Genomic DNA, 57,519 nt, shown 5'->3' with positions numbered 1-57,519 from the left:
CCGCTGTTCGCGGCAATCCCCAGCCACGAGGGGGCTCCGCCGATGGCAGCCAACCGCGCGCCAGCGCCGCTCTTCGCGGGAATCGCGGGAATCGCGGGAATCCCGGAACCCCGGAATCGCGGAACCATGCGCTGGCTCACGGATTGACCCGGCAATTGATGACAACGTTGTCCCTACCCGGCCAGCCGGACTCTCTCCCCGGCCCGGCCAGGTACCCCGTCCGCTCCCACCGTCGCCTTCCCCGGCGACGCCCGGACCTGCGTTACGCGCGGTGCCATCGGGGCCCGCGCGCCTCTTGGTCGATCGGAGAAACACCATGTACGACACGTTTGTGCAGAGTGCCGATGTACGCAGTGCCGAACCTTCCCCCCGCCGCTGTCGCCCGCGCCGCCTGGCCTGGCTGCTGGCCCTGGCCGCCGGGGCCGCCGCCCTGCCCGGCCTGGCCCAGGCCGCCAGCTGTGCCGGCGTGGCCGAATGGGACCAGGCCAAGATCTACCGGGCCGGCGATACCCTGCAGAAGGCCGGCGTGCTCTACCGGGCCAACCAGGACATCTGGAACGCCCCGCCGGACCACCCGGCCGGTGCGCCCTACTACACCAACCTGGGCGCCTGCGATGGCAGCGGCGCCAACCAGCCGCCGGTGGTCAGCCTGACCTCCCCGGCCAATGGCGCCAGCTTCAGCGCCGGCAGCACGATCACGGTCAACGCCACCGCCAGCGACGCCGACGGCAGCGTCAGCAAGGTCGAGTTCTTCCGCGATGGCAGCTCGATCGGGGTGGACACCAGCGCGCCGTACAGCGCCAGCTGGGCCAACGCCAGCATCGGCAGCCACACCCTGCGCGCGGTCGCCACCGACAACAACAACGCCACCACCAGCACGCCCACCATCACCATCACGGTGAACGCGGCCAGTGGCGATACCACCGCCCCCAGCGTGCCCGGCGGCCTGGCCGTGGGAACGCGCACATCCAGCAGCATCGCGCTCAGCTGGAGCCCGTCCACCGACAACACCGGCGGCAGCGGTGTAGCCGGCTATGACGTGTACCGCAACGGCAGCCTGGTCGGCTCGCCGTCCAGCGCCAGCTATGTCGACGGTGGCCTGACGGCCTCCACCACCTACAGCTACCGCGTGCGGGCCCGCGACAACGCCGGCAATGCCTCGGCGCAAGGCACCGCGACCAGCGCCACCACCCTGGCCGACAGCGGCGGCGGTACCGGCAAGCGGGTCATCGGCTACTTCACCCAGTGGGGCATCTATGGCCGCAACTACCGGGTGAAGAACATCGACAGCAGCGGCTCGGCCGCCCGTCTCACCCACATCAACTACGCCTTCGGCAACGTGCGCAACAACCGCTGCGAAGTGGGCGTCACCCAGGCCTCCGATCCGAACACGGGCGTGGGCGGCGATGCCTTCGCCGACTACACCAAGGCCTTCGGTGCGGGCGAAAGCGTGAGCGGCAGCGCCGACACCTGGGACCAGCCGCTGCGCGGCAACTGGAACCAGCTGAAGCAGCTGAAGGCGAAGTACCCCAACGTGAAGGTGCTGATCTCGCTGGGCGGCTGGACCTGGTCGCGTGGTTTCTCCAGCGCCGCACAACCGGCCAACCGGCAGGCGTTCGTGGCCTCGTGCATCGATGCCTACATCAAGGGCAACCTGCCGGTGACCGACGGCGCCGGCGGCACCGGTGCGGCACTGGGCGTGTTCGACGGCATCGACATCGACTGGGAATACCCGGTGGCCTGTGGCCTGGCCTGCGGCACGCCGGAGGACAACGCCAACTTCACCGCGCTGCTGGCCGAGTTCCGCCGCCAGCTGGATGCGGTGCGCCCCGGGCTGCTGCTGACCGTGGCGGTGGGTGCCGGCATCGACAAGGTGCGGGTGACCGACCCGGCCGCGTACCACCCGTACCTGGACTACATCAACGTGATGACCTACGACTTCCACGGCGCGTGGGATGCGAAGACCAACCACCACTCGGCGCTGTTCGATTCGCCCAATGATCCGTCCACCGGTGATACCGCGCTGTACAACAGCAACGATGCGATCGAGGCGTTCATCAGCCGCGGCGTACCAGCGGCCAAGTTGAACCTGGGCATCGGCTACTACGGGCGTGGCTGGACCGGGGTGGCCAACGCCAACAACGGGCTGTACCAGACCGCCAGCGGTGCGGCGCCGGGTACCTACGAAGCGGGCATCGAAGACTGGAAGGTGCTGAAGAACCTGGCCTGGTCCAGCTACACCGACAACACCGCCGGTGCCACCTGGATCTACAACGGCAGCACGCTGTGGAGCTTCGACACCCCGGCCAACATCACCCGCAAGATGGGGTACGTTAAGACCCAGGGCCTGGGCGGCGCGTTCGTCTGGGAATTCAGCGGCGACGATGCGCAGGGCACGCTGACCAAGGCGGTCAGTGATGGCTTGAAGTAAGCAAAAGGCCGGGGACGCATCGCGTCCTCGGCCTTTCGCAGACGTGCGACATCCGCCGGGGCAAACCCGGCGGCAATTCAATCAACGCTTGGCCGACAGCTTTTCCAGCGCGGCGCGCAGCTGTGCCGGCGGCAGGTAGCCGCCCAGCTGGGTGCCGTCGGGCGCGAAGATGGCCGGCGTGCCATTCACGCCCAGCTGCTGGCCCAGTGCGTACTGCATGGCCACCGGGTTGGTGCAGTTCTTGGCCGGCACACTGCCACCGCGCTTGGCGTTGGTCAGCGCCTGGCGGCGATCGGCCGCGCACCAGACCGAGATCATGTCGGTGTAGTCCTTGCTGCCCAGCCCCATGCGCGGGAACGCCAGGTATTCCACGGTGATGCCGTTGCGGTTGAGCTCGGCGATGTCCTGGTGCAACTTGCGGCAGTACCCACATTCAATGTCGGTGAACACGCTGATGGTGTACTTGGCATTCGGCGCGGCGAACACGATGCGGTCGCCATGGTTGGCCTTGGCCAGCAGGCCACGCCGGTAATCCAGCAGCCCCGCGCTGTTGGCCGGCCCGCGCGCCTGGGTGTCATACGGCTGCGACTGGAACAGGTAGCGGCCATCGTCGGACACGTACAGCAGCTGGCCCGACACCAGCACTTCGCGGAAGCCGGGGAACGGCGCGGCGCCGATGTAGTCGATGGTGAAGCCCGGGTTCAGCGCCGACAGCGCGGTGCGCACTGCCTGTTCGGCGGCAGGGTTGGCCGCCGCCGGCCGGGGGGCCGCAGCAGCAGGTGCCTTGGCGGCAGGCGGCGCCGGCTGTGCACAGGCGGTCAGGCTGAGCGCGCCGAACACAGCGGCAATGGCGAATCGGAGCATGGAGCAACCTGCTGGGAAGATGACTTGCGATTCTGACACAGGCCCGGCAGCGGCACCGCGAACGCGAGCACACACCCGCGCGCGGGTTCAGCCGCCCGCTCAGCCGCGTGGGTGGTGGCGGGCGTGCAGCTGCTGCAGGTGCTCGCGCGCCACCAGCGTGTAGATCTGGGTGGTGGACAGCGAGCTGTGGCCCAGCAGCATCTGCAGCGCGCGCAGGTCTGCACCGCGGTTCAGCAGGTGGGTGGCGAAGCTGTGGCGCAGGCCATGCGGGCTGATCCGCGCCGGATCGATGCCGGCCACCTGCGCGTGCCGCTTGACCAGGTGCCAGAACGCCTGCCGGGTGAGTGCGTGCAGGCTGGGTTCGATGAACAACGGCGTCTGCCCATCGGCAAGCGCCTGCACTCTGCCCTTGCCCACCATCAGCGGGCGCGCGTCGTGCAGGTAACGTTCCAGCCAGTGCTGCGACTCTTCGCCCAGCGGCACCAGCCGTTCCTTGCTGCCCTTGCCGGTCACCCGCAGCACGCCCTGGCGCAGGTTCACGGCCGTGGCCGGCAGCAGCACCAGTTCGCTCACGCGCAGGCCCGCGGCGTACATCAGTTCCAGCATGGCGCGGTCGCGCAGGCCCAGTGGGCTGTCGATATCCGGTGCCGCCAGCAGCGCATCGATCTGGCTCTCGGCCAAGGCCTTGGGCAGCAGGCGCGGCAGCTTCGGCGGGTCCAGCAGCGCACTGGGGTCCTCGCTGCGCTCGCCACGGCGCACCGCATCGGCGAAGAAGGCGCGCAGCGCCGACAGCAGACGGGCGTTGCTGCGCGGCGACCAGCCATGACGCGTGCGCCAGGCCAGGTAATCGAACAGGCCCGGGCGCTCTACCCCGGCCAGTCCGCCATCGCGACCATCCAGCCAGCGCGCCAGGCCTTCCAGATCGCGCCGATAGCTGTCCAGGGTGGCACGGGCCAGGCCGTTCTCGGCCCAGGCCGCGTCCAGGAAACGCTGGATGCGCGCACTGTCTTCGCCGCGCGGCTCGGGCAGTTGCTGGACCAGTTGGCGACGCTCGGCGGGGGTGGAAACAACGGCCATGCACGCAGGATACGTGGGCCGCTGCGGGCAGGGCCAGCTTTGCGTATGCTCGGCGCATGTCCAGCCCCGCCAGTGAAACGGCCCCCGTGGCCGCGCCCGGTTCCGATCGCCCCCGCACGTTGCTGCTGTGGCGCCTGCTGGCCCTGTTCTACGACCTGTGGCCGGTGCTGGCGCTGTGGATGCTGGCCGGCACGGTGTTCACCGTGGCCTATACGGTCAGCGGCCACGCGCAGCGCGAAAACATCGCACCGTTCAGCGCCTGGCAGTGGCTGCTGTGGGCGGTGTGCTGGGTCATCACCGGTGCCTATGCCACGGCCAGCTGGCGGCGCGGCGGGCAGACGCTGGGCATGCGCCCGTGGCGGCTGAAGCTGGAAACGCGCGATGGCACGGCGCTGCGGCGCGGCCAGTTGTGGCGGCGTTTCGCCATGGGCACGCTGTCGCTGCTGCTGGGCGGGCTGGGGTTCTGGTGGGCGTGGCTGGATCGCGAACGCCTGACCTGGCACGACCGCGCCAGTGGCACCCGCATGGTGCGGGTGCCCAAGCGCTGAAGGAATCCGCCGGGCATGGCCCGGCGCTACCACCGCACGCCGGTCAGGCGTCGGGCAGGATCACCGCCGGCTGCGCCCACAGTTCGAAGAACTGCGACGAGAACGCGGTGGCCTTGACGTCATCGGGCACCGGAATCTTGCCATTGAGCTTGCCCTGGGCCTGGGCGAATTCCTGCCACAGCTTCAGGCTGGCCTTCTTCAGGCGCTTCTGCTCACCGGCATCGCTGGCGGCCAGGTACTGCGCGTAGAGGTCGCGCATCGGCTTGCCCTGTTCCTCGAACGCAGCCGGCAGCTCGGGCAGGCTGGTTTCGGTGAACTCGACGGTTGCCTGCGGCGGCTGGTAGCCCAGGGGCCCGAAAGCGGCCCGCAGATCGTCCTCGGCGTCCAGGTATTCGAAGAAACCGGGCACGTTGAAGAGCTTGGTGCGGTAGTCCGACGACGTGTCCGGGCTGTTGGAGACCACCGTGGTCGGCAGTTCGCCCAGCAGGCCCACATCCCAGCTGCGCGGAATGAACAGGCCGGTCGCCTTCACGTACGGGCCGTCGATCTCCGCGTCATTGAGCTCGACCTTCGACACCAGCCCGCCGGAATTGGTCTTGCGGGTGACGTACTGCTCGGTGACGATCACGTACTCGCCCAGCGTCGGGTTGATCAGGCCACCGATGCCGTCGGCGTAGACCACCATGCGCACCGTGCCGATCTTCTCGCTCTGCAGCCGGTGCTGACCGGGCTCCAGGCTGACCGGTACCGTGGTGTGCGCCGGAATGACGTGCGGCTGCGCGTCGATGGTCAGGGTGACCGGCGTGTCGGTGGGGTTGTCGATCTCGAAATCGACCGGACCAGAACAGCCCACCAGCAACAGCAGGGCGGCAAGCGAGGGAAGCAGACGTGCGCGGATCATGTTCATCCTTGAAGTGAAGCGAGATGCGCAACGCGCGCGCTCGCGGTAAAGGCAGGGCCCGCGCGGAAAGGCGCGGACCTGCCGGGTCCTTTGAAACGACGTTCGGGCGCCGAGACGCTGGAGCTCGACGCTACGTGCTGGGTTCGTCGAGCAAGCTCGACGCTACCGGCGCCTGAACAGCCAGCCGGACACCGCCAGCATGACGATGGGCGGCAACGCGTAGGCAATGCGGTAATCGAACTTCAACGCACCGGCCATGCGGCCGAAGAACAACTGCAGCAGCCAGAAGCCCAGCGCGAACAGGATGCCCAGGAACAGACGCTTGCCCATGCCGCCGCTGCGCAGCGAACCGAAGGCGAACGGCACGGCGGCCAGGCACAGCGCCAGCACGTTCACCGGGTAGAACCAGCGGCTCCAGTACACATCCTCGAAATCACGCGCATCCAGGCCGTTGCGCTCGCGGTAGGCAATGCTGGTGCTCAGCTCGGACACGCTCAGGTTGCGCGGCTTGGCGATGCCGGTGGCCAGCGCGCCGGCATCCAGCTTCGAATTCCACGGTTCGCGGGCCACTTCCTGGCGGGTGGCCGAGCGTTCGCCGAAGGTATCGCGGCGCACGCCGGTCAGCACCCAGCCATCCTTGTCGTGCTCGGCAGTGGCGGCATGGGTGAGCGTGGCGATGCGGCCGTCGTCGGCAATCTGGTACAGGCGTACATCGCGCAGGATCAGCCGCGTGCCCTTCTCGCCCACCAGCTGCTCTTCGCCGCTGGCCGCGTTCAGGAAGGTATCGCCCTCGCGCGCCCACATGCCCGAATAGCGGGCCACGGCGATGTCGGTGCCCCACTTGGCGCTCATCTTCAGCGCATCGGCGCGGTTCTGGCCCCACGGGCCCACCGTTTCGGCACTGATCACCATCAACCCGGTCAGCAGCGACAGGGCGATGGCCACCGACACGCTCAGGCGCTTGCGCGACAGGCCCAGCGCGCGCAGCGCGGTCAGCTCGGAGGTGGCCGCCAGCTGGCCCAGCCCCATCAGGGCGCCGATCACCGCAGCGGTGGGGAAGAAGGTGTAGGCGCGGCGGGGCACGGTGTACAGCACCCATGCCGCAGCGTGGCCCAGCGAATAGCCGTTCTTGCCGATGTCCTTGAACTCACCGGAGAAGGCCATCACCACGTCCAGGCCGGTCAGCACCGCCCAGGTGAGCAGCACGGTGGTGAACACCGCACGGCCCAGGTAGAAATCGAAACGCATCGGGCGCAGCTTCATGCGCGGCCTCCCTTCGGGCGGGCCAGGCGGCCATCGCGCGCGTACATCCAGATGGCGAACGCCAGCAGCGGCAGGGTCAGCCACCACAGGCCCAGCGCGCCGGGAATCCTGCCGTCGGCGATCCAGCCGGCGCCGATGAAGGTCAGGTTGGTGCCCACCATGTAGGCCAGAAGGGCCAGCATCATGCGCCCGTAGCGCTGCTGGCGCGGCGAGCTGCGCCCCAGCGGCACGGTCAGCAGGGCGAAGGCCAGCGCGATCAGCGGCGGCGCCAGGCGGCGGTGCAGCTGGGCCTGGGCCTCGGGGCGGTCATCGCCGATCAGCTTCGTGGTCGCCATCAGCTCCGGATCATCGTCCTTGCGCGCCTCGGTACCGTCGGGCAGGGCCACGTCATTGCGGGCGAAGGTGGCCAGCCGGTAATCCAGCGCGCCGGCCAGCGGGCCCTCCAGCTGGTGGCCGTCGTCCAGCTCCAGGAAGCGCTGGCGCGCCCCTTCGAAGTACATGCGGCCGCCGGCGGCGGACACCACTTCCAGGCGGTCGTCCTTCTGCCGCTGCAGGAACACCTTGCCCAGCTGGGTGCCATCGGGCGAGATCGAGGACAGGTAGACCACCCCGCCATTGGGCAGCGGGGTGAACCGGCCCGGCTCCAGGCCGGCCATCAGCACGCTGCGGTTGGCGTCCTGGATCATCTGTTCGGCGGTGCGCCCGGCCCAGGGGCCCAGCCACAGCGAACAGGCGCCCACCACCAGCACCACCGGCACCACCAGCATCAGCAGGGGGCGCAGCAGGCGCTTGGGGCCCACGCCAATGGCGGTGATCACCGCCATTTCCGAATCGCGGTAGAGCCGGGCGATGGCCAGCAGCAGGCCCAGCATCAGCGCCAGCGGGAGGATCAGCGGCATGTAGGCGATGAACTGCAGGCCCAGCTGTGAGAACAGCAGCTTGGCCGGCAGGCGTCCGTCGGCGATGTTGCCGAGGATGTCCACCAGCACGCCGCCCACGCTGACCACCAGCAGGACGATCAGGGTAGCCAGGAAACTCTGGACGAAATCGCCCAGCAGGTATCGGTCGAGCTTCAGCATGGGGCGGTGGTTTAAACTCTGGGGTTCGTTCGCGGTGCCGCCCAGTCTACTGTCTGGGCGTAAACGGCCTGCGATTGTACGGACTCGCCAATGGAATCTGCTCAATGGCCCTCGAATTCACCCTGAACCACCTCGCTCCGGCTGCCGCCACCGTTGACTGCCTGGTGGTCGGCGCCTATGCCGACCACAGCCTGACCCCGGCCGCGCAGGCGCTGGACGCCGCCAGTGGCGGCCGCCTGGCCGCCCTGGCCCAGCGCGGCGACCTGTCCGGCAAGACCGGCGCCACCACCCTGCTGCACGACCTGCCGGGCGTGACCGCCCCGCGCGTACTGGTGGTCGGCCTGGGCGATGCCGCCCGTTTCGGCGTGCCGCAGTACCTGAAGGCCGTTGGCGACGCCGTGCGCGCGCTGAAGGCCGGCGCCGCCCGCAGCGCGCTGTTCACCCTGTCCGAAGTGGCCATCAAGGACCGCGACGCGGCCTGGGCGATCCGCCAGGCGGTCATTGCCGCCGACCACGCCGCCTACCGCTACACCGCCACCCTGGGCAAGAAGAAGGCCGATGACGCCGGTCTGGCCCAGCTGGCCATCGCCGGTGATGACGCCCAGGCCCTGGCCCAGGGCCAGGCCATCGCCGCCGGCGTGGAGTTCGCCCGCGAACTGGGCAACCTGCCGCCGAACTACTGCACCCCGGCCTACCTGGCTGAAGTGGGCGTGAAGTTCGCCGGTGAGCACGAGGGTGCCGAAGCCGACATCCTCGACGAGACCCAGATGGAAGCGCTGGGCATGGGCTCGCTGCTGGCCGTGGCCCGTGGCTCGGCCAACCGCCCGCGCCTGGTGGTGCTGAAGTGGTCCGGCGGCGGTGACGCCAAGCCGTACGTGCTGGTCGGCAAGGGCATCACCTTCGATACCGGTGGCGTGAACCTGAAGACCCAGGGCGGCATCGAGGAAATGAAGTACGACATGTGCGGTGGCGCCAACGTCATCGGCACCTTCGTCGCGGCCGTGAAGGCCAAGCTGCCGCTGAACCTGGTGGTGGTGGTGCCGGCCGTGGAAAACGCCATTGACGGCAATGCCTACCGCCCGTCCGACGTGATCACCTCGATGTCGGGCAAGACCATCGAAGTCGGTAACACCGACGCCGAAGGCCGCCTGATCCTGTGCGACGCGCTGACCTACGCACAGCGCTTCGAACCGCAGGCCCTGGTGGACGTGGCCACCCTGACCGGCGCCTGCCTGGTCGCCCTGGGCCACCAGACCGCCGGCCTGATGAGCAAGCACGACGACCTGGCCAACGAACTGCTGGCCGCTGGCGAGCACGTGTTCGACCGCGCCTGGCGCCTGCCGCTGTGGGACGAGTACCAGCCGATGCTGGATTCGACCTTCGCCGACGTCTACAACATCGGCGGCCGCTGGGCCGGCGCCATCACCGCCGGCTGCTTCCTGTCGCGCTTTGCCGAAGGCCAGCGCTGGGCGCATCTGGACATCGCCGGCGTGGCCAGCGATGAAGGCAAGCGTGGCATGGCCACCGGCCGCCCGGTGGGCCTGCTCAGCCAGTGGCTGCTGGACCAGGTCGCCCGCGCCTGATGCCGTACCTGCCCCTGGCCGGCGCCCGCCGGCCGGGGCATCCTCCGGCCTGCCCCCGCCCGGCACGCCGGGCCCCTGCCCGACCCGGACCCTGCCATGCCCCGCGCTGATTTCTACCTGATCGCCAAGCCCCGTTTCCTGACCGAGCCGCTGCGCCTGGTCTGCGAACTGGCGCGCAAGGCCAACGACGCCGGGCTGCCCGCCCTGGTGCTGGCCCGCGACCAGGCCCAGGCCGAAGAACTGGACGAACTGCTCTGGTCCTTCGACGAGGACGCCTACATCCCGCACCAGATCGTGGGCGAGGACGTGGACGAGGAAGAGGCCGTGGTGCTCATTTCCATCCCCGGCGACGAAGCGCCGATGCGCCCGCTGGTGATAAACCTGCGCGACGAACCCTGGCTGGGCCAGTGCGAGCGCGTGCTGGAAGTGGTGCCGGCCGACCCGGAAGCGCGCGAACCGCTGCGCGAGCGCTGGCGCCAGTACAAGACCGCCGGCTACGACCTGAACAAACACGACATGTAAGGCCGCGCCGGCCCCCTTGATGGGCCGCTGCCGCGCCCTGATCCTTCAACGATTACCTCCTGGTTCCCCCGCATGACCCAACTCGCCTCCAGCTACGACCCGACGTCCTTCGAGACCGACCTCTACGAGGCCTGGGAGAAGGCCGGCCACTTCAAGCCGTCCGGCAAGGGCGAGCCCTACACCATCCTGCTGCCGCCGCCGAACGTGACCGGCACCCTGCACATGGGCCATGCCTTCCAGCAGACCCTGATGGATGCGCTGGTGCGCTACCACCGCATGCGTGGCTACGACACGCTGTGGCAGGTCGGCACCGACCATGCCGGCATCGCCACCGAAATGGTGGTCAGCCGCAACCTGGCGCTGGAAGGCAAGGGCGAGACCCGCGATTCGCTGGGCCGCGAAGGCTTCATCGGCAAGGTGTGGGAGTGGAAGCAGCGGTCCGGTGACACCATCGAGCGGCAGATGCGCCGCCTGGGCACCTCGGCCGACTGGTCGCGCAGCACCTTCACCATGGACCCGCAGCCGTCTGAGGCGGTGGTCGAGGCCTTCGTGCGCTGGCACGAACAGGGCCTGATCTACCGCGGCCAGCGTCTGGTGAACTGGGACCCGGTGCTGAAGACCGCCATTTCCGACCTGGAAGTGGAGAGCGCCGAGGAAGACGGCTTCCTGTGGTCGATCGCCTACACGCTGGACGAAGGCCTGAGCTACGAGCACGTCGAGCGCGATGCCGACGGCGTGGAAACCCTGCGCGAAACCCGCGATTACCTGGTCGTGGCCACCACCCGCCCGGAAACCCTGCTGGGCGATACCGCGGTGATGGTGCACCCGGAAGACGAGCGCTATGCGCACCTGATTGGCAAGCAGGTGGTGCTGCCGCTGACCGGCCGCCGCGTGCCGGTGATCGCCGATGACTACGTGGACCGCGCGTTCGGTACCGGCGTGGTCAAGGTCACCCCGGCGCACGATTTCAACGATTACCAGGTGGGCGTGCGCCACAGCCTGCCGATGATCAACCTGTTCACCCCGGTGGCGGCGCTGAATGAAAACGCGCCCGAACGCTTCCAGGGCCTGGACCGCTACGAAGCGCGCAAGGCCGTGCTGGCCGAACTGGAAGACCTGGGCGTCCTGGTGGAAACCAAGGCGCACAAGCTGCAGGTGCCGCGCGGCGACCGCACCGGCCAGGTGATCGAGCCCTACCTGACCGACCAGTGGTTCGTGAAGATGGACGAACTGGCGCGTCGTGGCCTGGAACTGGTGGAAGGTACCGATGGAAAGCCGGGCAGCATCGCGTTCGTGCCGCCGAACTGGATCAACACCTACCGCCACTGGATGACCAACATCCAGGATTGGTGCATCAGCCGCCAGCTGTGGTGGGGCCACCGCATTCCGGCCTGGTTCGATGCCGCCACCGGCAACTGCTACGTGGGCCGAAGCGAAGACGAAGTGCGCGCCAAGCACAACCTGGGCAGCGACGTGCTGTTGACCCAGGAAAGCGACGTGCTGGAAACCTGGTTCTCCTCGCAGATCTGGCCGTTCTCGACCCTGGGCTGGCCGAACGAGCAGGCCATGGCCGAGCGTGGCTTCGACCGCTACCTGCCCTCGTCGGTGCTGGTCACCGGCTTCGACATCATCTTCTTCTGGGTGGCGCGCATGATCATGGCCACCGACAACCTGACCGGGAAGATCCCGTTCAAGGACGTCTACTTCACCGGCCTGATCCGCGACGGCCAGGGCCAGAAGATGTCCAAGAGCAAGGGCAACGTGCTCGACCCGCTGGACATCATCGACGGCATCAGCATCGACGACCTGGTGGCCAAGCGCACCGGCGGCCTGATGCAGCCGAAGATGGTGGAGAAGATCGAGAAGGCCACCCGCAAGGAGTTCCCGGACGGCATTGCCGCCCACGGTGCCGACGCGCTGCGCTTCACCATCGCCGCGCTGGCCACCCACGGCCGCGACATCAAGTTCGACATGAACCGCGCCGAGGGCTACAAGAACTTCTGCAACAAGCTGTGGAACGCCAGCCGCTTCACCCTGATGAACACCGAGGGCGCTGCGTTCAACGGCGTGCCGACCCCGCGCACCGATGCCGAGCGCTGGATCCTGGCGCGCCTGGCCGCAGTGTCCGCCGAGGCACAGGGCCATTACGCCAACTACCGCTTCGACCTGCTGGCGCAGTGCCTGTATGAGTTCGCCTGGAACGAGTTCTGCGACTGGTTCCTGGAACTGAGCAAGCCGGCGCTGAACGGTGCCGACGCCGCCGACGCCGACAGCACCCGCCACACCCTGCTGTACGTGCTGGAAGCGCTGCTGCGCCTGCTGCACCCGCTTACCCCGTTCATCACCGAACAGCTGTGGCAGCAGCTGGCCCCGCGCCTGGGCCTGGCCGAAACCACGCTGTCGCTGCGCCCGTACCCGACCGCCGACGAATTCGCCGGTGATTTCGCCCAGGCCGAGGCCGACGTGGAATGGCTGAAGGCGGTGATCAGCGCGGTGCGCCGCGTGCGCAGCGAACTGAACGTGGCCCCGTCCAAGCTGGTGCCGCTGCGCCTGCAGGCCGGCCTCGAACAGGATCGCGTGCGCATCGAACGCTTCAGCGCCTCGCTGTCGTTCCTGCTGAAGCTGGACAGCATCCAGTGGCTGGCCGAAGGCGAAAGCGCACCGCCGGCCGCCGCCGCGATCGTGGGCGAGCTGAAGCTGCTGGTGCCGCTGGAAGGCCTGGTCGACCTGGATGCCGAGCGCGCGCGCCTGGACAAGGAGATCAAGCGCGTGGAAGGCGAGAAGGAAAAGAGCGAAACCAAGCTGGCCAAGTTCACCGACAAGGTGCCGCCGGCCGTGGTCGAGCAGGAGCGCGTGCGCCTGGTTGACTGGAACACCCAGTTGGCGGGCCTGCAGGAACAGCGCGCGAAGCTGTAACACTGCACGGGTGGGATGTGCTTTGGTAGGTGCGGACCTTGGTCCGCACTGCCTTCGCTCTGGTAGGTGCGGACCTTGGTCCGCACTGAGCGACGTGCCAACCAAGGTTGGCACCTACCTCACCGGGCTCTGGTAGGTGCGGACCTTGGACCGCACTGAGCGACGTGCCAACCAAGGTTGGCACCTACCTCACCGGGCTCTGGTAGGTGCGGACCTTGGTCCGCACTGAGCGATGTGCCAACCAAGGTTGGCACCTACCTCACCGGGCTCTGGTAGGTGCGGACCTTGGTCCGCACTGAGCAGTGTGCCAACCAAGGTTGGCACCTACCCTCCTCTGCTGAGGTTGGCACCCACCACCACATGGCATCATCGGGCGATGCCATTTTCCATCTTCCTGCTGGTGCTGGCCGCTGCTGCGCTGCATGCCAGCTGGAACGCGATCGTCAAACGCGGGCCGGACAAATTCCTCGGCACGGTGCTGGTGACCGGCAGCGCCGCGTTGCTGTCGGCGGCCGCCCTGCCCTTGCTGCCGTTTCCCGCAGCCGGCAGCTGGCCCTGGCTGGCGGCCTCGGTGGTATTGCAGGTGATCTACTACGGGCTGGTGGCGCGCTGCTACCAGCAGGTGGACATGAGCCTGGCCTACCCGCTGATGCGCGGTTGCGCGCCGATCCTGGTCGCACTGGCCGGCAGTCTGCTCGGCCAGTCGCTGCCGCCTGCCGCCTGGCTGGGCGTGGTGCTGGTCAGCACCGGCATCCTGTGCATGGCACTGGGCGCGCGCGGCGGCCAGCTCGGCCTGCCCCTGCTGACCGCGCTGATGATCGCCACCTATACGCTGGTCGATGCACATGGCGCGCGGCAGTCAGGCAATGCGTTGGCCTACACACTGTGGCTGTTCCTGCTGTCGGGCATCCCGCTGCCGGCGTGGGCGCTGTACACCCGCCGCCGCGCCGTGCTGGCCTACGCGCGCCAGCATTGGCCGCTGGGTCTGGCCGGTGGCACCGGCACCACCGCTTCTTACGCGATGGCGCTGTGGGCGATGACCCAGGTACCGGTAGCGATGGTGTCCGCGCTGCGCGAATCGTCCATCGTCTTCGCGCTGCTGATCTCCGTGTTCCTGCTGCGCGAACGCGTGCCGCGCGCACGCTGGCTGGCGGCCGGGTTGATCGTGGGCGGGGTGCTGGCACTGCGGTTGGCACCCGGGTAGCGCCGGGCCATGCCCGGCGAGCGCAGCGGCTACTACAGCGGCGGCATGACCTGCACGTCGTCAGCCACCAGCTCGATGGCCATCACCAGCGCATCTTCGCGGCCCTGCGCCGCCGGGTAGTAACGCGGGCGCCGGCCAATCTCGTTGAAGCCTTCGCTGTGGTAAAGGCGCAGCGCCGGCGTGTTCGACGGCCGCACTTCCAGGAACACGCGCTGCGCGCCACGGTTGCGCGCCATCTCGACCAGCGCACGCAGCAACTGCCGGCCCAGGCCGCGCGACTGCACCAGCGGATCGATGCAGATGTTGAGCACGTGCGCCTCGTCAGCAGCCAGGCTCAACACGCCATAGCCGATCAGCAGGCCGTCCTGTTCCATCGCCAGCCCGGGGTAACCCGCGCGCAGGCAGTCCAGGAAAATGCCACGGGTCCAGGGGTAAGGGTAGCCGCGCACCTCGATGGCCATGACCGCGTTGAGGTCATTCTCGCGCAGCGCGCGCAGGCTGACCGGCCCCGGCTGGGCGACCGCACTCATGGCGTGCCCCGCTTGCGCAGCGCACGCAGCTGCGGCCACAGCGCGCGCTTGGCGGCCGGGTCACGGCGCAACGTTTCCAGCGGCCAGCTGTCCATCAATGCCTGCGTGGCAGGGTCATTCGGATTGCAGCCCGACGCACGCAGCAGGGCGATCTGCAGGCGGTCGGGCAGCCGTACTGCCGGTTGCCGCGCGTTGCCCGAGGGAAGCGGCCGCGTGACCGCCGGCGCGGTATCCGGGGCGGCCACCGGTGGCGGCCGCCGCGGCGCAGCGGCGCGCTCGGCACGCGGTTCGAACGGAACATCGGCGCTGTCGGCAGGCGCCATGCGCGGTGCGGATCGCGCCGGTTCCGGGGCAGGCGTCGACGCCGCCTCGGCTTCGGCCACGCTCAACTGCAGCGCCGCGTCCAGCTCGGCGGCCAGCTGGCCGTCGTGGAACACGGTGTAGCCCATGGCCTGCAGCCAGGCCTGCTGGGCCGGTGACCACAACACGGGCAGGTCCTGGCTCACGCGGCCTCGGGCTTCTTGCGCAGGCGTTGCAGCGCCCACATCACCGGGCCAGACAACGCGTACAACACGCCGACGGCCAGCAGCACGCGCGGCAGATCAATGACCGCAATGGCGATGGCGATCGGGACCAGGGCCAGCACCAGGAACGGCACGCGATCAGAACGGGTGCCTTTGGCAGCACCGCCCTTGAAGCTCCAGAAGCGCACCCGGCTGACCATCAACAGGGCCGCCACCACGGTAACCGCCAGCGCCACGTAGCGCAGCTGGTCACCGCTCCAGCCCAGGGTGCCATCGGCGAAGGCCCAGACGAAGGACATCATCAAGCCGGCCGCGGCCGGGCTGGCCAGGCCGACAAACCAGCGCTTGTCGACCACCGCCACCTGGGTGTTGAAGCGGGCAAGGCGCAGCGCCGCGCAGGCGGCGTACAGGAAGGCGACGGCCCAGCCGAGGCGGCCGGCCAGTTCACCGTCCAGCTTCAGTTCGGACAGCGACCAGTGGTACATCACCAGCGCCGGTGCCATGCCGAAGCTGACCAGGTCGGCCAGCGAGTCGTACTGCACGCCGAATTCGCTGCTGGTACCGGTCAGGCGCGCCACGCGCCCGTCCAGGCCATCCATCACCGCCGCCACGAACACGGCGATGGCCGCATTGACGAACTGGTCGTTGGCCGCGGCGATGATCGCGTAGAAGCCGGAGAACAGACCGGCCGTGGTGAACAGGTTGGGCAGCAGGTAAATCGTGCGCGAACGCGGCGGCGGTGTGATCGGGTCCATGGAATCCAGTTTAATCGACTTGCCAGCGGTCGGCGGCAATGCTGCAATCGGCGTTCTACGCCCATTCTGTGGAGTTTGCCATGCGTGCCCTGCCCTGCCTTGGTTTCCTGCTGCTGTTGGCCACGGCCACGGCGCAGGCCGGCCCGGTCTACAAGTGGAAGGACGCCAAGGGCGTGACCCAGTACTCGGAGACGCCGCCGGCCGGTGCGAAATACGAAACCCGCGAGCAGGCACGCAGCCCGCAGACCCCGGCGGCGCCCGCTGCGGAAGCGGCCCCGGTGCCGGAGCAGTGCAGCACCGCGCGTGCCAACGTGACCCTGCTGGAGGGCAGCGGCCCGGTGATGCAGGACACCGATGGCGATGGCAAGGCCGACACGGCCCTGACCCCGGAACAGCGCACCGCGCAGAAGGGCCTGGCCGAAGCCGCCATCAAAGCCTACTGCCCCCCGGCCGGCTGAGGGGGTTCGGCAGGGCTTGCAGCCCTGCACCTGCTGTAGAGTCGAGCCATGCTCGACTGAAGCAACAGCAACAGCGCGCTTTCCGTGGATGGCGGGGCGGTGTCGGACTGCGGGGACGCCGCAAGTACGTCCCTGTAGGCTTGGCAGCCGCATCCATGCGGCTGACACCCCGCAGTCCGACACCGCCCCGCCTCTGACAGTTGGCCGGCGTCTGTTGGTAGGTGTCGACCTTGGTCGACACATCTGTCAGAAATCGAATGAATTCATCTGTGTCGACCAAGGTCGACACCTACCAGAGCGGGATGCCGTTCTGGCCGATCGCGGAAGTCTGTCGAAGGCGGGGTGGGTCCGGTTGCGGGGGCGTGAGCGCCATGGATGGCGCGACCGAGGCTACAGGGACGTACTTGCGCCGTCCCCCGCAACCGGACCCACCCCGCCAACCCACGGATAGCCCGCTTTTGACGTTGCCGTTGCCGTTGCCCCAAGCGGGTGCAGGGCTGCAAGCCCTGCCAGTACCCCACCCCCCGGCCGGGCTGGCAGAATAGGCGTCTCTGCCGTTATCCCGAAGCCGACGATGCGCCTCTCCCAGTTCCACCTGCACACCACCAAGGAAACCCCCAGCGACGCCGAGCTGACCAGCCACCGGCTGATGCTGCGCGCCGGCATGATCCGCAAGCTCGCCTCGGGCCTGTACACCTGGTCGCCGCTGGGCCTGCGCGTACTGCGCAAGGTGGAACGCATCGTGCGTGAGGAAATGGACCGCGCCGGCGCCGTGGAATTCCAGATTCCCACCATCCAGCCCAAGGAACTGTGGGAACAGACCGGGCGCTGGGAAAAGTTCGGCCCGCAGCTGCTGAAGATCAAGGACCGCAAGGAACAGACCTTCTGCTACAGCCCCACCGCCGAAGAAGCGGCGTGCGATTTCGCCCGCAGCGAGCTGTCCAGCTACAAGCAGCTGCCGGTGAATTTCTACCAGATCCAGACCAAGTTCCGCGACGAGATCCGCCCGCGTTTCGGCGTGATGCGTGCGCGCGAATTCCTGATGAAGGATGCGTATTCGTTCCACCTGCACGATGAAGATCTGGTGCGCGAATACGAAAACATGAAGACGGCCTACAGCCGCATCTTCACCCGCCTGGGCCTGGATTTCCGCATGGTGCAGGCCGATTCCGGCGCCATCGGTGGCGACGCATCGCAGGAATTCCATGTGATCGCCGATTCCGGTGAAGACGCGCTGGTGTTTTCCACCGGCTCGGATTATGCCGCCAACATGGAAGCGGCCGTGGCCGCCGATCCGGCGCCGCGCGCGGCCGCCGCTGAAACCCTGCGCAAGGTGGACACGCCCACCCAGAAGACCTGCGAAGACGTGGCCGCCCTGCTCGGTATCGACCTGCAGCGCACGGTGAAGTCGGTGGCGCTGATGACCGAGGCCGGCTTCGTGCTGGCCCTGGTGCGCGGCGACCACGAAGTAAATGAGATCAAGCTGGCCAAGGTGGCGGGCCTGGAAGACCAGCGTTTTGCCAGCGAAGCGGAAATCGCCGAACACCTGGGCAGCGTACCCGGCTTCCTGGGCCCGGTCGGCCCGGCAAAGGCGATCCGCGTGCTGGCCGACCGCGAAGTGGCCGCCATGGCCGACTTCGTGGTCGGTGCCAACGAAGCCGGTTTCCACCTGGCCGGGGTGAACTGGGGCCGCGACCTGCCGGAACCGGAAGTGGTGGATATCCGCAACGTGCGTGCCGGTGACCGCGCCCGCGACGGCGGCGAACTGAAGATCGCCCGCGGCATCGAGGTCGGCCACGTGTTCCAGCTCGGCCGCAAGTACGCCGAAGCGCTGCAGGCCACCGTGCTGGACGAGAACGGCAAGGCCGCGGTGATGACCATGGGCTGCTACGGCATCGGTATTTCGCGCGTGGTGGCCGCCGCCATCGAACAGAACCACGACGACGCCGGCATCATCTGGCCCGAGGCGATGGCGCCCTGGCAGGTGGTGGTCTGCGTGATCAACCCGAAGGGCGATGCGGGCGTGGCCGAGGCCGCCGCTGCACTGCTGCAGGAACTGCGCGACGCCGGCCTGGATGCGGCGCTGGACGACCGCGGCCTGCGCCCGGGCGCCATGTTTGCCGACATGGAGCTGATCGGTGTGCCGCACCGCGTGGTGGTGAGCGAGCGCGGCCTGGCCGCCGGTACGTATGAATACCGCTCGCGCAAGGCCAGCGAGGCCGAGAGCCTGGACAAGGCCACCCTGCTGCAGCGACTGCAGGGCTGATGGAAAGACCGGGGTCCGCCCCGGTCTTTTTTTTTGCGTCCACCGGTGGCATCAGCGTCTGAATATGTCGGCAGTCGCAATTCGTAATATCAGTAACCAATAAATGTTTGTGCTGGCAGTAAATCGACATTACCCTGTCCAGCGACCGCCATGGACCGGCTCGTCCCTGTCCATCACCGTATTTCCCGGAGTATTTGCATGAGCATCGACCTGAGCGGCCTGTCGGCACGTGAGTTGGGCGCCCTGATCCGTACCGCCAAGAAGCAGCAGACCATCGTCGCCAAGCGCCGCCCGATCACCAAGGTGCGCGCCCAGCTGACCAAGCTGGCCAAGACCGAGGGTTACACCATCGACGAACTGTTCGGTGGCGCCGCTGCCCCGGCACCGCGTGCACGCAAGGCTGCCAAGGCTCCGGCCAAGACCGCCGGCCGCAAGCTGGGCAAGGTGGCACCGAAGTACCGCAACCCGGCCAACCCGAAGGAAACCTGGACCGGCCGCGGCAAGCAGCCGCGCTGGATGGCCGAGCTGACCGCCAAGGGCAACAAGAAGCCGGAAGATTTCCTGATCAAGAAGGCCTGAGTCCTGCACGGGTTTGAATGAGAAAACGCCGGCGAAAGCCGGCGTTTTTTTTGGGGTAGCGCCGGGCCATGCCCGGCGAGCGCAGCGGTGGTGTTCCGATCCGCCGGGCACGGCCCGGCGCTACCGATCACAGGGTTTTGCGCGCCGGCATCAGCAGGTTGCCGAACAGCAGGCCGGCCACCAGCGCCATCACCACGTTCAGCACGGTCAGGAACACGCTCTGGCCGGCGCCCACGTCCTGCTGCTGCACCAGGGTCAGCACGCCGCGCAGGCTGGTGCTGCCGGGCACCATCATGATGATGCCCGGCAGGCGGATGATCGCGCCCGGGCGACCGACCAGTCGGCCAAACAGATTGCCGCCGGCGGTCAGCAGCATGGCTGACAGGAAAATGCCCGCCGGTGCGCCCCAGGCGTGGCCGCCGAATTTGGAAATGGCATAGCCGGCCACCGAGGCGGCAATCACCCATGGGTAATCGCGCCGGTTGGCCTTGAACAACATGGCGAATGCAAAGGCCGCGGTCAGCAGCGAGCCCCATTCCACCCACGGCCCCTGCGGGCGCGAGGCACGGATCACCGGGTCCAGGCCCAGCACATCGGCCAGGGTGACCGCGATCATCGCGCCCACGCTCAGTTTCATGATGGTGGTGAGCGCACCGGCAAAACGCGCCGTGCCCGAAACCCAGTGCTGGCTGGCCAGTTCGTTCACCGCATTGGTCAACGACATGCCCGGCAGCAGCACCACCAGCGAGGCGATGATGACAGTGTTGAGATTCAGCGCGCCGACGAACGCCGCCACCAGGGTGGCGACCATGCCGGCCAGCAGCGCGGCCAGCGCTTCGCCGGCTTCGCGGGTGGCCGGACGGCGATCGGTGAGCATGCCCAGCAGGCCGATCATCAGGCCGATTACGCCAGCCGTGGCGATATCCAGCCACGGCAGCTTCCACATGCCGGCCACGCCGGCCGCGCCCAGGCTGAAGGACAGGATGGTGCGCAGCTTGCCGCGGCGGCCCGGATCCTTGTCCAGCTGGCGCAGCGCGGTGTGGCCCTGGGCAAGGCTCATGCGGCCGTTGGCCACTTCTTCGGCAATGCGGTCGGCCACGCTCAGCTTGTGCAGGTCGTTCTCGCCAGGCGCCAGGCGGATCACCCGGGTAATGTCACTGGAACCGATGGCGCGCGCGGGATCGCTGAAGCTGAGGATGATGCCGGTGGGGTTCGACCACGGCTCACAATCCAGGTCCAGTTGCCGCGCCAGCGCCACCACGGCGGCCTCCAGGCGCTGGGCCGTGGTGCCATAGCTGTGCAGGCGACCGGCGATCTCGGAAACAAAGGCCACGCGCTGCGCATAGGTGGCCTGGGGCGTGGGGATGGCGTGAGCATCGGCGGACATGCGCCGTAGTATTACCTACAGCGGGCCCGGCAGGAGAAATTCATCCCGGTTCGACGCGACGTGCAATTCAGAACGGTTATGCTGCGACCCGAATGGCCCCCATGACCCCGAACCACAGCCCCCGGCTGGAACAGGATGCCCACGATCCCGGGCTGATCCATCTGTCCGGCCACTGGACCTTGAAGACCGCACTGGCGGCGGCCGAGGTGCTGCGCGACGTTCCCGAGAAACTGACCGGCATCGACGCCACCGCCATCGAACAGCTGGATTCGGCTGGCGTGCTGCAGGTGCTGCGGGTCGCCCATCGTGCCGACCTGGGCGAACAGGCCCTGCACTTCCGGCCCGACCACCAGGCACTGGTGTGCACCATCGAAGAAGTGGCCGACGACCGGCCCAAGCCCAAGCGCGACTTCGGTGTGCTGGCGGCGCTGGAGCGGTTGGGCGTCAGCGTCCACACCACCGGCCACAACATCAAGGCGCTGTGCAGTTTCCTGGGCGAGAACCTGGTCAAGGCCGCGCGCCTGTTCAAGGAACCGCGCCGCTTCCGCCTGACCGCCACCGTGCACCAGATGGAACAGGTGGGCCTGGACGCGGTACCGCTGGTGGCATTGCTGTCTTACCTGGTGGGCGCGGTGATCGCCTTCCTCGGCTCGACCATCCTGCGCGACTTCGGCGCGGAGATCTACGTGGTGGAACTGGTGAACATCGCCTTCCTGCGCGAATTCGCCGTGCTGCTGACCGCCATCGTGCTGGCCGGCCGCACCGCCAGCGCGTTCACCGCGCAGATCGGCGCGATGAAGGCGCGGGAAGAGATCGATGCGATGCGCACCCTGGGCCTGGACCCGATCGATCTGCTGGTGCTGCCACGCCTGCTGGCACTGCTGGTCACCCTGCCGCTGCTGACCTTCATTGCGATGGCAGCCGGTCTGGCCGGCGGCATCACCGTGGGCGCGTTCGATCTGGATATTCCGCCGCAGATGTACATCGCGCGCATGCACGAAACCATGGAAGTGCGGCACATGCTGGTGGGGCTGTCCAAGGCGCCGGTGTTCGCCCTGGTGATCGGCCTGATCGGCTGCCTGGAAGGGCTGAAGGTGGAAGGCACGGCGCAGTCGGTGGGCGAACGCACCACCTCCAGCGTGGTGCAGACCATCTCGCTGGTGATCATCATCGACGCCTTCGCGGCGTTGTGGTTCATGCATATGGACTGGTGAGATGAGCACACACCCACACCCCGATGACACCCCCATGCACGATGACCAGGGCCACGACCTGGCCATCCGCGTGCGTGGGCTGACCAACCGCTTCGGCAGCCAGACCGTGCACGAAGGGCTGGACCTGGACGTGCGCCGCGGCGAGATCCTGGGCGTGGTCGGCGGGTCGGGCACCGGCAAATCGGTGCTGATGCGGTCAATCCTTGGCCTGCGCGTGCCCGACGCCGGGCAGATTGAAGTGCTGGGCCGCGACGCACGCGCCGACGATGCGGAAAGCCGCCTGCACATCGAGCGCAACACCGGCGTGCTGTTCCAGGATGGCGCCCTGTTCTCCTCGCTCAGCGTGGGCGAGAACGTGCAGGTGCCGCTGAAGGAACACCACCGCGAACTGCCCGAACGCTGGCATTACGAACTGGCCCTGCTGAAGGTGAAGCTGGCCGGCCTGCCCGCCGATGCCATCAACAAACTGCCGTCGCAGTTGTCCGGCGGCATGCGCAAGCGCGCTGGCCTGGCCCGTGCGCTGGCGCTGGACCCGCCGCTGCTGTTCCTGGACGAACCCACCGCCGGCCTGGACCCGATCGGCGCGGCCGCGTTCGACCGCCTGATCAAGACCCTGCAGGAAGCGCTGGGTCTGACCGTGTTCCTGATCACCCACGACCTGGACACGCTGTACGCCATCTGCGACCGGGTGGCGGTGATCGCCGACCACAAGGTGGTGGCCAACGCGCCGCTGCCGGACATCGAGAAACTGGATCATCCGTGGATCCAGGAATACTTCCACGGACCCCGCGCGCGCGCCGCGCGTGGCGAACAGATCGAGAGTGCCTGAGCCATGGAAACCAAAGCCAACTACGTGCTGATCGGCGCGTTCACCCTGATCACCGGCCTGGCCCTGCTGGCCTTCGGCCTGTGGGCGGCCAAGTACTCCTCCGACCGCACCTGGCAGGAATACCGCGTGGTGTTCCGCGAAGCGGTCACCGGCCTGTCGGTGGGCAGCCCGGTGCAGTACAACGGCATCGCGGTGGGGTCGATCACCGAACTGAACCTGGTGCCCGACGACCCGCGCCAGGTGGTCGCGCGCATCCGCTTGAATTCCAACACGCCGGTCAAGACCGATACCCGCGCCAAGCTGGCCATCACCAGCCTGACCGGCCCGTCGATCATCCAGCTCAGTGGCGGCACGCCGCAGGCGCCCACCCTGACCACGGTGAACAAGGACCCGGCGCCGATCATTCCGACCACGCCGTCGGCGCTGCAGAACATCACCGACGTGGCCAACCGCATCGTCGAACGCATGGACCAGATCCTGAGCGACCGCAACGTCGCCTCGATCAACGCCACCCTGGCCAATCTGGAAACGATCAGCGGCGGCCTGGCCGACCGTGACCAGGGCACCCAGGCGCTGCTGTTGAGTGCGCGCGACGCGGCACGCAGCCTGGATACCACGCTGAAGACCACCAACGGCACCATCGAGCGCCTGGACAAGAACCTGGTGCAGCAGCTGCCGGGCATCATCGACAAGCTCGATGCCACCCTGGGCAAGCTGGATTCGGCCGCTGGCAATGCCGATTCGATCCTGGGCGAGAACCGCGCGGCCATCAACAGCTTCGCCAACGATGGCCTGGGCCAGCTGGGCCCGACCCTGACCGAACTGCGCGGCCTGATCCGCGACCTGCGCCGGGTCAGCGACCGCTTGGAAAACAACCCCGCGCGCTACCTGCTGGGCCGCGATGCACCGAAGGAGTTCGAACCCAAATGAGCCCGATGACCCTTCCGCGCCTGCTGCTGGCCGCCTCGGCCGTTGCCCTGCTGGGTGGCTGCTCGATCCTCGGCAGCGGCGACAAGAATCCGGTCACCCTGTATTCGCCTGCGGTGCAGGTGAAGGTGGACCCGGCCTGGCCGCAGGGTGACTGGCAGCTGGTGCTGGCCAAGCCCAGCGCCGCGCGCATGGTCGACAGCCCGCGCATCAACGTGCGGCCCACGCCGTCGGAACTGGAGATCTACCGCGGCGCCAGCTGGGCACAGCCGGCCACCGACATGATCGAAGACACCCTGCTGCGCGGCTTCGAAGATTCCGGCCGCCTGCCCGGCGTGGCCCGCGTGGCCGCCGGCATCCGCGCCGACTACAAATTGACCACCGACGTGCGCCGCTTCGAGTCGGACTACCAGGGCCAGGCCACGCCGACGGTGGTGATTGAACTGAACGCCAAGCTCATCCACGTGGCCGACCAGCGCGTGGTGGCCGACCACACCTTCCGCCAGCAGCAGCCCGTCGGCAGCACCGATGTGCCGGCCGTGGCCGCCGCGTTCGAGCGCGGCCTGCAGCAGCTGGCGCAGGACGTAGTGGGCTGGACGCTGGTGAGCGGACAGCGCGACCGCCAGGCACTGCCGCGCTGAGATTGCAGGGGTCAGAGCCCTTTCCCTGCGGGAAAGGGATCCGACCCCATCTGCATGCCCCGGGGTCGGATCCCTTCCCGCAAGGAAGGGCTCTGACCCCGCCCTCACCCGCGCGGGGTGATCCACCGGAACGTCAGGTTGATGCGCTCGTCCTGCACCCGCGCCATCTTCGGCAGCGCGTGCTGGTAGAAGCCCTGGGTGCTGCCGCCCATCAGCAACAGATCGCCATGGCCCAGCAGGAATTCGGCCTTGCGCGCCGGTTCATCGCGGCGGCGCAGCAGGAAGCGCCGTGCCGCGCCCAGGCTCAACGAGGCGATCAGCGGTTCCGCCCCCAGCTCTGGTTCGTCGTCGCTATGCCAGCCCATGTAATCCCCGCCGCTGCGGTAGCGGTTCACCAGCACGCTGTTGAAGCGGCCGATGCCTTCGGCCAGCAGCCGTTCCCGCAATGATTCCAGCACCGGCGTCCACGGCTGCGGTTCGAACAGTGCGCCGGAATAGCGATAGCGCGCCTGCGGATCGCCGATCCAGCAGCTCAACCGCGGCGAATCCACCCAGTTGCCGAACATGCGGATGCGGTGGACCTCCCACGGCAGTTGCGCCTTCAGGGCCGGCAGCAGGGCATCGGCCGCAGCGGGGGGCAGCCAACCCGGCAGGTGGCGCACATCCGCATCGGGCAGGTCATGGGGAAACAGCATCGCCACACGCTAGCACGACCGCGTTTGCCGTCGTGGCCGCCAGCACCGAAAATGGCGGCATGATCGTTGCCACGCTTCCGCCGCCTGCCATCCACGCCCACTACCGGGGCGCCCAGCCATGAGCGGCAGCCGCCTGCGCCAGGCCCTGTTCCCTCTGCTGCGCGCGGTGTTCCGTGCATTGCCGATGTCGCAGGCACAGCGCGACCGCCTGCGCACCCGCCTGCTGGCCCGACATGGCGACTGGGTGCCCCCGCCGCCGAAGGGGCAGCAGGACACCGGTGGCCCACGGGCCAGCGCGCAGCTGCGCTGGCGCGCCGACGAGCCCGCCATCGGTCACCGCCCGCGGCAGGCGGCCGCGCTGCCGGAGCCGATGCCCGCCACCCTGGTCGCGTTCTACCTGCCGCAGTTCCACACCTTTGCCGAGAACGACGCGTGGTGGGGCAAGGGCTTCACCGAATGGCGCAACGTGACCCGCGCCCTGCCGCAGTTCGAAGGTCACATCCAACCGCGACTGCCGGCCGATCTGGGGTTCTATGACCTGCGCAATCCGCAGGTGATGCGCGACCAGGCGCAGCTTGCCGCCGAGCACGGCATCGGCGCGTTCTGCTTCTATTACTACTGGTTCAGCGGCCGCACGCTGATGGAAGACCCGCTGCGGCAGTGGCTGGACGATGACAGCATCACGCTGCCGTTCTGCCTGTGCTGGGCCAATGAAAACTGGGCACGGCGCTGGGACGGCCGCGACGACGACATCCTGATCGGCCAGCAGCACAGCGCCGATGATGACCTGGCATTCATCGCCCACGTGGCGCCCTACCTGCGCGACCGCCGTGCATTGAAGGTCGATGGCCGGCCGATGCTGCTGGTCTATCGACCGAACCTGCTGCCCGATGCGCGCGCCACCGCCGAGCGCTGGCGCCGCTGGTGCCGCGACAACGACGTGGGCGAAATCCACCTTGCCTATGTGCAGGGCTTCGAGCGCCCGGACCCGCGCGAGATCGGCTTCGATGCGGCGGTCGAGTTCCCGCCCAACATGAGCAACCCGCGCTCGCTGTCGGCGCAGCAGTGGCTGCTCAATCCCGACTTCAATGGCGACGTGCGCGACTGGCGCGAGCTGGCCAGCGAGATCGCCGCCCGCCCCCTGCCCGATTACCCGCTCTATCCCGGGGTCAACCCAGGCTGGGACAACGAGGCCCGGCGTTCCGGGCGCGGGCGCGTGTACCTGCATGCGTCGCCGCGCGGCTACCGCGACTGGCTGCGCAGCACCGTGCATGAGCGCCTGGCGCAGGCCCCGCAGCACCAGCGCATGGTGTTCATCAATGCCTGGAACGAGTGGGCCGAGGGCGCCGTACTGGAACCGGACGCACGGCTGGGGCATGCGTGGCTGCAGGCCACTCGTGAGGCGTTGTCGCCGGCAGCACTCCGGCGGAGGACAACAAGACCGTGCGTGTTGATTCATGCCTGGTATCCGGACGTGTTCGCCGAACTGCTGGACAAGGTAAAGGCCACCGGCCTGCAGTGGCGCGTGGTGGTCACCACCACCCACGAGCGGCATGCGCAGATCAAGCAGGTACTGACCGCCAGTGGCATCGATGCTGAGATCCACGCATTTGCCAACCATGGCCGGGACATTCTTCCCTTCCTGCACATGGCTGATTCGCTGCTTGAACAGGGCGAGGACGTGGTCCTGAAGCTGCACACCAAGCGCTCCACGCACCGCAACGATGGCGACCGCTGGCGCAACGAGCTGATTGATCGTCTGATGGCGCCAGACCGGGCATCCCGCATCGTGGAGGCCTTTGCCAAGGACCCCGCGCTGGGCCTGGTGCCGCCGGAAGGGCACGTACAACGCCTGGATTACTTCTGGGGCGCGAACGAACGCAACGTGCAGGCATTGCTGAGCCGTTTCGGCGTGGCGCAGGGCGACATCAACGCCGACACCTTCATCGCGGGCAGCATGTTCTGGGTGCGGCTTGAAGGCCTGCGGCCCATGCTGGACACGCACCTGCAGCCTTCGCTGTTCGACACCGAGGCCGGGCAGGTGGACGGCACCCTCGCCCATGCCGTCGAGCGAACGTTCACGCTGGTCGCGCGCCATGCGGGCTACCACCAGCAGGATGCAGCCACGCTACTCGGGCTGCCGTCGCCCCAGGACACGACGTACGCCTACGCCCGCCGCAGTTGAGCAGCGGGGGCCATCGGCCCCCATGCTTTCAATCAGGCGCGTGCGAACGCGACGCCGGTCTTTTCCTTCAGTTCGTCATCGCCCACGCCGGGCGCGGCCTCCACCAGCAGCAGGCCGTTGTCGGTCACGTCGAACACGGCCAGGTCGGTGATGATGCGATCGACCACGCCCACGCCGGTCAGCGGCAGCGAGCATTCGGCCAGGATCTTGTGCTCACCGTTCTTGGCGGTGTGTTCCATCAGCACCACCACGCGCTGCACACCGGCCACCAGGTCCATCGCGCCGCCCATGCCCTTGACCATCTTGCCCGGCACCATCCAGTTGGCCAGGTCACCCTTGTCGGTTACCTGCATGGCGCCCAGGATGGCCAGGTTCACGTGGCCACCGCGGATCATCGCGAAGCTGTCGTGGCTGCCGAAGTAGCTGGCACCGGCGCGCGCGGTCACGGTCTGCTTGCCGGCATTGATCAGGTCGGCGTCCACTTCACTGTCGGTGGGGAACGGGCCGATGCCGAGCAGGCCGTTTTCCGACTGCAGCCACACGTCCACGCCTTCGGGAATATGGTTGGCCACCAGGGTCGGCAGGCCGATACCCAGGTTCACGTAGGCGCCATCGGTCAATTCACGGGCGGCGCGGGCCGCCATCTCGTCACGGGTCCACGCCATCTCAGTTGCCCTCCGCGCGGATCGTGCGCTGTTCAATGCGTTTTTCGGGATGCGGGTTGTGCACGATGCGGTGCACATAGATGCCCGGCAGGTGCACCTGGTCCGGATCGATCGCGCCCACCGGCATCACCTCCTCCACTTCCACGATGCACACCTTGCCGGCCATCGCGCAGGCCGGGTTGAAGTTGCGCGCGGTCTTGCGGAACACCAGGTTGCCGGCCTCGTCGGCCTTCCATGCCTTCACCAGGGCCACGTCGGCACGCAGCGCGGTTTCCATCACGTAGTGCTTGCCGTCGAATTCACGGGTTTCCTTGCCCTCGGCCACCACGGTGCCGTAACCGGTGGCGGTGAAGAACGCCGGGATGCCCGCACCGCCGGCGCGCAGGCGCTCGGCCAGGGTGCCCTGCGGATTGAATTCCAGTTCCAGCTCGCCGGCCAGGAACTGGCGTTCGAATTCCTTGTTCTCGCCCACGTAGGACGAGATCATCTTCTTGATCTGCCGCGTTTCCAGCAGCTGGCCCAGGCCGAAGCCGTCCACGCCCGCATTGTTGGAAATGACCGTCAGGCCCTTGGCGCCACTGTCGCGCAGCGCCGCGATCAGTGCTTCGGGAATGCCACACAGGCCGAAGCCGCCCACGGCCAGGATCTGGCCATCGGCGACCACGCCCTGCAGCGCCTGTGCCGCCGAGGCGAAGCGCTTGCTGCGCTTGCTGCTGGAAGTCGATTGCTGCATTGCTGTACTGCCCTGCACGGTAAGAATGAGGGCATTCTAGCCGCAGGCCCGCCCGGGCCCTGGATGCGCCGCAGCATTGTCGGGGCGTTGCAGGGGCTTTGGGTAGAATGCCGCACCCTCCACGCAGCGTGGTTCGCCCCACGCCGCCTCCCCCGCAGGTAGCGATGGCCCTGACCTACACCGACGAAGACCTTCTGCGCTGGATCGACGAACGCACGCTGCAGAAGACCGCGCACTACCTGTCCAGCGTGCGCGCCCTGCAGCTGCAGGGCGACACGCTGAGTGCAGACGTCCAGGGCAGCGCGCGCCAGCCCTACCACGTGGAAATCGACCTGGCCGCCAGCACGCGCACCGCGCGCAGCCGCCTGCACAGCCACTGCACCTGCCCGGTGGGGCAGAACTGCAAGCACGTGGCCACGGTGCTGGTCATCCAGCTGCTGGAACCCGAGCTGGCGCAGGACCCGGCCCCCCTGAGCGCGCAGGACCTGGCCATGCCGCCGCGTGCCGAACTGCTGGACGAACTGTCGCGCTGGCAGGCCGCGCGAAGCACGCCGGCGCGCGCGCACCCCCGTGGCATTGCCTTCGACGTGGGCACCTTCCAGAACCGGCCCGCGATCCTGCCGCGCCGCACCCACCAGCCCGCCGGCGGGCCACTCACCTTCGAAAAGCTGCTGGACATCACCCCTGAACTGCTGCTGGAGCCGCCCGGCTACCTCAGCCAGGACGACGTGGCCGTGCTGGCGCAGCTATGGGCGCTGCGCCAGGGCCGCATGAAGGGTCGTCAGTTCGATATCAATGCGACCCTGCAGCTGATCGTGGCCAGCGGCCATGGCTGGATCCATGGCGACGGCCCGGGCCAGCGCGTGCCCGCCCGCAGCGGTGCACCGCGCCGTGGCACCCTGGGCTGGCGCGCCCTGCCGCAGCAGGGCACGACCCTGCCCACCCCCTGGCTGGAGGTGGAAGGCGGTGCGCAGGGCATGGTGCTGGGCCAGTCGGCCTGCTACCTGGACCCGGCCACCGGCGAGGTCGGGCCGCTGCTGCTGGACGTGGCCGTGGCCGACGCCGATGAGTTCCTGGAGCTGCCACCGCTGCTGCCCAACGAAGAACCCATCGTGGCCCAGCTGCTGATGCAGATCGACCCGGCCCTGCCGCGCCCCGGCGGCGACGCCGCGCTGGCCACGCTGCAGGTGCAGGCCATGACCCCGGTGCTGCGCCTGCATACGGTGGAATTCCGGCCCGCTTGGCTGGGCTACCGCGCGCCGTCGCAGTGGGCCGACGTGGCCACCGTGGCGTTCGAGTACGACGAACACGTGCGCTTCCTGGATGACCCCACCCTGTTCGCGCACGATGCCGAGGGCCGCCTGGCCCTGCTGCCGCGCGACCTGGCCGAAGAAGCCCGGCGCGAAAAAGAACTGCGCAGTGCGCAGTTGTACCGCGACCAGAACCCGCGCGCGGTGCTGGACGGCGCCGGACCGCAGTTCGACCTGCGCACCCACGACTGGACCCATTTCCTGCTGGACGAAGTGCCGCGGTTGGAAGCACTGGGCTGGAAGATCGAGCCGGCCGACGATTTCCGCCACCGCATCACCCGGGTGGACGATATCCAGCTGGACATCCAGACCGACCCGAAGGACGAAGGCTGGTTCACGCTGGCGCTGGACATCCAGGTCGACGACCGCAGCGTGGCCCTGGCGCCGCTGCTGCAGCAGGTGCTGCAGACCGATCCGCGCTGGCTGCGCGGGCAGATCGACAGCATTGGCGATGATGAGAACATCCTGCTGTCGGCCGGCGACAACACGCGCATCGCGCTGCGCGCCGGCCGGCTGAAGCCGGTCATCGCCCTGCTGGCCGACCTGTTCACCCAGCGCGGCGGCGCCCTGCGCCTGTCCGCGCGCGACCGTGGCCGCCTGCGTGCATTGCAGGACGATGCCCGCCTGCAGTTCAAGAGCCGCAAGGACACCCGGGCGCTGGTGCAGCGGCTGATGCAGGCGCCCGCGCTGGGCGAGGTGGAACCGCCCGCCGGCCTGGCCGCCACCCTGCGCCCGTACCAGCGCGAGGGCCTGGCCTGGCTGCAGTACCTGCGCCAGCAGGACCTGAGCGGCGTGCTGGCCGACGACATGGGCCTGGGCAAGACCCTGCAGACGCTGGCGCACATCCTGCTGGAAAAAGAGGCCGGGCGGCTGCAGCAACCGGCCCTGGTGGTGGTGCCCACCTCGCTGCTGCACAACTGGCAGAGCGAAGCCGCGCGCTTCACCCCCGACCTGCGCGTGCTGGTCCTGCACGGCAATGACCGCACCGATGACTTCGCCCGCATCGGCGAACACGACCTGGTGCTGACCACCTACCCGCTGCTGTGGCGCGATGAAGCCGCGCTGCAGGCCCACGATTACCACCTGCTGATCCTGGACGAGGCGCAGCAGGTGAAGAACCCGAAGTCGCGCGCCGCGGTCACCCTGCGCACGCTGCATGCACGGCACCGGCTGTGCCTGACCGGCACGCCGCTGGAAAACCATCTGGGCGAACTCTGGACCCAGTTCGATTTCCTGCTGCCCGGCCTGCTGGGCAGCGAAAAGCTGTTCAACCAGCATTGGCGGCACCCGATCGAGCGCGGCAGTGATCCGCAGCGCGCGCACCTGCTGGCGCAGCGCCTGCGCCCGTTCATGCTGCGCCGGCGCAAAGACCAGGTGGCCACCGAACTGCCGGCCAAGACGCTGATCACCCGCAGCGTGGCGCTGGAAGGTGCACAGCGCGATCTGTACGAAACCGTGCGCGCGTCGATGGAAGCCAAGGTGCGCGAAGCGGTGGCCAGCCAGGGGATGGGCCGCAGCCACATCGTGGTGCTCGATGCGCTGCTGAAGCTACGCCAGGTCTGCTGCGACCCGCGCCTGCTGCCCGGTGAAGCGCCGGCCCGGCAGGCGCCGTCGGCGAAACTGGAGCTGCTGCGCGACATGCTGCCGGAGATGGTGGAAGAAGGCCGCCGCATCCTGCTGTTCTCGCAGTTCACCAGCATGCTGGCGCTGATCGGCCAGGCCCTGGACGAGCTGGGCCTGGGCTATGTGCAGCTGACCGGCGACACCCAGGACCGGGCCACCCCGGTGCAGCGTTTCATGCAGGGCGAGGTGCCGATCTTCCTGATCAGCCTGAAGGCCGGCGGCGTCGGCCTGAACCTGACCGCGGCCGACACGGTCATCCATTTCGACCCCTGGTGGAACCCCGCAGCGGAAAACCAGGCCACCGACCGTGCGCACCGCATCGGCCAGCAGCAACCGGTGTTCGTGTACCGGCTGATTGCCGCTGGCAGCATCGAAGAACGCATTGCCGAGCTGCAGCAGCGCAAGGCCGCGCTGGCCGACACCCTGCTGGAAGGCGCCGATTCGGCCGCACCGCGCTTCAACGACGAGGATCTGGAGGCGCTGCTGGCCCCGCTGCCAGGGGTGACACCGAAGGCGCGGCGGCGGCGGAAGGCCTCCTGAAGCGGTGACCGCAGCGGGCGCCGCCGTGGCTGCAATCAGGCTGGATTCGACACGGCCTGTTTCCTCATGCGGCCCCGGGCAGGTTCCATGCCCCTGCAACAACGCCCATCCGGGTAGAGGCCGCGACGTCCTGATCGCAGCTCAAGCTTCGTCGCGTGCCGCCAGCTGCGCCATCACGCGACGGAGCCCGTCCTCCCAACGTGGCAGTTCAACGCCGAATGCACGCTGGATCGCATGATTGTCCAGCACCGACCAAGCCGGGCGACGAGCCGGCGTCGGATAATCTGCGCTGCTGATCGCCTCGACCTCAGGACGCTGCGTGAGCAGCCCCATCGCCACCGCTTCGTCGAAGATCGCTTCCGCGAATCCATGCCAGCTGGTCTGGCCGCTGGCCGTCAGATGCCAAGTGCCGGACAGTTGATCGGGATGCTGCAGCGCGCGCGCCGTGAATTCGGCAATCAGGATGGCGGGCGTGGGCGTGCCGATCTGATCGGCCACCACCCGCAAGCGCGGACGCTCGGCACCGAGACGCAGCATGGTGCGCAGGAAATTGGCACCGTGCGAGGCATATACCCAGGACGTGCGGAAAATCAAATGGCGACCGCCGGCAGCGCGGACGGCATCCTCCCCATCACGCTTGCTGGTGCCATAGACACCCAAAGGCGCAGTCAAATCGTCTTCGTGGTACGGCCTGTGCCCCTGCCCATCGAAAACATAATCGGTGGAGTAATGCACCAGCGGCACGCCGCGCGTGGCACACCAACGCGCGATCACGCCTGGAGCGATAGCGTTGGCCGTGAATGCTGCTTCCACGTCCTGCTCGGCACGATCAACCGCCGTATACGCAGCGGCGTTGACGACGACCGAAGGCTGCACGCTGTCCAGCAGGGCTGGCAGAAGCTCGGGGCGATTGAAATCTGCGATCTCACAGGCGCTGCCATCGGGCAACCTGCCGGTCCGGGTTGTCGCGACCACCGGTCCCGATGGCGCCAATGCCCGCAGCAGCTCCTGGCCAAGCTGGCCATTGCCGCCAAGAACCAACGTGGTCATGCAGCAAACACCGGCAGACGCTCGTCTGCAATATCAACCAGGAAAGGCGCACGCTCGTCCTTGGGCGACAGCGTCGGCGAGCCCAACGGCCAATCCACGGCAATCGCGCCATCATTCCAGCGAATGCCAGCATCGGCCTCGGGCACGTAGACATCAGTGCACAGGTAGTGGAAAAGTGCGGAGTCGGACAGCACGGCAAAACCATGCGCGAAGCCCTCTGGAATCCAGAACTGACGCTTGTTCTGCGCACTCAGCACAACCGCCTCCCACTGACCAAAGGTCGGCGAGCCGCGACGGATGTCCACGGCAACATCATAAACTTCGCCTTCCAGAACGCTCACCAGCTTGCCCTGCGGGCGCGGCCACTGATAGTGCAGGCCGCGTAGAACCCCCTTGCTGGAGGATGACACATTGCTCTGCACGAACTGCGTGGGCAACCCGAGCTCACCGAAACGCGCAGCGTTCCAGCCTTCGAAGAAAAATCCACGCTCGTCGCCGAACACTTTCGGTTCAATCACAACACAGCCCGGCAAGCGGGTTTCAATCACTTTCACGGAACCACTCCACGCAGTGCCAGCTTCTGCAGATATTGGCCGTAGCCATTCTTGATCAGCGGTGCAGCCAGTGCTTCCAGCTGCCCGGCGCTGATCCAGCCCTTGCCGAAGGCGATTTCCTCGGGGCAGCAGACCTGCAAGCCCTGGCGGGTCTGGATGGTTTCGATGAAGTTGGACGCTTCCAGCAGCGACTGGTGGGTACCAGTATCGAGCCAGGCATACCCGCGGCCCAGCGCTTCCAGATGCAGGTGACCCTCCGCCAGATAGCGCTTGTTGAGATCGGTGATTTCCAGCTCGCCACGCGCCGACGGCTTCAGTTCCGCAGCATAGTCACTGGCGCGGCCGTCGTAGAAGTACAGACCGGTCACCGCATAGTTGGAACGCGGGTGCTCCGGCTTCTCAACAAGATCGACCACCCTGCCGCTCTTGTCGAACTCGGCCACGCCGTAGCGCTCCGGGTCGTTCACCCAGTAGCCGAACACGGTAGCACCGTCCACGCGCTCGTCAGCGCGCGCAAGTACTTCGCGCAGGCCGTGACCGTGGAAGATGTTGTCGCCCAGAACCAGGCAGCTCGGCTGTCCGTCCAGAAACTCCCGGCCGATCAGGTAGGCTTGGGCCAAGCCATCGGGGCTGGGCTGCACGGCGTACTGGATATCCATGCCCCACTGCGAACCATCGCCCAGCAGCTGCTGGAACAGGGCCTGTTCGTGCGGGGTGTTGATGATCAGCACTTCACGGATGCCCGCCAGCATCAGCACGCTCAGCGGGTAGTAGATCATCGGCTTGTCGTACACCGGCAGCAGCTGCTTGCTGACGCCCTTGGTGATCGGATACAGCCGCGTGCCGGAACCTCCGGCCAGGATGATGCCTTTGCGTTGGGTCATGTCGTCTCCCGGGTTCAGGCTGAAGTGCCGATGCGCTGCAGGCGGTAGCTGCCATCCAGCACGCCGTTCACCCACTCCTGGTTGTCCAGGTACCAGTCAACGGTGAAGGCGATGCCCTGTTCGAAGGTGTACGCCGGTTCCCAGCCCAGGTCGTTCTTCAGCTTGGAGGCATCGATCGCGTAGCGGCGGTCATGGCCGGGGCGGTCGGTGACATAGGTGATCTGGCTGCTGCGCGGCTGGCCATCGTCGCGCGGGCGGCGTGCATCGAGCAGCGCGCAGATCGCGTGCACCACTTCAATGTTCTGCTTTTCCGAATTGCCGCCCACGTTGTAGGTCTCGCCCACCTGGCCCTTGGCCAGCACGGTACGGATCGCTTCGCAGTGGTCGGTCACGAACAGCCAGTCGCGCACCTGCTTGCCGTCGCCGTACACCGGCAGCGGCTCACCGGCCAGCGCCTTGGCGATCACCAGCGGAATGAGCTTTTCCGGGAAATGGTACGGGCCGTAGTTGTTCGAGCAGTTAGTGGTCAGCACCGGCAGCCCGTAGGTGTGATGGAACGCGCGCACCAGGTGGTCCGACGCCGCCTTGGACGCCGAGTACGGCGAATTGGGCGCATACGGAGTGGTTTCGCTGAACTTGCCGGTCTCGCCCAGGGTGCCGTACACCTCGTCGGTGGACACGTGCAGGAAGCGGAACGCCGCGCCCTGCTCGGCCGGCAGGCCCTTCCAGTGGTCACGCACCGCTTCCAGCAGGCCCAGGGTACCCACCACGTTGGTCTGGATAAAGGCGCCCGGGCCGTCGATGGAACGGTCCACATGGCTTTCGGCAGCGAAATTCAGCACGGCATCGGGCTGGTGTTCGGCCAGCAGGCGCGCCACCAGGGCGCGGTCGCCGATGTCGCCCTGCACGAACACGTGGTTCGGGTTGCCGTCCAGGCTGGACAGGGTCTTCAGGTTGCCGGCGTAGGTAAGCGCATCCAGGTTCACGACCTTGATGCCGCGGGCAACGGCTTCGAGAACGAAGTTACCGCCTATGAATCCGGCGCCGCCGGTGACAAGCCATGTGGACACTACCAGTTCTCCAATTCGGTGCAAGCCGGGCGCAGCCCTGACAGCACTACAGAATACATCGACCGATGTTGAGGACCGCATGCGGCGCCTGAACATCGGCGCTGCAAACCTTTCGATGCGGCATCGCAGCACAACCATACGCATTCGCATGGTCACGCAAGGCCAGTTAGAATCCAGATCCCACCCCCGAACCGGTTGCTGTGCGAGGACCGGACGTTTCCCGTTACTGTGAGCCGGCCAACGGCCGGCACTACAAGGATCGAGTACCAGATGAAAATCCTCGTCGCGTACAAGCGCGTGGTGGACTACAACGTCCGCATTCAGGTCAAGCCGGACGGTTCCGGCGTGGTCACCGACGGCGTCAAGCTGTCCCCCAACCCCTTCGATGAAATCGCACTGGAAGAAGCCCTGCGCCTGCGCGACAAGGGCATCGCCACGGAAGTGGTCGTCGCCACCATCGCCCCGGCCGACGCCCAGGCGCATCTGCGCAACGGCCTGGCCATGGGCGCCAACCGCGCCATCCACGTGGTGACCGACCAGGCCATCCAGCCGCTGACCGCCTCGCGCACCCTGCTCAAGCTGATCGAGAAGGAACAGCCGGACCTGGTGATCCTGGGCAAGCAGGCCATCGACGACGATGCCAACCAGACCGGCCAGATGCTGGCCACGCTGTGGGGCCGCCCGCAGGCGACCTTCGCCAGCAAGCTGGACATTGCCGACGGCAAGGCCACGGTCACCCGCGAAGTCGACGCCGGCCTGGAAACGCTGGAAGTAGACCTGCCGGCGGTGGTCACCACCGACCTGCGCCTGAACGAGCCGCGCTTCATCAAGCTGCCGGACATCATGAAGGCCAAGGCCAAGCCGCTGGAAACCCTGCAGCTGGCCGATCTGGGCGTTGAAGCCGCCGACACCTTCAAGACCACCCAGTACGCCGCGCCGTCCAAGCGCAGCAAGGGTGTGATGGTCAAGGACGCGGCCGAACTGGTTGCCGCACTCAAGCAGAAGGGGCTGCTGTAATGAGCAAGATTCTCGTCATCGCCGAGCACCACGACGGCAAGCTCAACGCCGCCACCGCCAAGACCGTCAGCGCCGCCGCCGCCATCAGCGGTGCCAGGATCGACGTGCTGGTGCTGGCCGCCGACCCGGCCGCCGTTGCTGCTGAAGCAGCGAAGATCGCCGGCGTGGCCAAGGTCCTGACCGTGGCCAACGCCGCCAATGCGCAGGCCATTGCCCAGGTGCTGGCCCCGCAGATCGCGCAGCTGGCCAAGGGCTACAGCCACGTGTTCGGCCCGTCCACCACCTTCGGCAAGGACCTGATGCCCTGCGTGGCCGCCCTGCTGGGCGTCAACCAGGTGTCCGACCTGATGAGCGTGGAAGGCAGCCACACCTTCAAGCGCCCGATCTATGCCGGCAACGCGATCATCACCGTGGAAGCCCCGGCCGACCAGATCGTGGTCGCCACAGTGCGCGCCGCCTCCTGGCCGGAAGCCGCCCAGGGTGGCAATGCCACCGTTGAAGCGGCCAGCGTGGATGCGGCCCTGCCGACCCATACCCGATTTGTGGGCCTGGCCGCCGGTGCCAGCGACCGCCCGGACCTGCAGGCCGCCAAGCGCGTGGTCTCCGGTGGCCGCGGCGTCGGCTCGGAAGAGAACTTCAAGGTCATCTTCCAACTGGCCGACAAGCTCGGTGCCGCCGTCGGTGCCTCGCGTGCCGCGGTTGACGCCGGCTACGTGCCCAGCGATCTGCAGGTCGGCCAGACCGGCAAGATCATCGCGCCGGAGCTGTACGTGGCCGTGGGCATCAGCGGTGCCATCCAGCACCTGACCGGCATCAAGGATGCTGGCACGATCGTGGCGATCAACAAGGACGGCGATGCGCCGATCTTCGAGATTGCCGACATCGGCCTGGTCGGGGATCTGTTCACGATCCTGCCCGAGCTCGAAAAGGCGCTGGGCTGAGAATTCACCCAAAGTGCCGCGTAATCAACATGTTACGCGGCACGTCCTGTTTGAATGATGGCTTGCAGGGACGCCGGTCTGGATCACTCGTCCTTGCAGTGCCTGTCGTTATAATCCGGGGTCAACCCGTGTAAGGACTGCATTGATGACGCTCCCGTGTTTCAAGGCCTATGACATCCGTGGCCGCGTTCCGGATGAACTGGATGAACGCCTTGCCCGCCGTATCGGCGCTGGCACCGCTGCGTTGCTGGGCCCGGGACCGGTAGTGGTTGGACACGACATCCGCCTCAGCAGCCCCGCCCTGATGCAGGCTGCCGTGGAGGGTCTGACGGCGAGTGGACGCGACGTTATCGACATCGGCATATGTGGCACCGAGGAGGTCTACTTCCAGACGTTCCACCGCAAGGCGGCCGGCGGCATCATGGTGACCGCCAGCCACAATCCGATGGACTACAACGGGATGAAGCTGGTCCGCGAGGAATCCAAGCCGATCAGTGGCGATACGGGCCTGTTCGACATCCGCGACTTCGCTGCCTCGGACGCCCCCCTCGGCAATGGCCAGGGCACGATCCGCCGGGATGCGGACAAGTCCGCCTACATCCAGCATCTGCTGGGTTATGTCAACGTGGCCAATCTGAAGCCGCTGAAGATCGTCACCAACCCCGGAAACGGCGGCGCAGGCCTGGTGATCGACGAACTGGCCGCACACCTGCCGTTCGAATTCATCCGCATCCAACACGAAGCGGATGGCAGTTTCCCCCACGGCATCCCCAATCCCTTGCTGCCGGAAAACCGTGCGGCAACCCGTGATGCCGTGCGCAAGCATGGCGCTGACTTCGGTATTGCCTGGGATGGCGACTTCGATCGCTGCTTCTTCTTCGACGCCGAAGGCAACTTCATCGAGGGTTACTACCTGGTTGGGCTGCTGGCCACGGCGCTGCTCGCACGCCAGCCCGGCGGCAAGATCATCCACGACCCGCGCCTGACCTGGAACACCGTGGAGATGGTCAAGCTGGCCGGTGGCGTGCCGATCATGAGCAAGACCGGGCATGCCTTCATCAAGGAGCGCATGCGTGCTGAGGACGCCATCTACGGTGGCGAAATGAGCGCACACCACTACTTCCGCGAGTTCGCCTACTGCGACTCGGGCATGATCCCCTGGCTGCTGATCGCACAGCTCGTTTCCAGCAGCGGCAAGTCGCTGGGCGAACTGGTGGCGGACCGCATGAAGGCTTACCCGTGCAGTGGCGAGATCAACTTCCGCGTGGACGATGCCAAGGCGACCGTCGCACGCGTGTTGGCGCATTTCGAACCGCAACAGCCGTCCCTGGATCGTACCGACGGCGTCAGCGCCGATTTCGCCGACTGGCGTTTCAATCTGCGCAGTTCCAACACCGAACCGCTGCTGCGGCTGAACATCGAGACCCGCGGTGATGAAGCATTGCTGCAGGACCGCATCCGCGAGCTGACCGCCCTGATTGGCGGCACGCCAGCCAATCACTGAGAAGGACCACTTCGTATGACCCCTATTGTTCCCGTCATTCTTTCCGGCGGCTCGGGCACACGGCTGTGGCCGCTGTCGCGCGAAGCCTATCCGAAGCAGTTCCTGCCTCTGGTCGGCGATGACACCATGCTGCAGGCCACCTGGAAGCGCGTCGCTTCCATTGCAGGTGCTGCGCCGATCGTGGTTGCCAACCAGGAACACCGCTTCATGGCGGCCGAGCAGTTGCGTGAGTGCAAGGTGCTGCCGCAAGCCCTGATTCTTGAGCCGGTTGGCCGCAACACCGCGCCGGCCATTGCCATCGCCGCGCTGCAGGCCTTGGCCGGCGGAAACGACGCCCTGTTGCTGGTCCTGCCTTCCGACCATGTGGTCCGCAACGAAGCAGCCTTCCACGCGGCGGTCAAGGAAGCTGCCATCGCAGCCGAGGCCGGCAAGCTGGTCACCTTCGGCATCGTGCCGACTGCGCCGGAAACCGGCTATGGCTACATCAAGGCCGCCGCCGGCGAAGGCGTGCGTGCCGTCGACCGTTTCGTCGAGAAGCCCGACCTGGCCACCGCTGAACAGTACGTCGCTTCGGGCGAGTACTTCTGGAACAGTGGCATGTTCCTCTTCAAGGCCTCGCGGTACCTGAAGGAACTGGAAGCGCTGCAGCCGGCGATCCTGGCTGCGTGCCGCCAGGCACTCGACAAGGCGGCCCGCGACAATGACTTCATCCGACTGGACGCCGATGCCTTCGCTGCCAGCCCGAACGACTCGATCGACTACGCAGTGATGGAAAAAACCGCCGATGCTGCGGTCGTCCCGCTGGATGCAGAATGGAACGACGTGGGTTCGTGGTCGGCGCTGTGGGAAGTGTCGGACAAGGACGCCGACGGCAATGCCTGCCACGGTGACGTGATCGCCTTGGACTGCAAGGACAGCTACGCCTATGGCAACCGCTTGATTGCCATGGTCGGACTGCAGGACGTGGTGGTCGTGGAAACCGACGACGCCGTGTTCGTGGGCCACAAGGACCGCGTGCAGGACGTCAAGGAAATCGTCGGCCAGATCAAGCGCGACGGCCGCAGCGAAGCCGCCGCCCATCGCAAGGTCTACCGCCCGTGGGGCGCTTACGATTCCATCGACAACGGTGCCCGCTTCCAGGTCAAGCGCATTACCGTGAAGCCGGGTGCGACGCTGAGTCTGCAGATGCACCACCACCGTGCCGAACACTGGATCGTGGTCAGCGGCACGGCCGAAGTGACCCGCGGTGACGAGGTGATCCTGCTGTCGGAAAACCAGAGCACCTACATCCCGCTCGGCATCACCCATCGCCTGAAGAATCCGGGCAAGCTGCCGCTGGAACTTATCGAAGTACAGTCCGGCAGCTATCTGGGCGAAGACGATATCGTCCGCTTCGAAGACAGCTATGGCCGGGCCTGATCGAGAATCTTAACTTTAGAATATCTCGACATGAGCGCCCGCTGCCCTGCAGCGGGCGCTTTTTTCTAGCCCAAGGCGATAAGCTGCACCTATGTCGGGAAGAACCAGACAGTGGGCAGGGGGAAGGGTACGTATGAAGATGGGCCCGAGATTTTCATTGGACAACCCTATAGGGTTTTGACCGATGCGCTGTACATGAGTTATATGAAAGGAAGATTTGAGCGACACACCATCAGGAGTCTGTCGGACATGGCTCACGAAATCCTTCTGAACGAGGGCGCCAGCGTTGGCCTCACTACGCTCTTGCATTCCCGCATCCCCGAGCATGTTCACGCTTTCGAGCCATCACCAAGGACATTTCAACTCCTCAGGGATAATGTGAAGCGCGCTGGCGGTTTAAAAACGTCACCTTGCATTTGCCTGTTTGGGTGAGCATGCGGGAAAATTTGAACTAGTCTTTTCCTTACAAAATCTTCCCGGGGCTTTTGAAGCTAGCCAGAACCAGGCAGACGCCGTACATGCAATTGGGCCCATTCGAATCGAGACCTTTGGTGACGTCATACGTAGCGGCCAGCCCCACAGGAGCGACATAATCAAGATCGATGTCGAGTGGTTCGAGTTACGAGTACTTCGAGGAAGCAGTGGTCGTTGTAGCGGAACAATCCCGCCACGGCACTCGAAATGAACTACTGGTGCCTCCATGCATTCCGGCGCCCAAGCATTCCTGACTTCATGGATGTATTACTGCTCCCCCCTTTGCAGGTACAGCAAGACCACCAGCGCATTCTGCGCGACCCATCCGGACGCCATACGGTGATGCACCCACCGACGCACCAGCATCTTCCGGCGTCAAACTCTGCTCTGCGGCCGTGAGACCGAGCCGGCTTCAGGCCTGATCGAAGCCTTTCCGTTTCATGTGGGCGACTGATCCGTCGTTTGGACTCACTTGAGTTAAAGCAATAAGGCCGGGCTCTCGCCCGGCCTTGACATGAACTCCGTAGATATGGTCAGTTATCGCCAAACAGGTCCCTGGTGTAGACCTTCTCTGATACGTCGGCGATATTTTCGGACATTCGGTTACTGATGATGACGTCAGCCTCGCGCTTGAATGCCTCAAGGTCATTGACCACGCGCGAGTTGAAGAAATCTGCATCTCCCAATACGGGCTCATACACGATGACCTCGACGCCCTTCGCTTTGATCCGCTTCATGATTCCTTGAATGCTGGAAGAACGGAAGTTGTCCGACCCACTCTTCATGATCAAGCGATAGATGCCCACTACCTTGGGTTTCAGACGCAGGATATCCCCTGCAATGAAGTCCTTCCGGGTTGTATTGGAGTCAACAATTGCCCGGATGATGTTCTGGGGAACACTCTGGTAGTTTGCCAACAACTGCTTGGTGTCTTTCGGCAAGCAGTAGCCCCCATAGCCGAAAGAAGGATTGTTGTACCCTCCCCCGATACGCGGGTCGAGACAGATCCCCTCAATGATCTGACGGCTGTCCAAGCCATGCGTCATTGCATAGGTGTCGAGCTCATTGAAGTAGGACACGCGCATCGCCAGATACGTATTGGCGAACAGCTTGATTGCCTCAGCCTCTGTCGAATCCGTAAGCAGGACGGGCACATCCTGCTTTTCCGCACCCTGCTCAAGCATCTGGGCGAACTGTTTGGCTTCAGCCGAACTACCGCCCACGATGATACGGGACGGGTACAGATTGTCGTAAAGTGCGCGACCCTCGCGCAGGAACTCGGGCGAAAACAAGATGTTATCGACACCAAACTTCGCACGAACACTCTGGGTGTATCCCACGGGAATGGTGGATTTGATCACCATCGTAGCGGACGGATTGATTTCAAGCACCTGCTTGATTACGGCCTCAATCGAACGGGTGTTGAAATAGTTCGTTTCGGGATCGTAATCGGTTGGCGTGGCAATGATCACGTATGCCGCGTCAGCATAGGCGTCAACGGGGTCGAGCGTGGCGCGGAAGTTCAGCGTACCGCTCTGCAGCGCCTGCTGGATCTCAGCGTCAACAATCGGGGACTCGCCCCGGTTGAGCTTCTCCACCTTATCTGCAATCAGGTCAAGCGCGACCACTTCGTGATGGCGCGCCAACAGCACACCGTTGGAAAGGCCCACATAGCCGGTGCCCGCAATGGCGATCTTCATTGGTTATCTCTCTATACGACGTTGCTAGGGTGCGGGTACGTGGAGCATGCGCTCCCGCGCGCACTGGTAGTAGATGTTGCCTTTCCAGAATGCAAGGCCTTGGTCAGCGGCCTCGGTCGCCAACGCGTCGCGCATTGTCACACAGGCCGGGCCGGGCCAGAGCGAACGGGTCATGGCCTCCCCTTTCGGACTCAGATACGGGACAGCCATGTAATAGCTGGAGCAGACCAGCAAGGGAATGCTCGCCAGCGCCGCACCGACCCAGGAACGGTTGCTTGCCTGCTCCGGCTCCAGGATGCGGAGGCAGCACATGGCACTGATGAGCAACGCCAAGGCAGCAGGCAACAAGAGTCGATCACCCCAGGCATCCCAGCCGAATGGTGCCCACCAGCGCGCAAAGGCCACGGCCGACAAGATTAATACGGTCAGCGCTGCCAGCAACGCCTGGCGGCGCGGAACGAGGCCCACGATCCGCCAACCGACCAAGCCCATGAGCAGCGCCCCGCCCCAGAAGACAAGAATGCCGCCATTTGGGGAGAATATGGATCCAAAGAAGAATTCAGCACTCTTTGCCAGCGCTGGAGTGGTCAGTTCAGCCTCGGCCATGTAGGCCTTGGGCAGCGGCACCCCGTACTTGAACCAACTGTATGCAGCCGCCAGAACCTGCGACAGCAGGACAGGTCCCACGGCAACGGCAAACGCGCACCTGAGACGCGATCTGCCTGCCGGGTGTTGATACAGGGCGTGGAGAGGTCGAATGGCAACGAGGAGCAGTAACGCCATCGCCGCTCCCATAAACAAAGCTAGTGTGTCTTTGTAAAGTGGAAACAGGAACCCTGCTAGGCCCAACATCCACCACGAAGACCTGGCCGGCTGAAGGTTTGGTGCCGTGAGCACCTGAACGAACGCCGCGATGTATAGGCCACAGAAGACACCAGCCTGAACCTCCAATGCGCCGCTAAGGACGTAGAACATCGGCAGAGGACTCAGGGCCAGCGCGAGCACATACGCCCAGCCAGCACGGAGCAGCAGTACCCCGCCCCTTGTAAACCACAATGCCGCAAGCGGCAGCAACAAACAGAACAAATTGAGTGTAGCCAAGCGGACAGCGGTGAGGCCGCTGGAGGTCTCCGTTATGCCCGCATTGACCAGATAGGCAAGGGGAAACTTGCTCATCCCTTCGCATGGCAAACGGACTGTCTGTTCAAGACAGTGTTTTGCAGTCTGCCAATCACCCTTCCAGGCAACGTGATCGGTCGGGTTGAACTGGACAAGGCCGGTGCTGGTCCAAGTCACCACAGCAAGGCAGACCACCGCAATCAACCAGCCCACGCCAGCGCGGCGTGCGTACCGGTCAGCGTTCAGCGCGAAGGCTTGGGCAGGCATTTCCATGCACCGTCGCTGTTGGCCATTGGCGTGCACTCGTGCGCCGCCGTCAATGTCGAACGATGCTGCTCGAGCAGCGCGCCCGAAACAAGATAGACAGCACCTGGATCAATCGTTTTGAGACGTGCTGCGTAGTCGCAGTGATATGCAGTCTGCTTATCGGGTGTACGAGCAGCATAGAAATTATTGGTGGGAATTCCCATCGAGGCGGCAAGGTGTCCCACCGACTCATAGTTGCGCACACCACCTGGGGTAGCCTGGTGGTCGCACTGCCATGCCGGGTACACGAAGATCGCGGTGTAATTGCCACGTGGGACGTCCGTCAGGCGCAACGATTGATACGAGTCAATGTTCAGCCGTACTTGATGGCCGATCGTACGGATATCGAGCAGCTGGACGGCCACCACCGCGGTCAGGAGAAGTGCCAGTCTGCGTAGTCCCAAGCGAAGAGAGCTGGCAGCAAGGAAGATCAACAGCAACCAGAATCCTGCCATCCAGAACAGGCGACCGCTGCCGCGGAAGCGCGACAACAGGTAGTTGATGCTCCCGGGAACGGGAACTTCCAACGCGTGTCCGGCAAGCGTAATGGTGGTCGACACGGCGACGATCGTGCACAGAAGTACGACCAGGAGCGCCGACATGAAGGGGAATCGACTGGATTGCAACCGGTGATTCAGACACAACAGGAGCGTGATTGCGCCCAGCGCGAGCACCCCCAGGCCTACGTAGGTATAGCCCTCGAAACTTTGGCCGCCAGTGGGATCAGGGACATCCAACGGAAGTAGCGCGGCGCTTCCATTGGAATCGAACGGACCCAGCAAATTCATCGAGTAGACGCCATAGCCGCTCGTGCTCGCAGTAGTCCCGCCCATGAACCCAAACACCCAGAGCCCAAACGCCGCAAGCGCCGCCATGCTGCCGAGACGAATTGCAACCTGCCGCCAACCCAGCGTTGAACAGGACATGATGACAAGGCTTCCGTTGCTGATCAGCACCAGGAGCGCCAGATACGGATTCAGGCCGGTGGCCAGTACCACGACTGCTCCATTGGCGAGCACCCATGCACGCCCCTTCCAGTCCAGGGTGGACAGGGCGACCCAGATAGAGATGACCAGAACCCATTGCGAGGAAAGTGCGGTGTGGCCTTGGAAGCGATAGAAGGTGTACGGAATGCTGGCAAACAGGATGCCGATGAGGACGGCGGCGTATCGCGAAAGAAGCTCGTCACCCTGCCCGGTAAGACGCAAGGTGCGCAGCGCCGCAAGGTAGCCGAACACGCCTTGCAGCACCAGACATGCCATGAAGTAGTAGCCGAAGTACTGAGTACCCGGCGTAACCAGACTCGCGAATGGCTTGGCCACCAGCAGGAGCAGCGGCATGGGATCGAACAGAGAGATGCTGATCGGCTCTGGATAGCTGACGCGCAACGTTGTCAGCCAGCTGGCCGACGTGTCAGACAGATACTGGCTCCAAGCGACGTGCACCTGGGCAAGATCACCCCAAACCCAACGCAAATTGTGAACATCCAACGGCCCACTACCCAGCACCTTGCTCGCCCACCAAGCAGCGAACAGCGCCACAAGAAGCGCGCCGATGATCGTTGCGAGCCGCATCCAAAGCGCTCGGATTCCAGGAGAAGCGACCATAGTCATCGACACTGGTAATCCACGCCTTTTGCACTATGCCTGAAGGGATCGGTGAGATCATCGGTGTATTGCCCCATGATCAATCGCTCCTTGGGCAGGAAGTGCGTCCTGTAGAAGCGCCCCAGGCTGGCAACGCGCTCACCCTTGTCGGTCAGCCGAACGCAGCCATTGTCTATGGTAATGGTCCCGGACTGCAGCTGCTCCGTCAGACGGATGTCAACAAGCCGATGCTCGACCATGTACTCATTGACGAATACATCGCCCATGCGCGCCTGCTGGATCCCGCCACCACGCTGCTGCAACTTTTCCAGAATGTAGAATGACAGCGAACGATCTACGACCGTCGGCACGCTGATGGCGAACGCATAGCCAGCCAGCGCCCACACAGACAACAGCAGGACGCGTTCCAGACCACTGAACGCGGCCAAACCTCGCACAGCCCAGAGCACCCCTCCGGTCACCGCCACGGCAATCAGCGCGTCAATCAATGCGGCATACAGCACCACGTTGACACGGAAATAGTGCACATGCAGGAAATGTATGACAAACAACGTCAGCACAAACGCGACCGTAGCCAGGCAAGCCTGCAGGTAACGATTCATCGAAACACCATGAATTTGTTGGCGAGGAAGCTACAGGCCATCTGCATCACGGTGGCCACCAGAAAACCAACGGTGTAGTCGAATCCCAGCCGGTCGGTCCACACGTAGAGAATAAGCCCGTGAAATACGGCAATAACGGCGTAAACCGCCAGAAACATCGAACCCTGACGGACGATGCTCCGATCGGTTGCGCGAAATACGAAGTAGCGACTACCCAGGAACGACGTGAGAATTCCGAACACAGCAGCGATCCCATTGGCCACGCCTGCCGATGGGATCTCAAGCACCTCAATGTTGAAGCGAAGAACACCGTAGTGCACGGCGGTCGCTGCAAGCCCGTTGATCAGATAGCGGAAGAACTGTCCGCCGAGAGCCGTCCTAGCGCTCGCGAGCATGGGAGACATGGTCAACGAACTCTCGATAACTACCAATGCCAAGCACGCCACCACTGCGGATCATGCCCGACAGCATGAGGATGATGAGCGTCAGCGCGGCCGTCTGCAGGAACACCAGCAGCAGGATACCGAATGCCAAGGAGAACCAACCTGGCGTTGCGAATCCCATAGCCTTGAGCAGGAGTGCGACCACTCCTCCCACGACCGACAGGCCTGCAACCAACGTACATGCGATGCCTACACGGACGAGCACATCTTCCGCGAAAACCATCAGCGCCCTGAAGCCATGCAACGCGAGGCCCACAAAGTTCATCTTGCTCTTCCCGGCATATCGTGGGCCGCGGTCCAGCGGACAGCTCTGTACACGCAACTTGGAGCTCAGAACGCTGGCTGCCACATGTGTCCACAATTCCTGCATTGCCGCCAAACGGCGAACCGCCGGCATCTTGGCTGCCATGAAGTTGCCAAAGCTGATCCTGCGACCGCTTAGCATGGAGAACAGGAATTTGTAGACCAAGTAGAAGGCTTTGAACTTGATCGATTCCACCCTGCTTTTCCGGGTTGCCACGACCACATCGACATCGGCGGAGGACAAGCCCGCGACGAGTTCAGTCATGCTCTCAGGCGTGTCCTCACCGTCTGAATCCATCACCACAACGATTGCCTCGTCGCCGAAGTGCTCGGCGGCATAGCTCAGTCCAATGGCGATGGCACGCTGGTGACCAACATTTCGACGCAGCTTGATGACCACACCGTCGAGACCTGCATCCGCAATGGCCTGGACCTGCAGCGGCTGGCGCACTGATCCGTCGTCGACAGCCACCACGTAGATATCAGGACCTTGGGTACGGGCGAGTTCCTGGAACAGCCGGGTGGACGCCTCCACGTCCTCATACACCGGCATCACCACGATCCTTGACGGCGTGACCATGTTCAACCCTGCAGACGCTGGCGGAAGTATGCGATGGTTTCCTTCAGCCCATCTTCCAGACAGACCTTGGGTTCCCAATCGAAGGTGGCCTTGGCCAAGCTGATGTCGGGCTGGCGCTGCTTCGGATCATCAGAAGGAAGCGGACGGTGAACGATCTTGGAAGAGCCACCCACGAGGCGCAGCACGGTTTCAGCGAGCTCCAGCATGGTGAACTCACCCGGATTACCAATATTCACCGGACCGGTGAAATCAGCCGGCGAGTTCATCAGGCGCAGCATGCCCTCGATCAGGTCATCGACATAGCAGAAGCTGCGTGTCTGCTGACCATCGCCATAGATGGTGATGGGGTCGCCCTTCAACGCCTGCACGATGAAATTGCTGACCACGCGACCATCGTTGGGGTGCATGCGCGGACCATACGTATTGAAGATACGCATCACCTTGATCTCGAGCTGATGCTGGCGCCAGTAATCAAAGAACAGGGTTTCCGCGCAGCGCTTGCCTTCGTCATAGCAACTGCGGATACCAATTGGGTTCACGCGCCCCCAGTAGCCTTCGACCTGCGGGTGAATCTCCGGATCGCCGTAGACTTCGCTGGTGCTGGCCTGGAGGATGCGTGCGCCCACTCGCTTGGCCAGGCCAAGCATGTTGATTGCACCATGAACGCTGGTTTTGGTCGTCTGCACCGGATCGTGCTGGTAGTGCACTGGGGAGGCAGGACAGGCAAGGTTGAAGATCCTGTCGACCTCAACGTACAGCGGGAAGGTTACGTCATGGCGCATCAGCTCGAAACGCGGATGCTTGAGCAATCCGTCGACGTTGGCCTTGCTGCCGGTGTAGAAGTTGTCGACGCAGAGCACGTCATGACCTGCCTCGATCAGGCGGTCGCAGAGGTGGGACCCGAGAAAGCCGGCACCGCCAGTCACTAGAACGCGTTTTTGTTCGTCAGCCATGTTCGATGCAGTCCTTAATATCGGGGCGGGTAGGAGGCGAACTATGGCCGCCCACCCAACAGTCATTCATACAATTGTAAGCGAATTCCGGGCAGATCAGTCGCTGGCCCCGGGTGCCACCATGGTGGTTTCCGCTTCCAGCATCCATGCAAGAGTCTGCCGCATATCCGGCGGATTCCAGTCCTGGATCAGGGACTTGAGCCGGCGGTTGTCACCCAGCAAGATCTTGACTTCGTTTGGTCGCACAAAGTCGGGGTTGACCCGGACCTCAAGCTCGTGACCCGTGAGTTCCGCACAGATGCGGACGATCTCAGTCAGCGTGCGACCGACACCGGTGCACACATTCACTACCCGGCCGACAGCCTCTGTCTGCTGCAGCAACTGGCGGTAGGCAGACACCACTGCTCGGACATCGCCGAAGTCGCGGGAGACCTCCAGGTTACCCAGTTCCATCACGCGCGCTCTTCTGGCGAAATGGGACACGATTTTGGGTACAAGGAACTGAGCGGCCTGCCCCACGCCTGTGTAGTTGAAGGGCCGGGTAATCACGATTGGCAGACGGTCCCGCCACAAGCCGGCGACATGTTCCATTGCCAGCTTGCTCACCGCGTAGTCATTTGCCGGCGCAGGCACTGTGTCTTCGTCCAGCATTCCCGCAGAGCTGTTGCCGTACACATTGGCGCTGCTCGCAAGCAGGACGCAAGCCGGGGCGTGCGACGCCTTCTCAAGCGCATCCAGAAGGTTTCTCGTACCCAGCAGGTTGACTGCGTAGAACTCTTCTACACGGCCATGACCGACAAATGCTAGCGCAGCGAGATGCACGACAAAGTCGACGCGAGCAGCTTCTACTGCCGTGAACACGGCCTCGCGATCGGTGAGGTCCGCGAACACGTGCTCCTGCGCCTCGGTGGCGGCACCCGCGGCACCGAGAGCGATGACATGGCAGCCCTGCTGCTGAAGTTCCTTCAGCATGTAGCGTCCAGTGAAACCGGACGCTCCCGTGACAAGGACGCGCTTGCCGACCAGGTCAGAAGGAGAAACCACGCTCGTTCCTCTGCAGGTCTGCTTCAACCATCATCTGGCACAACTGCTCCAGCGTGGTTTCCGGTTTCCAACCAAGGATCCGCCCTGCCTTTTCCGGATTGCCAATCAACAGGTCGACCTCGGCCGGGCGGTGGAACTTGGGATTGATCCGCATGACCGTCTTGCCGCTGGCGGCGTCCACGGCAACTTCGTCGAGATCTTTGCCACGGAATTCAACATCGATTCCCGCACCCTTGAAGGCCATACCGACGAAGTCTCGCACGGTCTCCGTTCGATTCGTTGCCAAAACAAAGGTGTCGGGCTGATCGGCCTGCAGCATCCGCCACATGCCTTCAACGTACTCTTTGGCAAAGCCCCAATCACGCTTTGCATCGAGGTTACCCAGCTCCAGGCACTCAAGCTGGCCGAGCTTGATCTTGGCGACCGAGTCGGTGATCTTGCGGGTCACAAACTCGCGGCCACGCAGCGGGCTCTCGTGATTGAACAGGATGCCGCTGGAACCGAAGATATCGTAGCTTTCACGGTAGTTCACCGTGATCCAGTGGGCGTAAAGCTTGGCCACACCATACGGACTGCGCGGATAGAACGGCGTATCTTCGACCTGCGGGACAGCCTGCACCTTGCCGAACATTTCCGAGGTAGACGCCTGGTAGAAACGGATCTTCGGATTGACCAGACGAATTGCCTCAAGCAGATTCAGCGCGCCAACACCGGTGATCTGGGCCGTTGTAGTAGGCTGGTCAAAACTGACACCGACGAAGCTCTGAGCGGCGAGATTGTAGATCTCGTCGGGCTGGATCTTCTGCACCATTGCCAGAGAGGTCCCGAGGTCCGTCAGATCGTATTCCACCAGGCTCAGGTTCGGGTGATTGGTAACACCGAGCTCATCAAGGCGCCAGAAGTTCACCGAGCTGGTACGGCGATACGTGCCGAATACCTGATATCCCTTCTCAAGCAGAAGTTGGGTGAGATATGCCCCATCCTGCCCGGTAACGCCCGTGATGATTGCCTTCTTAGTACTCATCGATTCTCTCGTAGATATTCAAACCAGAATGTGCAGCAGTACGTCGCAGCTGCGCCCGGCGCTCCGGGTCACAGGGGCGGCCAAACTGCCATATTAGCCTACCGCCGGGCCCTTCCGGCCCAACAATGGCTCGCCCTTTGTCTCTCGGCCTTCAGCGCCGCCGGGATCGAGCACCGCTGCCTTCAGGCGCTCCGCACTCTGTGCCCAGGTCAACCACTCCAAGCCACCCGGGCGCGGATGCTGCCCGCGCTCGAACAGGTTCAGCCAATCGTCAATCTCGCGGGACAGATCCTTGGCCGCCGAGGAAGCAAAGAAGTGAGCGTGTTGTCCCGCCACTTCCCTGAATACGGGAATATCCCGCGCGATAACGGGCAGCCCGCGCTGAGCGGCTTCGATGATCGGGAGCCCAAATCCCTCGCCTTCCGAACCTGCAATCAGGGCCGTGGAGCCGGCGTACAGCGCCTCCAGCAGGGCGTCGTCCGCCTTCGGCAGCCAGAACAGGTTGCGTCCCTGCTCCGGATGGGCCTCCAGGCGCGTGCAGAGTTCATCCACCATCCAGCCCTTCTTTCCAACGATCACCAGCGCGACAGACTGGCCGGACGCCCAAAGTTGCTCGAATGCGTTGAGTACGTGCAGATGACCCTTTCTCGGCTCCAGCGTACCGACCATCAAGAAGGACGGCGTTCGCCGCAACCGCTCCATGAGCGCCGACGCACTCTCCGGCACATCCGCCCGTGGAGCCGTCCCGTCCAGGTCGGCACCAAGGTGGAACCAGTCGACCTGTGGCGGATTCGGGTGGGACTGCTCCAACACCCAGGACTCGACGTCGTCGGCCACGGCGCGTGAGATGCACACGACTTGATCAGAAACCGTGATGACGTCCCGCAGCCAGCGCTCGTGGTGCCAGCCCCCTCCCTCCGGCCACCACTCGGGATGGCGAATCGGGAGGATGTCATAGATGACGAAGGCAATCTTGACCCCGGTTCTGCGCATATGCGCGAACCACTCTGGAATATAGGAGACTGCATCACCGACCAGATCGAGACCCAGGAACACATCTCCTGCGTGGCAAACCAGCGGCGTGTCTTCCTCCTCAGCCGTGCCGAAGAATGCGGATGCATAACGGTTGGCGCATACGTACTCCTTCTTCTCGCGATCAATGCGAACGAGCTGAATGCGATAGTTTGCTGGTGGATTTCGACCCCATTCAGCAATCACCTCGCGGGTCACGCGTTGGATGCCAGTCCGCAGGTCGTGGTTGGCCATCTCGGTTACATCCACAAGCAGGGTTCGATGCGGAGGCGGCAGGCTTCTGTCCAACGAATCAGCCAGTTGCAGCGCATCAAGTCCAGCCAACGGCCCGGAAGCCGTCAGGGCGTCCACTGCTTTGACCAGGATCGGGGCCTGGGCCAACTCTCCCCGATCCCGAGCGCCAACGGATTCGCAGGCGTCCAGGAACCGGTCGGCGACCACATCCCACGAAAAGACCTTGGCGCGTTCAAGGGAGTAAGCGCGCAGGGCGGGCAGGGTGTCGCGGCGACCCAGATGTCGCTCCAGCACCGAGCGTATTGATGCTACATCCATCGGATCGAACAAAGCACTGCGCTCGGTGGCGATCTCACGGATACTCGATGCGTCTGACGCCAGCACCGCCGCGCCGCAGGCCATGGCCTCCAGAACCGGTAGCCCGAACCCCTCATGCCAGGAGGGGAAGACGAACATCAGACACTCGTTGTACAACGCCACCAGCTCTTCGTCGCTCACGTACCCAATGAACTGAAGCGCATCCTGATCCAGGCCCAACTCATCTCCGAGAGCGCGCAATTGCGCGACATGGGGTGCATGCGTACGACCTGCAAATACCAGCTTCAAGCCAGACCGCAGGGCAGGATCGACGGACGCGTAAGCTTGCACCAAGCGCACCAGGTTCTTCCGGTCGTCCGAGCCACCTGTGTAGAGCAGGAACTCGCCGTTTACGCCGAACTTCGCACGAACGAGCTGTCTGGAGGCGTCGTCCGCAGCCAGCGGTCGAAATACCGCATCGCACCCTGTAGATATCTCGAAGACATCCTGCTCTGGAACGCCCGCGTGTGTCCGCGCCTCCTCTCCCGAGCTTGCGGAGATTGCGAACACGGCGTCCGCCTGCTTCACATGCTCCAATTTTTCCATGTAGAAGTCGCGATAACCGGGCTCGGAATCCAAGTAGACCTGTGGATTCATCAGCGGGATCATGTCGTACAGCGTCACGACAGTCGGCACATCGCCGCGCACCGGCACGCTGGTGACCGAATTGTCGACATAGCCCTCGAACAGACTTGAGACATGGATGATGTCGGGACTCAGCGCTGCGAGCGCGGCCTCGCGCACTACTTGGGCAGCGGCTCGGCGTCCGTTATTGACCCGGTCTTTGGCGATCACAGGCAACGGAACATGCCATACATGAACATTCTCGCGCGGCACATGAGCGGCGAGCTGCTCGCGAATAGGCTGAATGGTGTCAACAAATGCACCATTCAACGCAATATGCACCTCGTGGCCGCGACTACGACGCACAACGGCTTCTGCCAGCGAAAGGGAGTAGCGCCCAATGCCGCGATAGCGGCTCTCCGACTGCGCGCCCTGCAGGTCCATCAATATCTTCATTGCCGCCCCTCCTGGCGTTCCTCCTCAACCAACATCTGGTGAATAGCCCTGCCACGAATGGAGAGCTTGCTCGCTTCATCTTCTGTACCTGCGAAGCTCTGCACCTGGCCGGCAACCTCGACGTGCGGCACGGCCGCATCGACCACCGCGTGATTGACTGCAACTGAACGCAGCTTGGCGTGCAGCCCCGGGAAAACCATGATTACTTTATTGAGTGCACGTGCCAACGCTGGACGCGCCATCACACGACGCATCAGTGCCAAAAGAACGCGTCGGGTCGCATAGCGCGGCCGCTGTACCAGATGACTGAAGAACCGCAACGGCCGAGTCCATCGCCAGGAACGGCTTCGGTGCAAAGCATGCATCTCGCCTTCGAGTTGGGTCGCGCGGAGGAACCAATGATGAGCACTCTGATGGGCACCGGACAACTCCCCGCGCACCGAATCGAGCTCCTCACGCATATGCGAGTAGCTCGAACCTAGCCGCTCCAGCCGCCCGGCAAGACGCTGGGTACCGTGTGTCTGCGCCTGATTCTGGTCGCTGAGCTGCGCCACCTGCTGCTCCCGCTCGGTCGCCTTCAGGAACCAACGGTGCGCGTTGTCCAAGGACTCCTGAAGCTCGCGCTCAACCTGTGTCAGACGACCTTGCTTAGCTTCAAGCGCATCCTCGTACTTGAGCAGGGCGCGCTCATTCAAAGCAGCTACCACTGCCCAAGAATGCGAGGCGGCGGCGGCCGGCTGGTCCACGGCCGCTTTCAGGGCAGCGAACGTCCACTCGTCCGCCGGCTTGGAAAGCACAGTCAGGAATGCGCTTCGATAGCGCATTGGCAGCATGTTGACATCCAGTAGTGGCCGCCGGGTGGGATAAGGCTCCCTTACCTGCCCCATGGCGATTTCACGCACGGTGATCAGAAAGGCCAGCAACAGATGCTCAGGCCACACGCAGTCTTCGGATTGATCGGAAATCGCACCGTAGTCGATAAACGAAGCATCTCCAGCATCATCGACAATGACGTTCCATGGTCGAATATCGTTGTGATACCGTCCGCTGCGCTCCAACGCGACCAATTGATCCAAGAGGGAGTCGACCACCCTCTCGCTGGAGTATGGAGTCTGCCGCGCCATCATTACTGAAAGGAGCTGACCGGGCAGTAATTCCCGCAGCAACCAGACCGCCTCCTGATCACGACTGTGCTGAAGAAGACGCGGCGACCCCGGAAGCACTTCGCTGCCGCCCAAGTACGCCACCTCACGTTCGTACTCCTGGACGTTCGGAAGCAGCAGGTCCGGGTGTTCCAGCGACATCCGCTTCAGCATCACGCCTTTTGCAAAGAAGTAGCGGCGCGTTCCATGGTGACTGCCCATAGCGTGCGCGTGGGAAACTTCCTTGTACTCGTCAAAGAGCCTGAAGTCGCCACCCAGATGCCAGAATCGAGAGCTTGCGTAATAAAGCGGGCGATCAATGCCGGAAAGATGGGTCGGCTGGCTGCCCATGAAGCGGACGAAGGCGTACGAGCCGAGCAGATCGCTGGCGCGCTCAGGCTGAGACGGCCCCCAGTAAACAGGCTCTTCGCGCAACGCCAGCTCGTAGATGCCCACGGGTATGACAGCTGCAAGGTGGGCAATGATGTCAGTGACCGCCGAGAACCCATGCATGTGCACGAGGTGGTGAAACACGCTCAAGCCCAAAACCACGTCGTACTGCCCAGCCTTCAACTCACAGACCAGATCTTCAATACTTCCGTGAACAAAAGTGGCACCAACGCCGCTCTCAGCCGCCAGCGCCCTGCAGACCTCAACGTTTTGCTGCAGATAGTCTGCACCAACGACAGTGCAGCCGTCCGCCGCCAAACTGAGCGAGAAGAATCCTTGGGCACACCCCAGATCGAGGACGCGCACCGGACGCCCAAGCTGGGACTGCAGCCGGTGGACGACATCAGTAATGATCCGCAATCTGTCCACGCAGCTGCGCGAACTTCCGTCAGACAACTCCGGGTGCCCAAAGATGGGCTGGTATTTCTCAGGCAATGCGCTCACCAGAGTAGTGATCGCGCCTTCACCGCGTGCCGCGTTGTTATTCATGTTTGAGCTCATTGTATGCCGTCGCTGTCAGCCCGCACCGGAGGTCAGCCTTGAGCCGAGAATTCCGCATTCATGTCCACGATGCCCCAGAACTGCATGGGGCGGCTCACATCCACAAGTATCGAGTCGTAACGGCGATCCAGGGGTACCAACTCACCCAACGGGTCGCCACTGGAGACCCCCAGCGAAACCATGTAGTGGCCTTCGTTGACTGCGAAGGGAACCTTGAAGGTGGCAATCACTACGTCGCCGGCCTTGGGCGACAGCACCTTTTGGCCATTGCTTGCCAGGAACGCGTTTGTTCCGTAGAGAAAAACGCCATCGAGGGTCTTGATCAGCAAGCCGGGAACCGCGCTTTCCACATCCTGCTCGAAGTGGATCTTCATCTGGAACTGAACTGAATCGCCGCTACTCAGACGGGCAGGATAAGCCTCACCGTCAACGACCACTGCGAAGTCGATGATGCGTGCGCCGCCGTGCCCCCAACGGTGCTCATCCTTGTTGTAGCCGCGCCGGGTATGAAAGAGGTCTTCAATCCCGCTTGAAGAGAGCACCGCCTCGCCACCCTCTTTTGCGGATTTAGCGTCACTCTTGCCGGACTTCCCGAACAGCTCGTCCAAGTACAGGTTGGATATCTCACGCGCCGGGCCGTCTGCATGCAGACCGCCGTCCTTGATGAACAACACTCGATCGCAATGCTTGACGATATCACCCACAGCGTGACTGACAAGGATGAGGGTCGTTCCCTGCTCCTTGTACTCTTTGACCCGCCTGAAGCATTTGGCCTGGAAGTAGGCATCACCGACGGACAACGCCTCGTCCACAATCAGAACGTCAGGTCGTTCCGCTGTTGACACCGCGAACGCCACGCGCACCTGCATGCCACTTGAGTACGTCCGCACTGGGGTGTCGAAGTACTCTCCCACCTCAGCGAACGCTTCAATGTGAGGCATCATTGCGTCGATCTGCGCTTGGGAGAATCCCATCAGGCCAGCCGCGTGCCGCGCGTTCTGGCGTCCCGTGAGCTCAGGGTTGAACCCCATGCCAAGCTCGAGAATCGCCGCGATCCGGCCTCCGCGAACCACCTGCCCTTCCGTAGGCTGCAGGGTGCCGGTGATCATTTTGAGCAAAGTGCTCTTGCCAGCACCATTCTTACCAACAATACCGACGGATTCACCCGGCCGGATGTCAAACGACACCCCCCGAAGCACCCAGTGCTCCTCCTTCGGTCGCACTGGAAAACCGAACCAACTGGCAATGCGCAGCCATTCGCTGTCCCACACGCGATAGGACTTACCCACATTTCTGACGTGCATGGCGGTACTCATAGGACATCCACCATTTCCTGGCTGGCGCGTCGGAACACAACCAGCGAAGCCACGCCCAGTACGACGGCAACTATCGTAAGCGGAAGCAGAGACATCCAGTCAGGATCCTTCCCATACAGCAATACCTGCTGGTAAGCCGTCACCAGCGGATACAGTGGATTGAGCTTGAAGATTTGGCGGACGGACTCGGGCAGGATACTGATGTTGTAGACGATCGGCGTCAGCCAGAACAATGCTTGCAGGAGGACAGGCACAACCTGTCCGATGTCACGCATGAATACGTTGAGGACACCCAGAAGCAATCCGACCGACATGGAGGTCAACAGGGTCAGCAGGATGAGCACAGGGAGCCAGACCACACTCGCACCCGGCATATGCCCCAGCACAGCAAACACCGCGAAGATGGCAAGCACCAGCAACGCATTGTTAACCAGCATGCTGCCAGCACAAATGAATGGAAGGCATACGCGAGGAAATGCGACCTTCTTCATGAGATTGCCGTTGTCGACGAAGAGAGTGACGCAGCGACTGATCGACTCGGCGAAGAGCCCCCAGCAGAGGGTGCCCGCCATCAGGTACAGCGCATAGGCGTACTTGTTGTCGATTCCCGGCAGCTTGGCCGAA

Annotated in this window: 48 protein-coding genes (1 of these 48 running past the window's edge); 19 read left to right on the top strand and 29 right to left on the bottom strand. The window is 64.8% G+C overall.

Going from position 1 to position 57,519, the window contains the following annotated elements:
- The first annotated feature begins 316 nt into the window (after positions 1-316).
- Entirely contained in the window at positions 317-2,431 is a 2,115-nt protein-coding gene (locus tag G4G00_RS01020; protein ID WP_108752129.1) for a glycosyl hydrolase family 18 protein, read from the top strand.
- 81 nt (positions 2,432-2,512) lie between these two features.
- Here G4G00_RS01020 and G4G00_RS01015 read toward each other — a convergent pair whose 3' ends face one another.
- Both G4G00_RS01015 and xerD read right to left on the bottom strand, forming a co-directional pair.
- Positions 2,513-3,295 carry a DsbC family protein gene (locus G4G00_RS01015; RefSeq protein ID WP_108748466.1) on the bottom strand — a complete coding sequence of 261 codons (783 nt, stop codon included), beginning with the start codon at positions 3,293-3,295 and terminating at the stop codon, positions 2,513-2,515.
- Positions 3,296-3,394: 99 nt separating this feature from the next.
- Positions 3,395-4,372, bottom strand: a complete 978-nt coding sequence (xerD, locus tag G4G00_RS01010; protein WP_108752128.1) for a site-specific tyrosine recombinase XerD — start codon at positions 4,370-4,372, stop codon at positions 3,395-3,397.
- A 56-nt stretch (positions 4,373-4,428) separates the two neighbouring features.
- Here xerD and G4G00_RS01005 point away from each other — a divergent pair, with 56 nt between their 5' ends.
- A complete protein-coding gene (locus G4G00_RS01005) occupies positions 4,429-4,920 on the top strand; it encodes an RDD family protein (protein WP_108752127.1) in 492 nt (163 codons plus the stop codon).
- A gap of 43 nt (positions 4,921-4,963) precedes the next feature.
- Here the strand turns inward: G4G00_RS01005 and G4G00_RS01000 are convergent, their stop codons facing one another.
- The 3 genes from G4G00_RS01000 to lptF form a co-directional block, all read right to left on the bottom strand.
- Positions 4,964-5,821: a hypothetical protein gene (locus G4G00_RS01000; protein WP_164270784.1), complete on the bottom strand. Its 858-nt coding sequence runs from the start codon at positions 5,819-5,821 to the stop codon at positions 4,964-4,966.
- 162 nt (positions 5,822-5,983) lie between these two features.
- Positions 5,984-7,084 carry an LPS export ABC transporter permease LptG gene (gene lptG / locus G4G00_RS00995; protein WP_108752126.1) on the bottom strand — a complete coding sequence of 367 codons (1,101 nt, stop codon included), beginning with the start codon at positions 7,082-7,084 and terminating at the stop codon, positions 5,984-5,986.
- Entirely contained in the window at positions 7,081-8,163 is a 1,083-nt protein-coding gene (gene lptF, locus G4G00_RS00990; protein ID WP_108752125.1) for an LPS export ABC transporter permease LptF, read from the bottom strand. The genes lptG and lptF overlap by 4 nt, the downstream gene beginning before the upstream one ends.
- Before the next feature lie 104 nt (positions 8,164-8,267).
- Here lptF and G4G00_RS00985 point away from each other — a divergent pair, with 104 nt between their 5' ends.
- The 4 genes from G4G00_RS00985 to G4G00_RS00970 all read left to right on the top strand — a co-directional run bounded on the left by G4G00_RS00985 (position 8,268) and on the right by G4G00_RS00970 (position 14,388).
- Positions 8,268-9,746 (top strand): leucyl aminopeptidase, encoded by a 1,479-nt coding sequence (locus tag G4G00_RS00985; protein ID WP_164270782.1) that lies wholly within the window; start codon positions 8,268-8,270, stop codon positions 9,744-9,746.
- A 96-nt stretch (positions 9,747-9,842) separates the two neighbouring features.
- Positions 9,843-10,268 carry a DNA polymerase III subunit chi gene (locus tag G4G00_RS00980; RefSeq protein ID WP_108745936.1) on the top strand — a complete coding sequence of 142 codons (426 nt, stop codon included), beginning with the start codon at positions 9,843-9,845 and terminating at the stop codon, positions 10,266-10,268.
- Positions 10,269-10,340: 72 nt separating this feature from the next.
- A complete protein-coding gene (locus G4G00_RS00975; RefSeq protein WP_164270779.1) occupies positions 10,341-13,184 on the top strand; it encodes a valine--tRNA ligase in 2,844 nt (947 codons plus the stop codon).
- A gap of 376 nt (positions 13,185-13,560) precedes the next feature.
- On the top strand, positions 13,561-14,388 hold the full coding sequence (locus tag G4G00_RS00970; protein ID WP_164270777.1) for an EamA family transporter: 828 nt from the start codon (positions 13,561-13,563) through the stop codon (positions 14,386-14,388).
- A gap of 32 nt (positions 14,389-14,420) precedes the next feature.
- On the opposite strand, the gene rimI is transcribed toward G4G00_RS00970, so the two are convergent.
- Genes rimI through pssA form a run of 3 tightly spaced genes read right to left on the bottom strand, consistent with a single transcriptional unit; the run spans position 14,421 to position 16,197 of the window.
- A complete protein-coding gene (gene rimI, locus G4G00_RS00965; RefSeq protein WP_108752121.1) occupies positions 14,421-14,918 on the bottom strand; it encodes a ribosomal protein S18-alanine N-acetyltransferase in 498 nt (165 codons plus the stop codon).
- Positions 14,915-15,424 (bottom strand): hypothetical protein, encoded by a 510-nt coding sequence (locus G4G00_RS00960; RefSeq protein WP_164270775.1) that lies wholly within the window; start codon positions 15,422-15,424, stop codon positions 14,915-14,917. Before G4G00_RS00960 ends, rimI begins: the two co-directional genes overlap by 4 nt.
- Positions 15,421-16,197 carry a CDP-diacylglycerol--serine O-phosphatidyltransferase gene (gene pssA / locus G4G00_RS00955; RefSeq protein ID WP_108752119.1) on the bottom strand — a complete coding sequence of 259 codons (777 nt, stop codon included), beginning with the start codon at positions 16,195-16,197 and terminating at the stop codon, positions 15,421-15,423. Before pssA ends, G4G00_RS00960 begins: the two co-directional genes overlap by 4 nt.
- A gap of 80 nt (positions 16,198-16,277) precedes the next feature.
- On the opposite strand from pssA, the gene G4G00_RS00950 reads away from it, so the two are divergent.
- From G4G00_RS00950 to G4G00_RS00940, 3 genes are all read left to right on the top strand, one after another.
- Complete coding sequence (locus tag G4G00_RS00950) at positions 16,278-16,655, top strand: DUF4124 domain-containing protein (RefSeq protein WP_164270773.1); 378 nt, start codon at positions 16,278-16,280, stop codon at positions 16,653-16,655.
- Between the two features lie 574 nt (positions 16,656-17,229).
- On the top strand, positions 17,230-18,921 hold the full coding sequence (locus G4G00_RS00945; protein ID WP_164270771.1) for a proline--tRNA ligase: 1,692 nt from the start codon (positions 17,230-17,232) through the stop codon (positions 18,919-18,921).
- A gap of 198 nt (positions 18,922-19,119) precedes the next feature.
- Entirely contained in the window at positions 19,120-19,500 is a 381-nt protein-coding gene (locus tag G4G00_RS00940; RefSeq protein WP_108748452.1) for an H-NS histone family protein, read from the top strand.
- Between the two features lie 127 nt (positions 19,501-19,627).
- On the opposite strand, the gene G4G00_RS00935 is transcribed toward G4G00_RS00940, so the two are convergent.
- Positions 19,628-20,887: a threonine/serine exporter family protein gene (locus G4G00_RS00935; RefSeq protein WP_108748451.1), complete on the bottom strand. Its 1,260-nt coding sequence runs from the start codon at positions 20,885-20,887 to the stop codon at positions 19,628-19,630.
- Between the two features lie 92 nt (positions 20,888-20,979).
- Here G4G00_RS00935 and G4G00_RS00930 point away from each other — a divergent pair, with 92 nt between their 5' ends.
- Genes G4G00_RS00930 through G4G00_RS00915 form a run of 4 tightly spaced genes read left to right on the top strand, consistent with a single transcriptional unit; the run spans position 20,980 to position 24,498 of the window.
- The gene (locus G4G00_RS00930; protein WP_199912003.1) at positions 20,980-22,101 is read left to right on the top strand and encodes an ABC transporter permease; all 1,122 of its coding nucleotides are present in this window, start codon (positions 20,980-20,982) and stop codon (positions 22,099-22,101) included.
- Between the two features lies 1 nt (position 22,102).
- Positions 22,103-22,930, top strand: coding sequence for an ABC transporter ATP-binding protein (locus G4G00_RS00925; RefSeq protein ID WP_164270769.1), 828 nt, complete (start codon positions 22,103-22,105; stop codon positions 22,928-22,930).
- Between the two features lie 3 nt (positions 22,931-22,933).
- Positions 22,934-23,860: an MlaD family protein gene (locus G4G00_RS00920; protein ID WP_108752114.1), complete on the top strand. Its 927-nt coding sequence runs from the start codon at positions 22,934-22,936 to the stop codon at positions 23,858-23,860.
- Complete coding sequence (locus G4G00_RS00915) at positions 23,857-24,498, top strand: ABC-type transport auxiliary lipoprotein family protein (protein ID WP_108752113.1); 642 nt, start codon at positions 23,857-23,859, stop codon at positions 24,496-24,498. Before G4G00_RS00920 ends, G4G00_RS00915 begins: the two co-directional genes overlap by 4 nt.
- A 104-nt stretch (positions 24,499-24,602) precedes the next feature.
- Here the strand turns inward: G4G00_RS00915 and G4G00_RS00910 are convergent, their stop codons facing one another.
- Entirely contained in the window at positions 24,603-25,193 is a 591-nt protein-coding gene (locus G4G00_RS00910) for an alpha-ketoglutarate-dependent dioxygenase AlkB (protein ID WP_164270767.1), read from the bottom strand.
- A gap of 118 nt (positions 25,194-25,311) precedes the next feature.
- On the opposite strand from G4G00_RS00910, the gene G4G00_RS00905 reads away from it, so the two are divergent.
- Entirely contained in the window at positions 25,312-27,378 is a 2,067-nt protein-coding gene (locus G4G00_RS00905) for a glycoside hydrolase family 99-like domain-containing protein (RefSeq protein ID WP_164270765.1), read from the top strand.
- Between the two features lie 32 nt (positions 27,379-27,410).
- Here G4G00_RS00905 and G4G00_RS00900 read toward each other — a convergent pair whose 3' ends face one another.
- A complete protein-coding gene (locus G4G00_RS00900; protein WP_108748444.1) occupies positions 27,411-28,043 on the bottom strand; it encodes a CoA transferase subunit B in 633 nt (210 codons plus the stop codon).
- 1 nt (position 28,044) lies between these two features.
- Positions 28,045-28,776: a CoA transferase subunit A gene (locus tag G4G00_RS00895; RefSeq protein WP_164270763.1), complete on the bottom strand. Its 732-nt coding sequence runs from the start codon at positions 28,774-28,776 to the stop codon at positions 28,045-28,047.
- Between the two features lie 164 nt (positions 28,777-28,940).
- Here G4G00_RS00895 and G4G00_RS00890 point away from each other — a divergent pair, with 164 nt between their 5' ends.
- Positions 28,941-32,249, top strand: a complete 3,309-nt coding sequence (locus G4G00_RS00890) for a DEAD/DEAH box helicase (protein WP_164270761.1) — start codon at positions 28,941-28,943, stop codon at positions 32,247-32,249.
- Positions 32,250-32,390: 141 nt separating this feature from the next.
- Here G4G00_RS00890 and rfbD read toward each other — a convergent pair whose 3' ends face one another.
- Genes rfbD through rfbB form a run of 4 tightly spaced genes read right to left on the bottom strand, consistent with a single transcriptional unit; the run spans position 32,391 to position 35,807 of the window.
- Complete coding sequence (gene rfbD, locus G4G00_RS00885) at positions 32,391-33,299, bottom strand: dTDP-4-dehydrorhamnose reductase (protein WP_164270759.1); 909 nt, start codon at positions 33,297-33,299, stop codon at positions 32,391-32,393.
- Complete coding sequence (gene rfbC / locus G4G00_RS00880) at positions 33,296-33,853, bottom strand: dTDP-4-dehydrorhamnose 3,5-epimerase (protein WP_164270757.1); 558 nt, start codon at positions 33,851-33,853, stop codon at positions 33,296-33,298. The genes rfbD and rfbC overlap by 4 nt, the downstream gene beginning before the upstream one ends.
- Entirely contained in the window at positions 33,850-34,737 is an 888-nt protein-coding gene (gene rfbA / locus G4G00_RS00875; RefSeq protein WP_164270755.1) for a glucose-1-phosphate thymidylyltransferase RfbA, read from the bottom strand. The genes rfbC and rfbA overlap by 4 nt, the downstream gene beginning before the upstream one ends.
- Before the next feature lie 14 nt (positions 34,738-34,751).
- Positions 34,752-35,807 carry a dTDP-glucose 4,6-dehydratase gene (rfbB, locus tag G4G00_RS00870; protein WP_164270753.1) on the bottom strand — a complete coding sequence of 352 codons (1,056 nt, stop codon included), beginning with the start codon at positions 35,805-35,807 and terminating at the stop codon, positions 34,752-34,754.
- 270 nt (positions 35,808-36,077) lie between these two features.
- Here rfbB and G4G00_RS00865 point away from each other — a divergent pair, with 270 nt between their 5' ends.
- The 4 genes from G4G00_RS00865 (at position 36,078) to G4G00_RS00850 (ending at position 40,688) form a co-directional block, all read left to right on the top strand.
- The gene (locus tag G4G00_RS00865) at positions 36,078-36,824 is read left to right on the top strand and encodes an electron transfer flavoprotein subunit beta/FixA family protein (RefSeq protein WP_060380126.1); all 747 of its coding nucleotides are present in this window, start codon (positions 36,078-36,080) and stop codon (positions 36,822-36,824) included.
- Positions 36,824-37,765, top strand: a complete 942-nt coding sequence (locus tag G4G00_RS00860; RefSeq protein ID WP_164270751.1) for an electron transfer flavoprotein subunit alpha/FixB family protein — start codon at positions 36,824-36,826, stop codon at positions 37,763-37,765. The genes G4G00_RS00865 and G4G00_RS00860 overlap by 1 nt, the downstream gene beginning before the upstream one ends.
- A gap of 145 nt (positions 37,766-37,910) precedes the next feature.
- Positions 37,911-39,269, top strand: coding sequence for a phosphomannomutase (locus G4G00_RS00855; RefSeq protein WP_164270749.1), 1,359 nt, complete (start codon positions 37,911-37,913; stop codon positions 39,267-39,269).
- Between the two features lie 15 nt (positions 39,270-39,284).
- Positions 39,285-40,688 (top strand): mannose-1-phosphate guanylyltransferase/mannose-6-phosphate isomerase, encoded by a 1,404-nt coding sequence (locus G4G00_RS00850; protein WP_164270747.1) that lies wholly within the window; start codon positions 39,285-39,287, stop codon positions 40,686-40,688.
- Between the two features lie 1,007 nt (positions 40,689-41,695).
- On the opposite strand, the gene G4G00_RS00845 is transcribed toward G4G00_RS00850, so the two are convergent.
- The 13 genes from G4G00_RS00845 to G4G00_RS00785 all read right to left on the bottom strand — a co-directional run.
- Positions 41,696-42,862 (bottom strand): nucleotide sugar dehydrogenase, encoded by a 1,167-nt coding sequence (locus G4G00_RS00845; RefSeq protein WP_164270745.1) that lies wholly within the window; start codon positions 42,860-42,862, stop codon positions 41,696-41,698.
- A 24-nt stretch (positions 42,863-42,886) separates the two neighbouring features.
- On the bottom strand, positions 42,887-44,254 hold the full coding sequence (locus G4G00_RS00840) for a hypothetical protein (protein ID WP_164270743.1): 1,368 nt from the start codon (positions 44,252-44,254) through the stop codon (positions 42,887-42,889).
- Positions 44,224-45,900 (bottom strand): DUF6311 domain-containing protein, encoded by a 1,677-nt coding sequence (locus G4G00_RS00835; protein WP_164270741.1) that lies wholly within the window; start codon positions 45,898-45,900, stop codon positions 44,224-44,226. Before G4G00_RS00835 ends, G4G00_RS00840 begins: the two co-directional genes overlap by 31 nt.
- Complete coding sequence (locus G4G00_RS00830) at positions 45,897-46,496, bottom strand: hypothetical protein (protein WP_164270739.1); 600 nt, start codon at positions 46,494-46,496, stop codon at positions 45,897-45,899. Before G4G00_RS00830 ends, G4G00_RS00835 begins: the two co-directional genes overlap by 4 nt.
- Positions 46,493-46,900, bottom strand: coding sequence for a GtrA family protein (locus G4G00_RS00825; RefSeq protein WP_161770831.1), 408 nt, complete (start codon positions 46,898-46,900; stop codon positions 46,493-46,495). The genes G4G00_RS00830 and G4G00_RS00825 overlap by 4 nt, the downstream gene beginning before the upstream one ends.
- Positions 46,875-47,822, bottom strand: coding sequence for a glycosyltransferase (locus G4G00_RS00820; RefSeq protein WP_164270737.1), 948 nt, complete (start codon positions 47,820-47,822; stop codon positions 46,875-46,877). The genes G4G00_RS00825 and G4G00_RS00820 overlap by 26 nt, the downstream gene beginning before the upstream one ends.
- A gap of 2 nt (positions 47,823-47,824) precedes the next feature.
- The gene (locus G4G00_RS00815) at positions 47,825-48,775 is read right to left on the bottom strand and encodes a UDP-glucuronic acid decarboxylase family protein (protein WP_164270735.1); all 951 of its coding nucleotides are present in this window, start codon (positions 48,773-48,775) and stop codon (positions 47,825-47,827) included.
- A gap of 96 nt (positions 48,776-48,871) precedes the next feature.
- Positions 48,872-49,819, bottom strand: a complete 948-nt coding sequence (locus tag G4G00_RS00810; protein ID WP_164270733.1) for a GDP-mannose 4,6-dehydratase — start codon at positions 49,817-49,819, stop codon at positions 48,872-48,874.
- On the bottom strand, positions 49,803-50,843 hold the full coding sequence (gmd, locus tag G4G00_RS00805; RefSeq protein ID WP_164270731.1) for a GDP-mannose 4,6-dehydratase: 1,041 nt from the start codon (positions 50,841-50,843) through the stop codon (positions 49,803-49,805). Before gmd ends, G4G00_RS00810 begins: the two co-directional genes overlap by 17 nt.
- Positions 50,844-50,936: 93 nt before the next feature.
- Complete coding sequence (locus tag G4G00_RS00800; protein WP_164270730.1) at positions 50,937-53,486, bottom strand: glycosyltransferase family 1 protein; 2,550 nt, start codon at positions 53,484-53,486, stop codon at positions 50,937-50,939.
- The gene (locus G4G00_RS00795; RefSeq protein WP_164270728.1) at positions 53,483-55,567 is read right to left on the bottom strand and encodes a methyltransferase domain-containing protein; all 2,085 of its coding nucleotides are present in this window, start codon (positions 55,565-55,567) and stop codon (positions 53,483-53,485) included. The genes G4G00_RS00800 and G4G00_RS00795 overlap by 4 nt, the downstream gene beginning before the upstream one ends.
- A gap of 44 nt (positions 55,568-55,611) precedes the next feature.
- The gene (locus G4G00_RS00790; RefSeq protein ID WP_164270726.1) at positions 55,612-56,895 is read right to left on the bottom strand and encodes an ABC transporter ATP-binding protein; all 1,284 of its coding nucleotides are present in this window, start codon (positions 56,893-56,895) and stop codon (positions 55,612-55,614) included.
- On the bottom strand, positions 56,892-57,519 hold the 3' portion of the coding sequence (locus tag G4G00_RS00785) for an ABC transporter permease (RefSeq protein WP_164270723.1). The gene runs 167 nt beyond the window's last position; 628 of the gene's 795 nt are visible here — the last part of the coding sequence; the start codon falls outside the window, past its right edge; it ends in the stop codon at positions 56,892-56,894. The genes G4G00_RS00790 and G4G00_RS00785 overlap by 4 nt, the downstream gene beginning before the upstream one ends.

The sequence above is a fragment of the Stenotrophomonas sp. B1-1 genome, from assembly GCF_010894375.1.
GTDB lineage: Bacteria > Pseudomonadota > Gammaproteobacteria > Xanthomonadales > Xanthomonadaceae > Stenotrophomonas.
Note: the sequence above shows the minus strand (reverse complement) of the source record. Positions and strands in the feature narration are given on the sequence as shown.

What these genes read in the sequence shown, in the direction of transcription:
- G4G00_RS01020 (WP_108752129.1), top strand. Translation starts at nt 317, where the DNA reads ATGTACGACACGTTTGTGCAGAGTGCCGATGTACGCAGTGCCGAACCT.
- G4G00_RS01015 (WP_108748466.1), bottom strand. Translation starts at nt 3,295, where the DNA reads ATGCTCCGATTCGCCATTGCCGCTGTGTTCGGCGCGCTCAGCCTGACC.
- xerD (WP_108752128.1), bottom strand. Translation starts at nt 4,372, where the DNA reads ATGGCCGTTGTTTCCACCCCCGCCGAGCGTCGCCAACTGGTCCAGCAA.
- G4G00_RS01005 (WP_108752127.1), top strand. Translation starts at nt 4,429, where the DNA reads ATGTCCAGCCCCGCCAGTGAAACGGCCCCCGTGGCCGCGCCCGGTTCC.
- G4G00_RS01000 (WP_164270784.1), bottom strand. Translation starts at nt 5,821, where the DNA reads ATGATCCGCGCACGTCTGCTTCCCTCGCTTGCCGCCCTGCTGTTGCTG.
- lptG (WP_108752126.1), bottom strand. Translation starts at nt 7,084, where the DNA reads ATGAAGCTGCGCCCGATGCGTTTCGATTTCTACCTGGGCCGTGCGGTG.
- lptF (WP_108752125.1), bottom strand. Translation starts at nt 8,163, where the DNA reads ATGCTGAAGCTCGACCGATACCTGCTGGGCGATTTCGTCCAGAGTTTC.
- G4G00_RS00985 (WP_164270782.1), top strand. Translation starts at nt 8,268, where the DNA reads ATGGCCCTCGAATTCACCCTGAACCACCTCGCTCCGGCTGCCGCCACC.
- G4G00_RS00980 (WP_108745936.1), top strand. Translation starts at nt 9,843, where the DNA reads ATGCCCCGCGCTGATTTCTACCTGATCGCCAAGCCCCGTTTCCTGACC.
- G4G00_RS00975 (WP_164270779.1), top strand. Translation starts at nt 10,341, where the DNA reads ATGACCCAACTCGCCTCCAGCTACGACCCGACGTCCTTCGAGACCGAC.
- G4G00_RS00970 (WP_164270777.1), top strand. Translation starts at nt 13,561, where the DNA reads ATGCCATTTTCCATCTTCCTGCTGGTGCTGGCCGCTGCTGCGCTGCAT.
- rimI (WP_108752121.1), bottom strand. Translation starts at nt 14,918, where the DNA reads ATGAGTGCGGTCGCCCAGCCGGGGCCGGTCAGCCTGCGCGCGCTGCGC.
- pssA (WP_108752119.1), bottom strand. Translation starts at nt 16,197, where the DNA reads ATGGACCCGATCACACCGCCGCCGCGTTCGCGCACGATTTACCTGCTG.
- G4G00_RS00950 (WP_164270773.1), top strand. Translation starts at nt 16,278, where the DNA reads ATGCGTGCCCTGCCCTGCCTTGGTTTCCTGCTGCTGTTGGCCACGGCC.
- G4G00_RS00945 (WP_164270771.1), top strand. Translation starts at nt 17,230, where the DNA reads ATGCGCCTCTCCCAGTTCCACCTGCACACCACCAAGGAAACCCCCAGC.
- G4G00_RS00940 (WP_108748452.1), top strand. Translation starts at nt 19,120, where the DNA reads ATGAGCATCGACCTGAGCGGCCTGTCGGCACGTGAGTTGGGCGCCCTG.
- G4G00_RS00935 (WP_108748451.1), bottom strand. Translation starts at nt 20,887, where the DNA reads ATGTCCGCCGATGCTCACGCCATCCCCACGCCCCAGGCCACCTATGCG.
- G4G00_RS00930 (WP_199912003.1), top strand. Translation starts at nt 20,980, where the DNA reads ATGGCCCCCATGACCCCGAACCACAGCCCCCGGCTGGAACAGGATGCC.
- G4G00_RS00925 (WP_164270769.1), top strand. Translation starts at nt 22,103, where the DNA reads ATGAGCACACACCCACACCCCGATGACACCCCCATGCACGATGACCAG.
- G4G00_RS00920 (WP_108752114.1), top strand. Translation starts at nt 22,934, where the DNA reads ATGGAAACCAAAGCCAACTACGTGCTGATCGGCGCGTTCACCCTGATC.
- G4G00_RS00915 (WP_108752113.1), top strand. Translation starts at nt 23,857, where the DNA reads ATGAGCCCGATGACCCTTCCGCGCCTGCTGCTGGCCGCCTCGGCCGTT.
- G4G00_RS00910 (WP_164270767.1), bottom strand. Translation starts at nt 25,193, where the DNA reads ATGCTGTTTCCCCATGACCTGCCCGATGCGGATGTGCGCCACCTGCCG.
- G4G00_RS00905 (WP_164270765.1), top strand. Translation starts at nt 25,312, where the DNA reads ATGAGCGGCAGCCGCCTGCGCCAGGCCCTGTTCCCTCTGCTGCGCGCG.
- G4G00_RS00900 (WP_108748444.1), bottom strand. Translation starts at nt 28,043, where the DNA reads ATGGCGTGGACCCGTGACGAGATGGCGGCCCGCGCCGCCCGTGAATTG.
- G4G00_RS00895 (WP_164270763.1), bottom strand. Translation starts at nt 28,776, where the DNA reads ATGCAGCAATCGACTTCCAGCAGCAAGCGCAGCAAGCGCTTCGCCTCG.
- G4G00_RS00890 (WP_164270761.1), top strand. Translation starts at nt 28,941, where the DNA reads ATGGCCCTGACCTACACCGACGAAGACCTTCTGCGCTGGATCGACGAA.
- rfbD (WP_164270759.1), bottom strand. Translation starts at nt 33,299, where the DNA reads ATGACCACGTTGGTTCTTGGCGGCAATGGCCAGCTTGGCCAGGAGCTG.
- rfbA (WP_164270755.1), bottom strand. Translation starts at nt 34,737, where the DNA reads ATGACCCAACGCAAAGGCATCATCCTGGCCGGAGGTTCCGGCACGCGG.
- G4G00_RS00865 (WP_060380126.1), top strand. Translation starts at nt 36,078, where the DNA reads ATGAAAATCCTCGTCGCGTACAAGCGCGTGGTGGACTACAACGTCCGC.
- G4G00_RS00860 (WP_164270751.1), top strand. Translation starts at nt 36,824, where the DNA reads ATGAGCAAGATTCTCGTCATCGCCGAGCACCACGACGGCAAGCTCAAC.
- G4G00_RS00855 (WP_164270749.1), top strand. Translation starts at nt 37,911, where the DNA reads ATGACGCTCCCGTGTTTCAAGGCCTATGACATCCGTGGCCGCGTTCCG.
- G4G00_RS00850 (WP_164270747.1), top strand. Translation starts at nt 39,285, where the DNA reads ATGACCCCTATTGTTCCCGTCATTCTTTCCGGCGGCTCGGGCACACGG.
- G4G00_RS00845 (WP_164270745.1), bottom strand. Translation starts at nt 42,862, where the DNA reads ATGAAGATCGCCATTGCGGGCACCGGCTATGTGGGCCTTTCCAACGGT.
- G4G00_RS00840 (WP_164270743.1), bottom strand. Translation starts at nt 44,254, where the DNA reads ATGGAAATGCCTGCCCAAGCCTTCGCGCTGAACGCTGACCGGTACGCA.
- G4G00_RS00835 (WP_164270741.1), bottom strand. Translation starts at nt 45,900, where the DNA reads ATGACTATGGTCGCTTCTCCTGGAATCCGAGCGCTTTGGATGCGGCTC.
- G4G00_RS00830 (WP_164270739.1), bottom strand. Translation starts at nt 46,496, where the DNA reads ATGAATCGTTACCTGCAGGCTTGCCTGGCTACGGTCGCGTTTGTGCTG.
- G4G00_RS00825 (WP_161770831.1), bottom strand. Translation starts at nt 46,900, where the DNA reads ATGTCTCCCATGCTCGCGAGCGCTAGGACGGCTCTCGGCGGACAGTTC.
- G4G00_RS00820 (WP_164270737.1), bottom strand. Translation starts at nt 47,822, where the DNA reads ATGGTCACGCCGTCAAGGATCGTGGTGATGCCGGTGTATGAGGACGTG.
- G4G00_RS00815 (WP_164270735.1), bottom strand. Translation starts at nt 48,775, where the DNA reads ATGGCTGACGAACAAAAACGCGTTCTAGTGACTGGCGGTGCCGGCTTT.
- gmd (WP_164270731.1), bottom strand. Translation starts at nt 50,843, where the DNA reads ATGAGTACTAAGAAGGCAATCATCACGGGCGTTACCGGGCAGGATGGG.
- G4G00_RS00800 (WP_164270730.1), bottom strand. Translation starts at nt 53,486, where the DNA reads ATGAAGATATTGATGGACCTGCAGGGCGCGCAGTCGGAGAGCCGCTAT.
- G4G00_RS00795 (WP_164270728.1), bottom strand. Translation starts at nt 55,567, where the DNA reads ATGAATAACAACGCGGCACGCGGTGAAGGCGCGATCACTACTCTGGTG.
- G4G00_RS00790 (WP_164270726.1), bottom strand. Translation starts at nt 56,895, where the DNA reads ATGAGTACCGCCATGCACGTCAGAAATGTGGGTAAGTCCTATCGCGTG.